The sequence below is a fragment of the Acinetobacter sp. 1566109 genome, assembly GCF_000582255.1.
GTDB lineage: Bacteria > Pseudomonadota > Gammaproteobacteria > Pseudomonadales > Moraxellaceae > Acinetobacter > Acinetobacter nosocomialis.
The window spans coordinates 1-57,671 of record NZ_JEYB01000013.1 but is presented as its reverse complement, the minus strand read 5'-3'; the positions used below and the strand labels follow the sequence as shown (position 1 = coordinate 57,671).

General features: G+C 38.6%; 53 protein-coding genes and 1 pseudogene (1 of these 54 running past the window's edge). 25 read left to right on the top strand and 29 right to left on the bottom strand.

Annotation, left to right across the window (positions count from 1 at the left end; translation table 11 throughout):
- From tolA to pal, 3 genes are all read left to right on the top strand, one after another.
- Nucleotides 1-922, top strand: the 3' portion of a protein-coding gene (tolA, locus tag J582_RS11975) for a cell envelope integrity protein TolA (RefSeq protein ID WP_031981968.1). The gene continues 515 nt to the left of window position 1, outside the view; the window shows 922 of its 1,437 coding nt (coding positions 516-1,437); the start codon falls outside the window, past its left edge; the stop codon is at nt 920-922.
- 90 nt (nt 923-1,012) lie between these two features.
- The gene (gene tolB / locus J582_RS11970; RefSeq protein ID WP_002052600.1) at nt 1,013-2,293 is read left to right on the top strand and encodes a Tol-Pal system beta propeller repeat protein TolB; all 1,281 of its coding nucleotides are present in this window, start codon (nt 1,013-1,015) and stop codon (nt 2,291-2,293) included.
- A gap of 27 nt (nt 2,294-2,320) precedes the next feature.
- On the top strand, nt 2,321-2,884 hold the full coding sequence (gene pal / locus J582_RS11965; RefSeq protein WP_002052670.1) for a peptidoglycan-associated lipoprotein Pal: 564 nt from the start codon (nt 2,321-2,323) through the stop codon (nt 2,882-2,884).
- Nucleotides 2,885-2,938: 54 nt separating this feature from the next.
- On the opposite strand, the gene J582_RS11960 is transcribed toward pal, so the two are convergent.
- A complete protein-coding gene (locus tag J582_RS11960; RefSeq protein WP_004707487.1) occupies nt 2,939-3,127 on the bottom strand; it encodes an NF038105 family protein in 189 nt (62 codons plus the stop codon).
- A gap of 182 nt (nt 3,128-3,309) precedes the next feature.
- Between J582_RS11960 and J582_RS11955 the strand changes: the two genes are divergently transcribed.
- The 5 genes from J582_RS11955 to J582_RS11935 all read left to right on the top strand — a co-directional run bounded on the left by J582_RS11955 (nt 3,310) and on the right by J582_RS11935 (nt 6,578).
- Nucleotides 3,310-4,281, top strand: coding sequence for a class 1 fructose-bisphosphatase (locus J582_RS11955; protein ID WP_031981967.1), 972 nt, complete (start codon nt 3,310-3,312; stop codon nt 4,279-4,281).
- Nucleotides 4,282-4,338: 57 nt separating this feature from the next.
- Nucleotides 4,339-5,115, top strand: a complete 777-nt coding sequence (locus tag J582_RS11950) for a TrmH family RNA methyltransferase (RefSeq protein ID WP_017394371.1) — start codon at nt 4,339-4,341, stop codon at nt 5,113-5,115.
- 159 nt (nt 5,116-5,274) lie between these two features.
- A complete protein-coding gene (locus J582_RS11945; protein ID WP_000362317.1) occupies nt 5,275-5,889 on the top strand; it encodes an RNA polymerase sigma factor in 615 nt (204 codons plus the stop codon).
- Nucleotides 5,879-6,199, top strand: a complete 321-nt coding sequence (locus J582_RS11940) for a hypothetical protein (protein ID WP_002052599.1) — start codon at nt 5,879-5,881, stop codon at nt 6,197-6,199. The genes J582_RS11945 and J582_RS11940 overlap by 11 nt, the downstream gene beginning before the upstream one ends.
- On the top strand, nt 6,189-6,578 hold the full coding sequence (locus J582_RS11935) for a DUF3106 domain-containing protein (protein ID WP_002052406.1): 390 nt from the start codon (nt 6,189-6,191) through the stop codon (nt 6,576-6,578). The genes J582_RS11940 and J582_RS11935 overlap by 11 nt, the downstream gene beginning before the upstream one ends.
- 84 nt (nt 6,579-6,662) lie before the next feature.
- Here the strand turns inward: J582_RS11935 and J582_RS11930 are convergent, their stop codons facing one another.
- The 4 genes from J582_RS11930 to cxpE all read right to left on the bottom strand — a co-directional run bounded on the left by J582_RS11930 (nt 6,663) and on the right by cxpE (nt 13,198).
- Nucleotides 6,663-9,092 carry a CSLREA domain-containing protein gene (locus J582_RS11930; RefSeq protein WP_031981965.1) on the bottom strand — a complete coding sequence of 810 codons (2,430 nt, stop codon included), beginning with the start codon at nt 9,090-9,092 and terminating at the stop codon, nt 6,663-6,665.
- A 15-nt stretch (nt 9,093-9,107) separates the two neighbouring features.
- A complete protein-coding gene (gene rbtA, locus J582_RS11925; protein ID WP_032047931.1) occupies nt 9,108-10,961 on the bottom strand; it encodes a rhombotarget A in 1,854 nt (617 codons plus the stop codon).
- A 324-nt stretch (nt 10,962-11,285) separates the two neighbouring features.
- Nucleotides 11,286-11,984 (bottom strand): DnaA regulatory inactivator Hda, encoded by a 699-nt coding sequence (hda, locus tag J582_RS11920; protein ID WP_001249536.1) that lies wholly within the window; start codon nt 11,982-11,984, stop codon nt 11,286-11,288.
- A gap of 20 nt (nt 11,985-12,004) precedes the next feature.
- Nucleotides 12,005-13,198, bottom strand: coding sequence for a chloramphenicol efflux transporter CxpE (gene cxpE, locus J582_RS11915; RefSeq protein WP_002052735.1), 1,194 nt, complete (start codon nt 13,196-13,198; stop codon nt 12,005-12,007).
- A gap of 135 nt (nt 13,199-13,333) precedes the next feature.
- Between cxpE and purM the strand changes: the two genes are divergently transcribed.
- Together purM and purN are read left to right on the top strand one after the other, a co-directional pair.
- Complete coding sequence (gene purM / locus J582_RS11910) at nt 13,334-14,404, top strand: phosphoribosylformylglycinamidine cyclo-ligase (RefSeq protein ID WP_000071984.1); 1,071 nt, start codon at nt 13,334-13,336, stop codon at nt 14,402-14,404.
- Nucleotides 14,401-15,030 (top strand): phosphoribosylglycinamide formyltransferase, encoded by a 630-nt coding sequence (gene purN, locus J582_RS11905; RefSeq protein ID WP_002052470.1) that lies wholly within the window; start codon nt 14,401-14,403, stop codon nt 15,028-15,030. Before purM ends, purN begins: the two co-directional genes overlap by 4 nt.
- 64 nt (nt 15,031-15,094) lie before the next feature.
- Here purN and J582_RS11900 read toward each other — a convergent pair whose 3' ends face one another.
- Nucleotides 15,095-15,904: an alpha/beta fold hydrolase gene (locus J582_RS11900; RefSeq protein ID WP_031981963.1), complete on the bottom strand. Its 810-nt coding sequence runs from the start codon at nt 15,902-15,904 to the stop codon at nt 15,095-15,097.
- 19 nt (nt 15,905-15,923) lie between these two features.
- A complete protein-coding gene (gene sppA / locus J582_RS11895) occupies nt 15,924-16,940 on the bottom strand; it encodes a signal peptide peptidase SppA (protein ID WP_031981962.1) in 1,017 nt (338 codons plus the stop codon).
- Between the two features lie 132 nt (nt 16,941-17,072).
- Between sppA and J582_RS11890 the strand changes: the two genes are divergently transcribed.
- Nucleotides 17,073-18,056, top strand: a complete 984-nt coding sequence (locus J582_RS11890; RefSeq protein ID WP_081404846.1) for a lysophospholipid acyltransferase family protein — start codon at nt 17,073-17,075, stop codon at nt 18,054-18,056.
- On the opposite strand, the gene J582_RS11885 is transcribed toward J582_RS11890, so the two are convergent.
- The 3 genes from J582_RS11885 to J582_RS11875 all read right to left on the bottom strand — a co-directional run bounded on the left by J582_RS11885 (nt 18,009) and on the right by J582_RS11875 (nt 22,439).
- Nucleotides 18,009-20,441 (bottom strand): DNA internalization-related competence protein ComEC/Rec2, encoded by a 2,433-nt coding sequence (locus J582_RS11885; RefSeq protein WP_031981960.1) that lies wholly within the window; start codon nt 20,439-20,441, stop codon nt 18,009-18,011. The two genes, J582_RS11890 and J582_RS11885, sit on opposite strands and share 48 nt — an antisense overlap.
- Before the next feature lie 83 nt (nt 20,442-20,524).
- A complete protein-coding gene (lolD, locus tag J582_RS11880) occupies nt 20,525-21,211 on the bottom strand; it encodes a lipoprotein-releasing ABC transporter ATP-binding protein LolD (RefSeq protein ID WP_004707461.1) in 687 nt (228 codons plus the stop codon).
- On the bottom strand, nt 21,204-22,439 hold the full coding sequence (locus J582_RS11875; protein ID WP_004707458.1) for a lipoprotein-releasing ABC transporter permease subunit: 1,236 nt from the start codon (nt 22,437-22,439) through the stop codon (nt 21,204-21,206). Before J582_RS11875 ends, lolD begins: the two co-directional genes overlap by 8 nt.
- Before the next feature lie 137 nt (nt 22,440-22,576).
- Here J582_RS11875 and J582_RS27515 point away from each other — a divergent pair.
- Nucleotides 22,577-22,657 (top strand): annotated as a pseudogene (locus tag J582_RS27515) (PilZ domain-containing protein); the annotation flags it as partial.
- A 29-nt stretch (nt 22,658-22,686) separates the two neighbouring features.
- Here J582_RS27515 and J582_RS11870 read toward each other — a convergent pair.
- Nucleotides 22,687-23,595 carry a DMT family transporter gene (locus tag J582_RS11870; protein ID WP_004707455.1) on the bottom strand — a complete coding sequence of 303 codons (909 nt, stop codon included), beginning with the start codon at nt 23,593-23,595 and terminating at the stop codon, nt 22,687-22,689.
- Between the two features lie 10 nt (nt 23,596-23,605).
- A complete protein-coding gene (locus J582_RS11865) occupies nt 23,606-24,091 on the bottom strand; it encodes a YaiI/YqxD family protein (protein WP_079377047.1) in 486 nt (161 codons plus the stop codon).
- Nucleotides 24,092-24,347: 256 nt separating this feature from the next.
- Between J582_RS11865 and J582_RS11860 the strand changes: the two genes are divergently transcribed.
- The gene (locus J582_RS11860) at nt 24,348-25,289 is read left to right on the top strand and encodes a hypothetical protein (protein ID WP_004707450.1); all 942 of its coding nucleotides are present in this window, start codon (nt 24,348-24,350) and stop codon (nt 25,287-25,289) included.
- A 33-nt stretch (nt 25,290-25,322) separates the two neighbouring features.
- Nucleotides 25,323-25,469: a hypothetical protein gene (locus tag J582_RS26965; RefSeq protein WP_165395675.1), complete on the top strand. Its 147-nt coding sequence runs from the start codon at nt 25,323-25,325 to the stop codon at nt 25,467-25,469.
- A gap of 58 nt (nt 25,470-25,527) precedes the next feature.
- On the opposite strand, the gene serC is transcribed toward J582_RS26965, so the two are convergent.
- Nucleotides 25,528-26,607 carry a 3-phosphoserine/phosphohydroxythreonine transaminase gene (gene serC / locus J582_RS11855; protein WP_022575256.1) on the bottom strand — a complete coding sequence of 360 codons (1,080 nt, stop codon included), beginning with the start codon at nt 26,605-26,607 and terminating at the stop codon, nt 25,528-25,530.
- 376 nt (nt 26,608-26,983) lie between these two features.
- Here serC and J582_RS11850 point away from each other — a divergent pair, with 376 nt between their 5' ends.
- The 8 genes from J582_RS11850 (at nt 26,984) to J582_RS11820 (ending at nt 35,890) form a co-directional block, all read left to right on the top strand.
- The gene (locus J582_RS11850) at nt 26,984-28,471 is read left to right on the top strand and encodes a TolC family protein (RefSeq protein ID WP_001142040.1); all 1,488 of its coding nucleotides are present in this window, start codon (nt 26,984-26,986) and stop codon (nt 28,469-28,471) included.
- Nucleotides 28,472-28,483: 12 nt separating this feature from the next.
- A complete protein-coding gene (locus J582_RS11845; RefSeq protein WP_031981955.1) occupies nt 28,484-29,602 on the top strand; it encodes an HlyD family secretion protein in 1,119 nt (372 codons plus the stop codon).
- A gap of 3 nt (nt 29,603-29,605) precedes the next feature.
- Nucleotides 29,606-30,736: an ABC transporter permease gene (locus J582_RS11840; RefSeq protein WP_139841879.1), complete on the top strand. Its 1,131-nt coding sequence runs from the start codon at nt 29,606-29,608 to the stop codon at nt 30,734-30,736.
- A complete protein-coding gene (locus J582_RS11835) occupies nt 30,733-31,824 on the top strand; it encodes an ABC transporter permease (protein WP_031981953.1) in 1,092 nt (363 codons plus the stop codon). The genes J582_RS11840 and J582_RS11835 overlap by 4 nt, the downstream gene beginning before the upstream one ends.
- Before the next feature lie 256 nt (nt 31,825-32,080).
- A complete protein-coding gene (locus tag J582_RS11830) occupies nt 32,081-32,875 on the top strand; it encodes a ChbG/HpnK family deacetylase (protein ID WP_031981951.1) in 795 nt (264 codons plus the stop codon).
- Nucleotides 32,872-33,852 (top strand): glycosyltransferase family 2 protein, encoded by a 981-nt coding sequence (locus tag J582_RS11825; RefSeq protein ID WP_002048490.1) that lies wholly within the window; start codon nt 32,872-32,874, stop codon nt 33,850-33,852. The genes J582_RS11830 and J582_RS11825 overlap by 4 nt, the downstream gene beginning before the upstream one ends.
- Before the next feature lies 1 nt (nt 33,853).
- The gene (locus tag J582_RS0104615) at nt 33,854-34,234 is read left to right on the top strand and encodes a GtrA family protein (RefSeq protein WP_004707438.1); all 381 of its coding nucleotides are present in this window, start codon (nt 33,854-33,856) and stop codon (nt 34,232-34,234) included.
- Nucleotides 34,235-34,243: 9 nt separating this feature from the next.
- Nucleotides 34,244-35,890, top strand: a complete 1,647-nt coding sequence (locus tag J582_RS11820; RefSeq protein ID WP_031981950.1) for an ArnT family glycosyltransferase — start codon at nt 34,244-34,246, stop codon at nt 35,888-35,890.
- Nucleotides 35,891-35,944: 54 nt separating this feature from the next.
- On the opposite strand, the gene gyrA is transcribed toward J582_RS11820, so the two are convergent.
- The 6 genes from gyrA to xerA form a co-directional block, all read right to left on the bottom strand.
- Nucleotides 35,945-38,659: a DNA gyrase subunit A gene (gene gyrA, locus J582_RS11815; RefSeq protein WP_031981949.1), complete on the bottom strand. Its 2,715-nt coding sequence runs from the start codon at nt 38,657-38,659 to the stop codon at nt 35,945-35,947.
- Between the two features lie 395 nt (nt 38,660-39,054).
- The gene (locus J582_RS11810; RefSeq protein ID WP_031981947.1) at nt 39,055-40,014 is read right to left on the bottom strand and encodes an MBL fold metallo-hydrolase; all 960 of its coding nucleotides are present in this window, start codon (nt 40,012-40,014) and stop codon (nt 39,055-39,057) included.
- Nucleotides 40,015-40,104: 90 nt separating this feature from the next.
- Nucleotides 40,105-40,947, bottom strand: a complete 843-nt coding sequence (locus J582_RS11805; protein WP_081405530.1) for a helix-turn-helix domain-containing protein — start codon at nt 40,945-40,947, stop codon at nt 40,105-40,107.
- Between the two features lie 77 nt (nt 40,948-41,024).
- A complete protein-coding gene (locus J582_RS11800) occupies nt 41,025-41,957 on the bottom strand; it encodes an electron transfer flavoprotein subunit alpha/FixB family protein (RefSeq protein WP_004699815.1) in 933 nt (310 codons plus the stop codon).
- Nucleotides 41,958-41,974: 17 nt separating this feature from the next.
- Nucleotides 41,975-42,724 carry an electron transfer flavoprotein subunit beta/FixA family protein gene (locus J582_RS11795; RefSeq protein WP_000646180.1) on the bottom strand — a complete coding sequence of 250 codons (750 nt, stop codon included), beginning with the start codon at nt 42,722-42,724 and terminating at the stop codon, nt 41,975-41,977.
- A gap of 465 nt (nt 42,725-43,189) precedes the next feature.
- On the bottom strand, nt 43,190-44,077 hold the full coding sequence (gene xerA, locus J582_RS11790) for a site-specific tyrosine recombinase/integron integrase (RefSeq protein ID WP_081404849.1): 888 nt from the start codon (nt 44,075-44,077) through the stop codon (nt 43,190-43,192).
- A gap of 162 nt (nt 44,078-44,239) precedes the next feature.
- On the opposite strand from xerA, the gene J582_RS11785 reads away from it, so the two are divergent.
- Nucleotides 44,240-44,863, top strand: coding sequence for a LysE family translocator (locus J582_RS11785; protein ID WP_031981944.1), 624 nt, complete (start codon nt 44,240-44,242; stop codon nt 44,861-44,863).
- An 87-nt stretch (nt 44,864-44,950) separates the two neighbouring features.
- Here the strand turns inward: J582_RS11785 and dapF are convergent, their stop codons facing one another.
- The 5 genes from dapF to J582_RS11760 all read right to left on the bottom strand — a co-directional run bounded on the left by dapF (nt 44,951) and on the right by J582_RS11760 (nt 50,565).
- Nucleotides 44,951-45,796 (bottom strand): diaminopimelate epimerase, encoded by an 846-nt coding sequence (gene dapF, locus J582_RS11780; RefSeq protein ID WP_002048521.1) that lies wholly within the window; start codon nt 45,794-45,796, stop codon nt 44,951-44,953.
- 5 nt (nt 45,797-45,801) lie between these two features.
- Nucleotides 45,802-47,052 carry a diaminopimelate decarboxylase gene (lysA, locus tag J582_RS11775; protein ID WP_004885675.1) on the bottom strand — a complete coding sequence of 417 codons (1,251 nt, stop codon included), beginning with the start codon at nt 47,050-47,052 and terminating at the stop codon, nt 45,802-45,804.
- Between the two features lie 22 nt (nt 47,053-47,074).
- Nucleotides 47,075-47,299, bottom strand: a complete 225-nt coding sequence (gene lptM / locus J582_RS11770; RefSeq protein WP_002048546.1) for an LPS translocon maturation chaperone LptM — start codon at nt 47,297-47,299, stop codon at nt 47,075-47,077.
- Between the two features lie 140 nt (nt 47,300-47,439).
- A complete protein-coding gene (locus J582_RS11765) occupies nt 47,440-48,846 on the bottom strand; it encodes an amino acid permease (RefSeq protein WP_004885673.1) in 1,407 nt (468 codons plus the stop codon).
- A 300-nt stretch (nt 48,847-49,146) separates the two neighbouring features.
- On the bottom strand, nt 49,147-50,565 hold the full coding sequence (locus J582_RS11760; protein ID WP_031981942.1) for an amino acid permease: 1,419 nt from the start codon (nt 50,563-50,565) through the stop codon (nt 49,147-49,149).
- Between the two features lie 175 nt (nt 50,566-50,740).
- On the opposite strand from J582_RS11760, the gene radA reads away from it, so the two are divergent.
- Nucleotides 50,741-52,129 (top strand): DNA repair protein RadA, encoded by a 1,389-nt coding sequence (gene radA / locus J582_RS11755; protein WP_004707421.1) that lies wholly within the window; start codon nt 50,741-50,743, stop codon nt 52,127-52,129.
- 82 nt (nt 52,130-52,211) lie between these two features.
- Nucleotides 52,212-53,198, top strand: a complete 987-nt coding sequence (locus J582_RS11750; RefSeq protein ID WP_002048497.1) for a Tim44 domain-containing protein — start codon at nt 52,212-52,214, stop codon at nt 53,196-53,198.
- 57 nt (nt 53,199-53,255) lie between these two features.
- Here J582_RS11750 and epmA read toward each other — a convergent pair whose 3' ends face one another.
- From epmA to J582_RS11725, 5 genes are all read right to left on the bottom strand, one after another.
- Nucleotides 53,256-54,230, bottom strand: coding sequence for an EF-P lysine aminoacylase EpmA (gene epmA / locus J582_RS11745; protein ID WP_031981941.1), 975 nt, complete (start codon nt 54,228-54,230; stop codon nt 53,256-53,258).
- Entirely contained in the window at nt 54,227-55,294 is a 1,068-nt protein-coding gene (locus J582_RS11740) for a 4-phosphoerythronate dehydrogenase (protein WP_031981940.1), read from the bottom strand. The genes epmA and J582_RS11740 overlap by 4 nt, the downstream gene beginning before the upstream one ends.
- Before the next feature lie 103 nt (nt 55,295-55,397).
- A complete protein-coding gene (locus J582_RS11735) occupies nt 55,398-55,790 on the bottom strand; it encodes a YkvA family protein (RefSeq protein ID WP_031981937.1) in 393 nt (130 codons plus the stop codon).
- A 119-nt stretch (nt 55,791-55,909) separates the two neighbouring features.
- Nucleotides 55,910-56,701, bottom strand: a complete 792-nt coding sequence (gene fdhD, locus J582_RS11730) for a formate dehydrogenase accessory sulfurtransferase FdhD (protein ID WP_031981934.1) — start codon at nt 56,699-56,701, stop codon at nt 55,910-55,912.
- Nucleotides 56,702-56,779: 78 nt separating this feature from the next.
- The coding region (locus J582_RS11725; protein ID WP_032047926.1) for a molybdopterin dinucleotide binding domain-containing protein at nt 56,780-57,671 on the bottom strand (892 nt) is incomplete at its 5' end.

Here is a 57,671-nt window from a genome sequence, read left to right as displayed (position 1 = left end):
AACTAAACATGAACAAAGTGAAGCTCGCAAAGTTGCTGAGGAAGCCAAACGTAAAGCTGAGGCTGACGCAAAACTAAAACGTGAAGCAGAAAATGCAAAACTTCAGGCACAGCAAGAAGCAAAACGTAAGGCTGAAGCTGAGGCAAAAGCTAAACATGAAGCCCGAAAAGCTGCGGAAGATGCTAAACGTAAAGCAGCTGAAGAGGCGAAAGTTAAACAGCAGAAAGTAGCTGAGGAAGCCAAGCGTAAAGCTGAAGCTGATGCGAAAGCCCAAAAGCAGAAAGCGGCTGAAGAGGCTAAGCATAAAGCTGAAGCTGATGCGAAGGCCCAAAAGCAGAAAGCGGCTGAAGAGGCTAAGCGTAAAGCTGAGGCTGATGCAAAAGCCAAACAGCAAAAAGCGGCTGAAGAGGCTAAGCATAAAGCTGAAGCTGACGCGAAGGCTAAAAAGCAGAAAGCGGCTGAAGAGGCTAAGCATAAAGCTGAAGCTGACGCGAAGGCTAAAAAGCAGAAAGCGGCTGAAGCTGATGCGAAAGCGAAACAGCAAAAAGCGGCTGAAGAGGCTAAGCGTAAAGCTGAGGCTGAGGCAGAAGAAAAAGCTGCATCTGCCAAAAAAGCACAGGAAGAAGCTGCACAGAAAAAGGGTGAAGCCAAAAAAATTGCATCTTCAGCGAAGCGTGATTTTGAACAGAAAATTCGAAATGCTTGGGATATCCCAGCAGGAACATCGGGTCAGAAAGCAACTGCGCGTGTCACTCTCAGCGATAGTGGAGCTGTATTATCAGTTATTGTTAGCTCTAGCAACCCAGATGTTAAAGCGAGTGTTGAAGCTGCGATTCGTTCTGCTGCACCTTACCCAATGCCATCCGATCCTGATGCTCGACGTGAAGCAAGGTCATTCAGTTCAACATTTACTGCAAAATAAGTATATTGTTACATGCTTTAAATAGTTTAAGGCATGTAACTATGTTACAAAATCCACAGTCACAAAAATGCCTTCAATGACTTTAAACCTATGAAAACGACCCGCAAACACCTTCTAGCCTTAACGTTGCTTACAGCATTAAGTCCTCTTGCACCGACAGCTGCCTTTGCTCAATTACATTTAGAAATTGCAAAAGCACCTGATCAGGCGCCAAAAATCGCTATTGTTCCATTTAATAATGACAATGGTCTCTACCCTATTGTTGAGACTGACTTAAACCGTTCAGGCCGCTTTACAAGTTCATCAAAAAATTTACCTGCAAATGCTGCAATTAATCAAATTCAAGCATCTGATTGGCAAGCTGCTGGTATTCCATATGTTGTTACTGGACAAATTAAGCAAACGGCTGATGGGTTTGAAGTTCATTACCAGCTTTATGATGTGCAAAAACAGCAATATCTTTTGAATGAATTGCTAAATGTTCCTGCTTCACGTGTGCGTCAAGCAGGACATATGGTAAGTGACGCTATTTATCAAGCATTGACTGGTATTGCAGGTGATTTTAGTGGTCGTATTGCCTATGTACTACGTAATCCCGCAACCCCAGCGGAACGTTACACCTTACAAATTGCAGATACAGATGGTGAACAACCAAAAACTGTTCTCTCTTCACGCGACCCGATTTTGTCTCCGGCATGGACTCCGGACGCTAAAAAAATTGCTTATGTTTCTTTTGAAACTAAACGCCCAGCAATTTACTTACAAGATCTCTCTACAGGAACACGTGAAGTACTGACTAGCTTTAAAGGCTTAAATGGTGCACCGAGCTTTTCACCAGATGGTAAATCAATGCTATTTACAGCATCAATGAACGGTAACCCTGAAATTTATCAAATGGATTTATCAACTCGCCAAGTCAAACGTATGACAAATGACTCAGGCATTGATACAGAAGCACGTTATACACCAGATGGAAAAGCTTTTATTTTCACATCTGACCGTGGAGGCTCTCCTCAAATTTATCGCTATGATTTTGGAGATGGCTCAGTAAAACGTTTAACATTTAAAGGGTCGTTTAATGCTCGTGGCACTTTAAGTGCAGATGGTAAAAAAATTGCACTGGTGCATCGACCAAGTGGCAGTAACTATAAAGTTGCTATCCAAGATATTAATACAGGCATTGTCAATATTCTTACCCCAACCAGTTTAGATGAATCACCAAGTTTCTCACCAAATGGGCAAATGGTGGTTTACGCAACTCGTGAAGGAAACCGTGGTTTACTGTCTATCATGTCCACTGATGGTCGTTTCCGTATGAATTTACCGAGTGAGCAAGGTGAAGTACGTGAACCAGCCTGGGCACCTAAATAACTTTTTCTTCCATTGATGGAGATGATGATGAAATCAATCAAATATTTGGCTTTTCCTCTACTTAGTGTAGCGCTTGTCATGACAGGTTGTGCGAGCCGTAAACCAGCAACGACTGCAAATGCTGGTACTACAAACCCAAGCACCGTAAACACAACAGGTTTAAGTGAAGATGCTGCATTAAATGCCCAAAATTTGGCAGGTGCTTCATCAAAAGGTGTAACTGAGGCAAATAAAGCTGCTTTAGCTAAACGTGTTGTTCACTTTGATTACGACAGCAGTGATTTATCTGCTGAAGACTATCAAACTCTTCAAGCCCATGCTCAATTCCTCATGGCCAATGCAAACTCAAAAGTTGCATTAACTGGTCATACAGATGAACGCGGTACGCGTGAATACAACATGGCTTTAGGTGAGCGTCGTGCAAAAGCCGTTCAAAGTTACCTTATTACAAGTGGTGTAAATCCACAGCAACTTGAAGCGGTAAGTTATGGTAAAGAAGCGCCAGTTAATCCAGGACATGACGAATCAGCATGGAAAGAAAACCGCCGTGTTGAAATTAACTATGAAGCGGTTCCTCCCCTATTAAAATAAAACATCTAAAAAAATAAACGCCCAAATATGGGCGTTTATTTTTGCATTCTTAATTTAAGAAGATTTATTGTCCTCTTCTTCTGAATGTTGCATTGACTCAATCAAATCGTGCTTATTAAAAGCTTTATATTCAGGTTTTGCTTCATAATCTTTCCAAGCCTCCTGAACACTTTCTTTCGAAATTTCTTCTAAATTGATTGGTTCACCTGCCGTTGGGGTCGCATCAAACTTCTTAGTTGTCATTTCGATTCTCCTAAATATACATTCCTTTGCTATGCAAACAACATACCACGTAAAATGGGGCTTGTAAGCATAAATGCAACACAAATAAAGTAAGATAATTTTTATTTTTCGGCATTCTCATCTAGAATATGCCACGTATTTATTTGACTCATTTTGATGCTTGCGCACAGGAGCGTTTTTTTATGTCCAACCTCACATTGTCCCAATTTTTACAACAAGAAAAAGGGAACCTTACACCTGAGTTGGCCCAAGTTATCGACACGATTGCGACGACTTGTAAAACCATTGACCAAGCCCTACAAAAAGGTGCATTGGCTGGAATTTTAGGTAGTGCAGGTAATGAAAATGTTCAAGGTGAAACACAGAAAAAACTTGATGTGATTTCTAATGACTATTTAATTGATGCTTTAAAAGTTCATCCTCATGTAGGTGGTCTTGCGTCTGAAGAACTTGATGATTTTACACCTGCGCAAGAAAACGGCAAATACTTGGTACTATTCGACCCATTAGATGGTTCAAGTAACATTGATATCAACATGTGCGTAGGAACAATCTTCTCGATTCTTCCTGCAAAAAATGCAGTTACACAAGCGCAAGATTTCATGCAAGCAGGTACTCAACAAGTCGCTGCTGGTTATGTGTTATATGGCCCATCAACAATGATGGCTTTAACAGTTGGAAATGGTGTAGTTTTCTTTACTTTAGATCCAGAAACTCAAACATTCTTACTTACTACAGAGAATGTTCAAGTATCAGCAGATACTCAAGAATTTGCAATTAACGCATCTAACCAGCGTCATTGGGAACAACCAGTGAAACAATATATTGAAGAGTTACTTGCAGGTAAAACATCTGTACGTGAAAAAGATTTCAATATGCGTTGGGTAGCATGTATGGTGGGTGATATTCACCGTATTTTATGCCGTGGTGGTATCTTCCTTTATCCATATGACTTAAAAGATCCGAAAAAAGCTGGTCGTTTACGTCTAATGTATGAAGCTAACCCAATGAGTATGCTCATTGAACAAGCAGGTGGTTCATCAACTACAGGCCGTGTTCGTATTTTAGACATTGAACCAACAGAGCTTCACCAACGTGTTCCGGTAATTATCGGTTCTAAAAACGAAGTTGAACGCGTAACAAGCTATCATTAATAATTAAATTATAGAGGGCGTCATATAGTATGATGACGCCCTTTTGGATATATCCTTATGGCGGTTATTTTTTTAGAATCAAAAGACAATGCAAAAATTAAACATTTGCGTGGTTTAATTGAACTCAATAGCGCCCGAAAAAAGCATCAACAAACGGTTCTTGAAGGTACTCACCTTTGCCTAGCTTGGTTACAACAACAGAAAAAACTCTTTTCTTTGTTTACAACTGAACAAGCATTGGAACACAGCGATTTAAAGAAAATAATTGAGCTCCATCAGGGTCATGTCTTTATTATCAGTGAAGTTTTATATAAAGACTTAAGTACCTTAGGTAATACGCTTCCTTGCTTAGCTATTATTGATTTGCCTAAAACTGCATCAACGATTGACTATAACGTAGACACTCTAATTCTCGAAAATGTACAAGACCCAGGTAACGTAGGCACATTATTACGGTCTGCAGCAGCAGCGAATATTAAACAAATTATTTGTACACAAGGCTCTGCCTCACTTTGGTCTCCACGTGTTTTAAGAGCAGGTATGGGCGCACATTTTAGCCTGTCTTGCTTTGAAAACTTTCAATTGACCGATATTCTTCCTAAATTCGATATTCCTGTTTTCGTTACAAGCTCTCATCGCTCGACCAGTCTTTATTCAAAAGATCTTTCAAAACCATGTGTTTGGATTTTAGGCAACGAAGGACAAGGCGCAAGTGATTACGCTTTAGAGCATGCACAATCAGTAACAATACCGCAACCAGGTGGTCAAGAGTCGTTAAATGTAGCAATTGCAGGATCAATTTGTTTTTTTGAAATGGTTCGCCAACGCCAATAAAACGTTAATTTATTTTACATCGCTCATATTTGTGAAAAAAATCATTTACACTACTAAAAAATAGCCGATTGTTGTCAACCTCCCACCTCTTTTCAACGTTATATAAGAGATATATTGAAGATAAGGTGGGTACGTCCAATGACAGGATTTTCCATCTCCATGGATTTAGCACCGAAAAAGTCTCGATCGGAAGCATCTAGTGTTCATGCCAGCACGGCTGAACAACGCCTAAAGGTTTTTATGCAAGATGTTACTGGACGTGCTTTAGTGATGATGGAAAGTGCTACCCAAGGTCAACAAGGCATTGCCATGGACTTGGTTCAGGAAGCATTTATTGCTTTACACAAGTCTTACGCCGATCGAAGTACTGAAGAATGGTATCCGCTGTTTTATACCATTCTAAACAATAAACTTCAGGATTGGCGCCGCAAAGAAGCCCGTCGAGCAAATCCATTTTCATTCTTCAAAAAAGTTAGTCTAGACAATGATGATGAAGAAATCATTGATATTGTCGATGAAAAAGCAATCAATCCAGCAGATTTTCTAGATCAAGCAGTGACCATAGAAGAAATTCAGGAAGCGATTGCAAAACTACCTGTTCGTCAACAACAAGCTTTCATGTTACGTGCTTGGGAAGGTTTCGATACCCACACCACAGCGCAAATTATGAACTGTACTGAAGGTAGTGTAAAAACCCATTATCATCGAGCAATTCAGGGACTTAGAGAGTACTTAGCGCATTTAAATCCCATGGGAGGTTCCAATGAATCATGATGATTTCACTAAAAAGGTGACGTCTAAACTCGATAGTTTGGCCCATCACCATAAAAATAAAACAGTGGTGATGAATCATGTGCTTGACCATATCCAACAAAAACCAGCCTCTTTTTATAGTGTCTGGAAAATGACTGGTTTTGCACTTGCAGCAGCAATTACTGGTTTTGTTATTTTGCCTAATTCGGTAGATATGATGGATAAGCCACAAAATCAAGTGGTTGTAAATCCTAAATTATCACCACAAATGGTGGAAGATTTAGAAATGCTGATGGTGTTGGGTGAGGATAAAGTTCAACATGGTAGCTAAAAAGTTAGCACTTATCCTTTGTTCATTAAGTTTCCTGCAAACCAGTTTTGCGGGTTTTGAACGTTTCTGGATTTTTTCTAAAGATGCCAATACTCAAGTAGATGATACTTGGAATGCTTTGTCTGAAGAAGAACAACGAGCAGTAATTAAACGCTATCAAAGCTTGAAAGAATTACCAGCAAACCAAAGCGCTAATCTGCAACAACGTATGGATTGGTTCAACCAACTTCCAGATGCAGAAAAACAGAAAATGCGTGAAGCTTGGCAAAAAATGAGTACACAAGAACGTAATGATTTACGTCAACGCATGCTCAAAGCAAGTGCTGATGAAAGAACCGCTATACGTGAAGAATATATCAACAAATATTTAGAGCACTAAAAACTGTTTTTTTTAATAATGTGCCATTCAAAAATCTAATAAGAAATAAAAAAAGCCTCCTATGGAGGCTTTTTTTATTTATGCTTATTTACGGTAACGTCTATAGACAATCAAACTTAGCAAGGATGCCAGAGAGAAAATTCCAATACTTCCTCCACCTCCACTTCGAGAATCATCTGTTGTAGTTGCTGTACTTACTAAATTAATCGTTCCTGCTTTAGCTGAAATAGTTCCATCTGCATCATAAACATAGTAAGTCAATGTATCATTGAAGGTGTTAAATACGTTACTCGCTTGAATATAGATGTTACCACCATAGCAAGTATTACCGCTATCATCTTTAGGACATGGCCCTTCTCGATCTGCTTTGACTACCTTGAAAATACCATCCTTTGAAGTTTTACTTGGTATATAAATCGGTAACTCTACACCCTGATCATTCACCCAAAATTTAGGTTTATTTGGCTTTGTCTTAAGTGTACTTGTAGGACCGTCCCCATCATCATTCGCATACTGTAATAAATTCAAAGGAATGACTTCATTTGCTAAATATTTAAAAGTTACAGTTCCATCACCAGCAACTGGTGGGATATTATCAAATCGGGCTTCTAATAATCCAGATGATTGAGTAGTGCCATCTTTACTGCTAATTGTATATTTACAATAGTTATAATCACCTGCTTGGGTAATAATATCATCTGAACGATAGAATATAATTTGCTGTAAAGCATCATTCCATTCACAAAAAAGTCCATCATCCTTTTTAATGTTTGTAACTTTATCGTCGATCAATCCTGTACCGACAGTTTCAAGATTAATATTATAATCAGATGTATTAAAGAACTTTAATAAGTGACTACTATCTTCATTTGGTAAAGGTAAACCATTTGCCTTTAAGTCGATATAAATTGCTCGATATTTTGCATTTGCTTTAGTTTGATCAAGAAGGTTCTTGTAATTTGCTGAATCGATTTTTAATACATTTAATAAATATGCATAATCTGGATTCAAGATATTCTTCTGAACCGTATCATATTGAGATTGATATTTTGCAAGCAGATCTGTAAGTGACGTATTACCTAAACCTTTTATATCTCCAGCGGTCAGTTTCATTAGTTCAATCGAACCAATATCACAGCTATTACGACCATTTGGTTGATAATATAATTTACTATCGGCAAGGCGTGAAAGTCCGCGCTGGTCGATAGAAGTACATGAGTCTTTACCCTCTGGGTCTACATCTACTAGATTCTTACCACTTATATTATTTTTAGGATAATAAATTGGTAAAAAACCAGTCTCTGGCCCAGCTGAATGTAAAGGTTCTAATAATGAGTCAAAAGACTGGCCTGCTATATCAACAGTTCGATGTGTAGACGTAAGAGCTTCCTTTGGTAGATCACATTTTCCAGCATCATTCGTCAAATTTAATGCGTTAAAAGATAGGATGAAACCAGCATTTTTTAAATCAGTGGCTGGCCCTATAAAATAATGACAGGCATAGGTTCCCGGGTTATAACCGATTAAATTAAATCTTAATTCTTTACTTCCTAATGTGTCATATAAGAACGTGGTATAAGCATTATTTTCAACAATAGTATTATTTTTTAAGGTTAAACTACTGTTAGCGCTAAGTATGGTTGAAGGATTAGGTGTACCGTTAGGAGTAGCATCACCAGTAAATTTCAAAATGCTACCATTTACTGTATTTGCAATATTTTTAGCTATTGTATTAATTGTAAAGGTTGCTTTCGGCTCTCCACAAAACTCAAAAGTATTATTAGAACTATTTGAACCATTACTCATAATACTAGAAGAGGTAAATGTTACTTCCCGTTTTGTATAGGCTGTGCCATTCCAACAACTCATTGAAAGTACACTTCCAGATGTTGCATTATTACCTTGAATCAAAGAGTGAGTTGCCGACAAATTAACATTATCGCCACCGAGAAAAATAGCACCACCTTTAGATGCTTGTGAGTTCAAGATTTGACTATTTAATAAGGTAACATTACCACCTGCATAAATAGCACCACCAAAGTCTTGTGCTGAACCATTTTCCAAAATAATATTTTGAAGAAATAAAGGTTGTTTATTTACCGCTGTATTAAAGATACGTGACTTACCAGCAGCATTAATTCTCGTCTGTAACGGTTGTAATGCTGGATAATCATTGGTTAAAACACTTTTTTCTGCCCAATTTTTATCTTGATCTTTTTCACCATATCCATAAATCGCAATATCTGCATTTGGAACCAATTCTTTGTTTAATGTATAAGTTCCTGCTTTTAATTGGATTACCTGACTTTTAGAAGTGTTATAGACTGTACATCCATAATCAGATCTTCGTGTTTCAGCAACTTTTATGGCTTCCCTTAACGAACATGCATTAGGGTTTTCACCATCTTCATCTGCAAAAGTTGTTACTTCGATTCTTTGATTTGCTGTATCAGCAAAAAGTGGCATAGCCGCTAGCACAGCTAATGCTAATACTGCTTTTTTATAGTTTTTCATAGTCCTCATCCCTGATTATGACTTGAAACGGCGCAATGCAATTAATCCGAATAATCCCAAAATTAATCCACCACCAACACTTCCCCCACCACCAGTACTAACAGACTTATCTTCAATACCAGATACAGGTTCTTGGACTACGGTTGCTGGAATCGAGACATATTGGAAATCGGTTCCATCATTAAATCTTGATACACTCGTAACGACTTGAATACTAAAAATGTCTGCACCATGCCAGTTTCCATTTGGCGTATAAACCACGTTTCCATTTTGGTCTATGGTTACACTACCTTTAGAGACTGGCGTATCAGTACTTTGTTTTATTTTTAGACAACCTGGTTGCCATTCTTTTCCATCGGGACGGTCACCAAATAGACGCTTACATGTAGCTGGTGTGACCAAATCTGCTTCACTTAAAGAATTTAAAATATTAAATTTTGCAACTTGTCCATATTTAATATCTTGCCCTACTGTTGCGATTTCATTATTTAAAATATATTCAATTGCCCCTAAATCACATAACTCATCATAACCACTACGGTTTTTTCCACGTTGATCGAGTTTCTCACAACTCGCTAAACCAATTGATGAGCCATCACTATATAAACGTCCTTTATTAATAATTAAGGAGTCAGCTAAAGTGTTATAGCTCTCAAGTAATCGTGGTTTAAAAAAGCCAAGGAAACTATCTTTTGGTGTATTAAATGGACATAACAAGCCGTCTTTAGCGGTTACATCACATATGCCTTCATCACTATCACCAGCAATTAACTTTTCACTTGTAGGCAAAAGTATATTAGGCAGCTTTGCAGAAGCATTGCGATTACAATCAGTGGTCACTAAGTTGCTTTGGACAACAGTTTGATCATTTGTATTTGGAGTACAGTTAACCCCATTACCGACTAAAATACTGTTAGAAACAGAAGCATTTCCTTGAGGAGCATCTAAAAATAAACCTGCTGCATTTTTAATCATTGTAATATTATTAACAAACATTCCATCTTTAATGTTTGCAATAAAACCAACTTTATTATGGAAAAAGGTACTATTACTAAAGCCTATGGCACGTACATTTAAGTATCCACCAGTACTTTCATCATCAAATTTTGTTGCGCCATAAAATAAGGCACCCTCTGCAGAAGAAACTTCATTATCTCGGACTACAGATTGGGTCACTAAATATAAAGGCTGCTCGCTGTAAATGACGCCGCCTTGGGTTGCTTTATTATTTTGAATCAAACTATTTATGATAGTTACAAAGCCAGCTGTTTGACCTGTTTTCGATAACAATCCTTGATTGTAAATCGCCCCACCCTGATTGGCATATCCACCAATCAATCGAGAGTTTTGAATAGTCAATTTTTCATGGTTTAAAATTAAACCACCTGTTAAAACATTAGAGTTTGCGCCTGCACCTTGTAAGTTAAGATCACTTAAGGTCACAGCAAAAGAAGCTTTTTCAACGCTACCATCATCAATTTTAAATAATTGATCTGTACCGACCATTTTGATAGTTGCATTATGAGAACCAGGCTGATCAGTATCAACTAATGTAGAATCATTTTTTGCTGTACTAATTGTAAGGGGAGCTGTAATCGTTATTCTGCTATTTAAGCTATATTCTTGATCGCGCTGTAAAATAATATTTGATGAAGCATCTTTATTCCCACAACCATGATACCCATTTGCATATTTTTCAACGTCAGCTGCATTAGATGAGCCACGATAATTTAGGAACTGTACAGCTTCCCTAAGCGTACATACCGTATCATCTTTATCTTCATCAGCTAAACTTGTCACTTGAATATCAGCAGAATAAGCGTGCCCAGCAGCAGCCAATAATGCAAAAGCAATGCTCCGTTTGAGCATACCCTTCTCCTTACCTATTTTTTTCATTTTTCTTTGTCAATATTGCAAAGTGTCCACTTTTGCAATCGCATCCTTTGTGCGTACTTTGTCACAGGAATCAGAATTTCTCAAGATATTTTGATCGGCCTATCCGGTCATTTTGTTCATATAACTTTATAAATATTTGGTTATTTAAGCATCTATTGATATATGAAAATTTTCTTAGGAAAAATTTTAACAATACACTTTAAAGTTAAAAGCATAAGTATTTAATAGTTCATTATTTTTTTAGCAAAAAACCCAAGTTCACCCCAACCAAAGAAATAACGAGATGTATGAAACAATTTATTGTTGGTACTCATCAATTAAAGCATAAATTTGTCTTAACGTTGCATTTGAAAGCTTAGTCTTCTCACCTTTAAGAAGTTTTTCTAACTGTGCTACGGTTTGTAATAAAACAGAAGCTTGATGCGGCCCATGTAAAAGTAAATAGTCGACAATCTGCTGATCGAAATGGATACCACGTCTAGCCATAACGGAAGTGACTAAAGCATAACGGTCTGCGTATAGACTTCCACTTGGCACTTTTACACTGACCGCTTGGGTAAGACGTGATTGTAAGTCTGGTAACTCGAGTTTTAATTCAATCGGCGCAACACGTGAAGAAAATACAAGTTGCCCTTCATGGTTATTCATTAAATGAAACACCGCTTTTTGCCAGTGCGGCACGCCACTAATAGATTCAATATCATCTAAAGCAACTAAATCATAATGCTCTAAACAAGTAATTGCCTCAATCGGAGCATCAAGAAGTTCCAACAGTGAAACTTTTATTGCTGACTTGCCTACTTCTAAATAAGAATCACAAATCGCTGAAAGCAAATGACTCTTACCTGTTCCAGCTCCACCATAGATATAAAATCTATTGACTAGACCTGCATGTAGTTGACGCACTGCATCGACTACATGCCCCCAACCTGGTCCCGAAAAATCACTGATTCGGGCATCAAGTTGAGGTTCTATATCCAGTTGGAGTTGACGCATATAATCAATTGGCCTTGAAATTATTTCTGATCTGAAAGATTTGGTGTATCTGTATCTTGCTGTGTTTTAACTTCAAGATCAAGTTTAGTATTTTCAGTTTCTACATGAATTTGCTGAATATTACCCTCTTGCACAAATAATTCCGAATACGCACCATAAAGGCTACTCTTTTCATAGTTATCCCTTAAGTGCTTTAAGAGTACAACAATGACCGCAGCCACTGGTAATGCGATGAGCATTCCTAAGAAACCAGCAAGTTGCGCGCCTGCCAAAACAGCAAATACAACAGCAACTGGTGAAAGACCAATTTTATCACCGAGTAGGAATGGTTGTAGAATATAGCCTTCTACAGCTTGACCAATCATAAAAACCACACCAACGAGTAACAAGTGAGTCCAGTCCATTCCAAACTGAAATAGACTTGCAATAATGGCTGCAATAATGCCGACTGCAAATCCCAAATAAGGAATAATACTGGCAAGGCCTGCCACCATACCAATAATAAGTCCAACCTCTAACCCAATTAATTGTAGACCTACCGCATAGACCACACCGAGCAAAAGCATAACGAGGAACTGACCTTTAACAAATGCTCCTAAAACACTATGGCATTCACGAACGATTTGTAAGGTAGTGGCTTCATATGGTCGTGGGATGAGACGACGTAAGTTCTGCAACATACGGTCCCAGTCTAATAAAAAATAAAAAGCGATAATTGGAATTAAAACGAGTGTTCCACCAATCTGAATAAAATTCAGACCTGATTGTGCAAGCTTTAATAAAACAGCCTGAATGCTATCGGCACTGTAATTGGTCTGGACATAATCCATAACCGCTTTGGACATTTGATCGGTATCGATTTCCATTTGTTGTACATGGAAGGTCGAAGAAATCCAAGGCAGTAGCTCTGCATTAATCCAATGAATTCCAGCAGGGATACTATCTCGAGCATAAACAAGTTGTTTCCAGATGAGTGGTACCAAATACCATAATGCAACAGTTAAAGTTACACCGATACCGATAAAAACGATGCTAATTGCCAACCAACGAGGGAGCTTAATTTTTACTAGAACATCGACAAGTGGACTGAATAAATAAGCCAGGAAAAAAGCACCAAGAAATGGAATGACCACAGGCTTGAGCAAGTATAATACCCATACCAGCAATACAATACCTGCGAGTAAGAAAATACGGCGCAGTATACGATCTTGCATAAAATCTAGCCTTTTTTGATTTAATCGTTATAAATGGAAAAATATTTTTATTAAAGATAGCATTTTCGAGCATAAATAACATAAGAGTTTCGTATATTCAGGTTATAATCTGCCGCCAATGCGGAGACTTCATTTATGAGCAACTCAACTTCTACCCCAAATACCGGTTTAAGCTACAAAGATGCGGGTGTTGACATTGAAGCGGGCGACGCACTGGTCGATCGTATCAAGTCAGTCGCTAAACGTACAACTCGTCCAGAAGTAATGGGCGGACTTGGTGGCTTTGGTGCACTATGCAAAATTCCTAAAGGTTACGAAGAACCTGTTTTGGTTTCTGGAACTGACGGTGTAGGTACTAAATTACGTTTAGCACTTAACCTTAATCGTCATGACACAATCGGCCAAGATCTTGTCGCTATGTGTGTTAACGATCTTTTGGTTTGTGGTGCAGAACCATTATTCTTCCTCGACTATTATGCAACTGGTCACTTAAATGTAGACGTAGCTGCAAACGTAGTTACTGGTATCGGTAAAGGTTGTGAACTTGCAGGTTGTGCACTTGTAGGTGGTGAAACAGCTGAAATGCCTGGTATGTATGAAGGTGAAGATTACGATCTTGCTGGTTTTGCAGTGGGTGTTGTTGAGCAAAGCAAAATTATTGATGGCTCTAAAGTAAAATCTGGTGATGTACTTATTGGTGTTGCATCAAGTGGTGCTCACTCAAATGGTTATTCATTACTACGTAAAATCCTAGATGTTAAGAATGTAGACTTAACTCAAGTGATTGATGGCCGTCCTCTTGCAGATGTCGCAATGGAACCAACACGTATTTATGTAAAACCAGTTCTTGAGCTTTGCAAACAAGTTGATGTGCATGCTATGGCACACATCACTGGTGGCGGTTTACCTGGTAACTTACCGCGTGTATTACCAAATGGTGCTCAAGCTGTCATTAATGAAGCTTCTTGGGAATGGCCAGAATTATTCAAACTTCTACAACGTGAAGGTAATGTAGAACGTTTTGAAATGTACCGTACCTTTAACTGTGGTGTAGGTATGGTGATTGCAGTTGACGCAAATGATGCAGAAAAAGCAATTGAAGTGCTTAATGCTCAAGGTGAAAAAGCTTGGAAAATCGGACATATCCAAGAAAATGCTGAATCAGTGGAAGGTGCAGACGAAAAAATTCGTGTGATCTTTGAATGATGAAAATTGCTGTTCTAGTCTCTGGGAACGGCAGTAACTTACAAGCCTTGATAGATGCACGTCTATCAGGGCAAATTGTAGGTGTATTGTCCAATAAAGCCGATGCTTATGCCCTAGAGCGTGCTCAAAATGCCAATATCGCAACAGCGGTAATTTCGCATAAAGACTTTCCTAGTCGTGCCGATTTTGATGAAGCGATGCATCAGCAACTTATGGCATGGCAAGCTGATATCGTTATTTTAGCTGGCTTCATGCGTATTTTAACTGCAAACTTTGTCGATAAATGGCAAGGTAAAATGCTCAATATCCATCCTTCACTATTACCCGCTTATAAAGGTGTTAATACACATCAGCGTGTATTAAATACGGGCGATCGATTGCATGGTTGTACAGTTCACTTTGTAACTTCTGAACTTGATGCTGGTCAAGCAATTGCTCAATCTGCAATTGAAGTCAAAGAACATGACAATGTTGCTTCTTTGGCAGAACGTGTACATAAACTTGAGCATTTTATTTATCCTCAAGTTGCAGAATGGTTATGTAATGGCCAGCTGACATGGAAAGATGGACAAGCCTATTTCCGTAATCAAATTCTTGAACACCCTATTCGTTTTGCATCTTGGTAAAAGATTTGCTCAACGTAAGTAAAAAAAGGACATGCATGCATGTCCTTTTTTTATAAAAGTCTTATTAGCGTGAATTACTATCGATAAGCTTTTTAATATAATTCACTGTATCAATTGGATGCTCTAGAGGGAACATATGCCCTCCTTCAACCACACTAAATGGAATTCCCATTTTACGCTTTGCCATTTGAGGAAAACCTCTTTTTAAGAAGGCACTCTCTTTACCCACGACTAGATGTACAGGCATTTTCGGTTTTGGCATAGGTAGCCACCACCAAGAAGGATTTTTACGGAATATCGCAACTTCATCTTCACGAGAAATAGTTAAAGTAACACCGCCACGAACTGGATCTTCTTTTAAAGCATAGTCAATATAGGCTTGAAAGCAGTCTTCATCAAAGTCTTTATAAAAACCTTTTGGACGTAACAATGCAGCGGCTTGCTCACGAGACTCCCAATGCTCACGACGACGTGCAGATAAGCCCGCAGGTGTCATGTCATCGACTATTTTAGGTTTAAATAATTTTGCCATATGGAAAGCAAAAGAGTATCTACCCAAAATAAGAGGCGGATCTAACATAATCACTTGTGAGAACAGCTCAGGACGTTTAAAAGAAGCCATTAAAGTTAAAACTGAACCGAGCGAATGGCCCAATCCAATCACTTTTCGCCCCTTCGCTTGGTGTACAATACTATCAATCACCTGATCAACCAAAAAAGGCCAGTGATTGGTAATCGGATAACGTTTGTCAGGTCCAATGAGTGGAACATAAATTACGTCATACTCATCTTTTAATTGATCAAACAACTTTTGATACACCTTAGACGGCACGCCATTGGCATGCGCAAAGTGTATAACCGGTTTTACTGACATACCGTTATCCTGATTTAAATTATTGTAGCTTTGCGTCTTGGCTCGTCTCTAAACGTTGAGCAACTGACTCACTTAAACCTTTACCCATTTCTGCTCCCATTCGACCTAAAATAGATTGCAGTGGATTACGTTCAATTGTGTAGTCAACTTTATTATCAAGCTTCAGTTCACGCATCAAGCTCGTAATGTTACCTGAGCGGTCAGCGACACCCAACTGGATTGCTTGCTCGCCAGTCCAGAAAAGACCTGAGAAAATAGCAGGATCATTTGATTTTAAGCGTTTCCCGCGTCCTTCTTTCACTGCATTAATAAAATGAGTATGGACATTATCGAGTACAGATTGAATATGCTCTCGTTGTACAGGATTAATCGGTTTTGTCATACTTAAAATGTCTTTATTGGTGCCCGCTGTCAAAGTACGGTCTTCAATTCCAAGTTTTTGAGCTAAACCAGTAATGCCATAGTTCGGCATAATGACACCAATTGAGCCTACCAAACTTGATGGATTCACAATAATTTCATCAGCAGCAGAAGCAATATAATAAGCACCAGAAGCACCCATATCGCCAATCACTGCATAGACTTTCTTGTCAGGATGTTCTTTTTTCAAATAGCGAATTTCTTGCCAAATTTCATCCGACTGAACAGGAGAACCGCCAGGAGAATTAATATTAAGTGCAATTGCTTTGCTATTTGAAGCTTCAAAAGCACGCTTAAGCGCTTTGTTCGTATCTTCACTATTTACTGCTTGATTGCTTGAAGCATCAATGGTTCCAACAATATCAACCACAGCCAGATGAGCACTGCTACTACTTGCTGCTGAGCCTTCTTTGCTAGTCGAACAACCTTTGCCCATTAACACAACAATGAACAATAGATAAATAAAAGTAAGTGTTTTAAAGAATATACCCCAGCGACGACTACGGCGTTGTTCTTCTACAGAAGCCAGCACAGCTTTCTCAAGGATTTGCCATTCTGGTCCATTCTGTTTAGAGGTTATAGGTTCATTTTGTGGTTTTGGTGGCCAATCGGACATAAAATTCCAATCCAAATCAATCGAAATGATGTCATTATATACGTTGATTTGATAAAAACTGTCTAAATAATATGATTTCATTTATAATATTTTTGTCTTTTTTTACTTGTTGTTTCCTCCTTACTGCTATAGATGACCAGACCAGATTCAAAAAGCATGAACTATCAATTACTCAAAATATTTAGCCGACTACCTATTCAATTTGGGCGTTCTATTGCTCGTCTATTGGCTGGCCTTGTAAATACTTTAAAAATTACTAAAACTTCAAAAAGTATAGAGCTTAACTTAAGAATTGCTCTGCCCCACTTAACACCACAGCAACGTATAGCAATTACAGAAAAAGCTGTACGTAATGAATTAACCTCATATTTCGAGTTTTTAAGTATCTGGGGTTCATCTAATGAAGAAAATATTGCTCGTATCCATCGGATAGAAGGCGAACAATACTTTCACGATGCTTTAGCAGCAAAAAAAGGTGTTGTACTCATTGTTCCTCATTTTGGGACATGGGAAGTCATGAATGCATGGTGTGCTCAGTTCACAGCAATGACTATTTTATATAAACCAGTCAAAAATGATGATGCTGACCGTTTTGTACGAGAAGCTCGCAGTCGTGAACAAGCAAATCTAGTCCCGACCGATGAAACTGGTGTAAGACAAATTTTTAAAGCACTCAAACAAGGTGAAACTACAGTAATTTTGCCAGATCATACTCCGAACATTGGGGGAGATATGGTGAACTATTTTGGTGTGCCACTTGCTTCAAGTAATTTAAGTGCAAAACTCATCCAGAAGACTAAGGCAAAAGCTTTATTCCTTTATGCGATCCGTAATGAAAATGATGGTTTTACCATGCATATCGAACCAATGGATGAGAAGATCTATGAAGGAACTGCAGACGATGGTACTTATGTCATCCATCAGGCAATTGAGCAACTCATCCATAAATATCCAGAACACTACCACTGGAGCTATAAACGCTTTAAAGCAAACCCAGCTTTAGACAATGTTTATAATATTGACCCTTCAGAAGCGATTAAAACCGTGAATAGGCTCAAGGCTGAAGCTTTAGGGAACTCTACGCAACCAGAGGCGCTCAAAACGTCGGTTGTGTAAAATCATTTTTTGATTTTCCAAAACAAAACTTAACGTTCCTTGCTCTACTGTACTTTTAAGTGGGATATGAAGGGCTTTTAAACGATTGATAACCTCTTGGCTAGGATGGCCATAACGGTTATCAAACCCTGCCGATGCAATTGCCAGTTTTGGTTTTAGGGTTGCTAAAAAATCATAAGCCGAACTGTGCTTGCTTCCATGATGGCCTAATACCAAAACATCTACTTTTAAACTTGGATAGTCTTTTAACAATTCGTATTCTGTCTCCCATCCCGCGTCTCCCATAATCAGAAAATTTTGGTAATCACTAATTCCTTTAAAATGCAGATATACCACACAGGAATATTGATTCTGTTGAGAATGGACAAAAGCTAAATCTTTTTCTTTAGGCCATAAAATTTGAATATCTAATTCAGGATATTGCCATTGTTGACCTTGATGACAATACTGAAATGGCTGCTTTAGAGTAGTGGAAGATTGCTCATTTGAGAGAACCTGCTTTACAGGAATCTCCTGCTGAATGAAAGAAAAAGCCCCACTATGATCTTGATCAAGATGAGATAGCACAACACGATCTAATCGCTTTACTCCTTGTTGGCGTAAGAATGGAACTACAACATTTTGACCAATACTAAAGATCTTTTCATCGTAAGAACCACCTGTATCAATTAGCCAGTTTTGTTCAGGCTGCTGCAAGAAAATAGCCTGCCCCTGCCCAACATCTAAAATATGAAGTTGAATTGGTTGGTTCGTTTTATTCACAACAATGAGAGGTAAACAACAGAGCATTCCCCATGTTTTTGGCAAAATACCTTTAGGCAAAAATAAAATAAGGATGCCTAAACTCACTGCGAATAAAGCCAGTGGCGTCAAGCTTATACCTTGTAGTGGTAAAGACAGTTTTTCTAATAAGTCTAAACAACTCAGCAATATACTGAGCAAGATATCATTGAAATAAAAAAGCATGTTTCCAAATGGTTTGGCAATAAACCATGTACAAGCAGCTATGATGTTTAAAGGAACAATAATCCCACCAACGATAGGCACCGCAACAATATTGGTTAATGGAGCAATCCAAGAAATTTGTTGAAAGAAAAGTAAGGTTAAAGGACTCAATGCAATAAAGATTTTGCCTTGAGACTCAATTAACACCTTAGTCATAAAAATCATTTTCGAGCGTAAGCTTAAAAAATGTTGATCAGGTATTTGAACTATAGTTTGATAAATTCTTAATAAAATAAAACATGCCCCATAAGACAACCAAAACCCTGCAGACAAGACACTAAACGGGTCCATGAGTAATAATAAACTTGCGCTGTATATGAGCAATGCAAATGGTTTAAGAGGTTGTTTTAATAATATAAAAGAAATAAATATAAAGACTGACAACAATGTCCGTAGTGCAGGAATTTCGAAACCCACAAAAGCTGTATAAATTAAAACACCGAAACAGCATGGTATAGCCATCAAAACTTGTTTGGGTTTCCATAAGTAAATTTGAGGATAATAACGGCAGATGACTTGATGACAGGACCAAGACAACATAATGGCAAAAATAAGTACATGTGGCCCTGAAATCGCTAACAAGTGAGCAATTCCCAATTGTTTAAATTGTATTTGGGTCTCATCTGATAAAAGGCTTTCATCACCAGTCAGCAAAGCTAAAATTAGTCCTTTTTGTTGTAGTGAAGAATTTTCCAATAGATGTCTAAAAGTTAAGCGCAGCTTTTCTATATTTATTTGAAATCTATTAAAAAAGGACTGCTGTTCTCTTGAATGCTGTTGATATCCCAATCGATAAATTTCATCATGGCTTAAAGGCTCAATATACTGAACAATAAAACCAGACATTATATTTCGCTGAATAAACCATTTTTCCTGATCAAAAGCTCCTGCTGTGGCGTAACTATGAGCAGGTTTTGTTTTTCCAGATAGTCGATAGTAATGGCCTAATTGAAGTTCTTGATTGCTCTTCAACATACTTTGATTATCATTTTTTAAATACAGTAGCCAATTTACCGGATCTTTAGATAGGTTTAATACTTGAGCACTTTGTTGAACTTTATTGTCTTTTTCTTCACTTAGTTGATTTATATAAACAATAATATCTAGATTTTTTGAATCCATTTCTCTTTGTTGTAAGCGTTCGACCAACGCATTCTCGGCATATTGATACCCCACAACAAAAAGGTTTGCTGCACATAACAAAGAATACATTGCCTTTAAAAATGGTCGGCTAACGAATACTGAGCGTTTAAAAAGATAGAAAATAAAAGCAAGTAACAGCAGAGCTCTGCCTACTTTTCCATATTGCATAATTAAAGGTAAATTAATGCCCATCAATGCAATACCACCAACCCATCCCAATAAAATAATTTTAAGCATTTAAAATCTTGTCGTTATCATTTTAGGGGCAAAATTAAAGCCCAACTCAGTGGGCTTTAACAATGTGATTTAATGACAATTTTTTAAGAACCGCTTACCCACAAACCATCTTCCATATGCAAGATAGAATCTGCTGCCTGAGCTAATTGCTCATCATGGGTCACAATGAGCATCGCCATATTTAGTTCTTTCTTCAAGTCGGTAAGTAATTGGAAAATACCTACAGCTGTTTTACGGTCCAAATTACCGGTTGGTTCATCAGCTAAAACGACCGCAGGCTTAGTCACCAATGCTCGAGCAAGAGCCACACGTTGACGTTCACCACCAGAAAGTTCACCTGGTTTATGGTCCATACGATGAGATAACCCAACTCGATCTAACAAATATTCAGCCTGAGCCTTAACCGACTTATATTGACTGTCCGCTCGAAGCATCAAAGGCATTGCCACATTTTCAAGCGCACTAAATTCAGGCAATAAATGGTGAAACTGATAAACGAAACCTAAATACTGATTACGTTGAAAACCACGTTCTGCTTCACCCAAGTTATCAAAGCGCTGACCATTTAAAAAGACTTGGCCTTGAGTCGGTTGATCTAAGCCACCGAGTACATGTAACAAAGTACTTTTACCTGAACCACTTGCACCAACAATAGAGACAAACTGTCCTGCTTCAACTTGTAAAGAAAGACCTTTAATGACTTCAACCTTAGATTTACCATCATCAAAATGCTTATAAATATCTTTTGCTTCTAGAACGACTTTACTCATAACGCAATGCCTCGGCAGGTTGAACTTTGGCTGCACGAAGCGCCGGATAAATTGTTGCCAAGAAACTTAAGAGTAAAGAAACAATCACGATAATTGTCACGTCTTGCCATCTTAAGTACGAAGGTAAGTAATGTACAAAATAGGCATCGAACAAATTAAGTCCAAGAACATTATTAAACCAAGAAATAATATCACTGATCGTAAGTGCCAAAATTACACCTAAAACCGTGCCCGCAACTGTACCAATAACACCAATCACGGTACCTTGCACCATAAAGATTTTAGTAATCATGGATGGTGACGCACCTAAAGTACGTAAAATTGCAATGTCCGATTTTTTGTCAGTTACCACCATGACCAAAGACGAAACAATGTTAAATGCAGCAACCACAATAATCAGTACAAGTAATAAACCAACTAATGTTTTTTCCATTTGAATGGCATTAAACAAATTACCGTGTGTATAAGTCCAGTTCGTTGCGTAGAAATTGCTTGGCAAGTTTTTCACAATATCATCGGCAACTTGAGGTGCTGCAAAAATATCATCCATTTTTAAACGGACGCCTTGAGCACCATCAGGTAAACGCAATAAAGTCGATGCATCATATAAAGCAATGTATCCGACCATTGAGTCCACTTCAGCACCTACGCTGAAAATACCCACCACTTTAAAGCGCTTAAAACGAGGCACAACACCTGCCGGAGATGGAGTTGCTTCAGGTAAAACCAGTGTCACGCTGTCATTTAGACGTAAACCAAGTGAATCGGCCATGTCTTTACCAAGCACAATACCAAACTCACCCTTTTTAAGTGAGTCGAGGCTACCCGCAACAATATGATTTTGAATGATAGACACATTCTTTTCATATTTCGGATCAATACCCGTCACCATGATACCAGCCACTTGCCCTTGAGCAGTTAACATACCTTGTAATTGAGTAAAAGGTGCAACTCCAGTCACATGGGGATGATTTTCAACTCGTTTAATCAGCTCAGGCCAATCCGTAAGAATTTGCGTTGAAGAAACTGTCGCTTGCGGTACCATTCCCAAAACACGATTTTTCAATTCGCGGTCAAAACCGTTCATTACAGAAAGTACCGTGATCAGTACAGCGACACCAAGTGTCAAACCGACCATCGAAACCAATGCAATAAAAGAAATAAAATGATTACTGCGTCGTGCGCGAGTATATCTCAACCCTATATACAGTGAGATTGGTTTAAACATACCTTCTAAATCCAAGGTCATTGATGGAAAATAGAGAAGTGCGATCCACACTTCTTATTTAGCCATATCGTTAGATGCTGTATTAAGGTTTAAAAATCAGTAAGTTCTGACCTACCCTTAACAATCCTAATATTATATTGCTGCGCTATTTTCTACTACTTAAGATATGAGATCAATTTGATCATGCATTTAGCTACGAATTAGAACAATTTAATGAATAAGCTCAACAAATTACCCTCATCTTCTCCTATTTAGATTTAATATGTTGGGCAAAATTACGGTTTGCTTGAATATCTTTATAGAAATACAGGAATAGACCAAACAAGATAATAAATGCCCCCACAAAAACCATCATTGAAAGATGTTCATGGTTTAAAACAGCACCAATCATCATAGCTAACATAGGCGTAATAACGGTTGTAAGCGATAAAGTAGTTGCTTTGATATTTTGTACAAGTTTGAAATAACAGAACATAGCAACGAGTGAAGCCATAAGAACTGTATAAATTAGAGCAAATAAGGATTTAGCTTGCGGCAAATGGGTCGGAGCATATTGCCAAATAAATGGAATAAGACAGCTCGCCAAAAGCGATGAGACCAAGATTGAACCTGTTGCCTGAGCCATAGGTTGAATTTGGGCATTCACTTTTTTTACCCAAAAAATAGAAAATGAATACACAAAAACACTGATCAACATTAAAACAATGCCAAATGGATGCACGTGCTGACCAGATCCATTCAAACAAATGATTGCTAGACCACAAACGGCAATCGCCATACCAAGCCACTGCAATTTATAAAGATGCTGACCAAAAGCAAAACGGCCAATTAATCCAGCCATGATAGGCGCCAGACCAAACATGAGTGCGATCATGCCTGAACTTAAATATTGAGTTGCAGCATAAGTAAAAATTTGAGAGCCAATTAAACTAAAAGACCCTGCAAAATAACTATGGAGAGCTTGCTTATGAGTGGGAAAAGAAGTTTTTAGAATAAGTAAAACAATAACCGAAAGAGGTAAAGCAATATAAAAACGTAGTAGTAAGGCCCACATGACATGTAAGTCAGACACGCTCCATACAATGGCTAAAGGTGTCGTTGCCCAAATAAATACAAGCAAGACATAAGTTGAAGCCAAGTTGGTCTGGGATGGCATAAGAAGCTCACTAAGCAGTTTTACGTTTTTGCTTTAAAATTGTTTGGTCGAGTGCACTGGAAAATTCACGCTTATCACGTTCTGAAATTGGAGGAGGACCACCTGTCTGGACTCCAGCACCACGCAGCGTGTCCATAAAGTCACGTAAGTGCAATCGTGCCTTAACATTTGCAGTGGTATAAATCTCACCACGTGGATGAATCGCGATACCACCTTTTTCAATGACTTGAGCAGCAAGCGGAATATCTTGTGTAATTACAATGTCATTTTCAGACATACGATCAACGATTTCCTGATCGGCCTGATCAGCCCCACTTAAAACCTGTATTGATTTAATGCGTACCGATGGGGTAATACCGACATTTTGATTGGCTACAAAAATCACTTCTAACTGATAACGATCTGAAGCTCGCAAAATGACTTCACGCAGAATTTTAGGTAATGCATCTGCGTCTACCCATAACTTAAATGGCAGCACGTTATTCTCTATTTCCACTAAAAATATAAGTCTAACAGATGCATTTCATTAGAGAATAGCGCTAAATATAAAACTTGTTTTCTAAAGTTAATTTTAACAATCTCTTAACAGTCGACTATATTCACTCTTAAAAGCACGTGTTTTGCCTATTGAAAGGCTTTTTAATAAGTAAATATGTGCTTTTGCAAGAGAATTTACATATGTTGACTTGAAAAATAGCAATTACCCTCGATTTAATATAACAAGTGAGATAAACCCAACATCAATCGTACTTATGAAAAATCAAAACAGTCCAGAAGTTATTACGGTAAACGACCAAAATTTTGGTAGTCATGGCGAGCATTGGAATCTACTGACCGCCCATCCAGAGACAGATGTACCAAAATGGCTTGGACTGGCGCTTGATGCTCCTGTAATGCCAATGGGTTTATGCCAAAGTGAAGATGAAATGGATCAATCTTTTTGGCTGATTCAAGGTCCTCAAGGGCAAAATGTCACCATTAACCAAATTATTGCAGTTGAAAATCAAAAGCCTCGTGCTCTAAAAACAGCATTTCCTAGTTTTGAAAGCCCGTATCAATATAATGCACAAATTGAGCGCATCATTACTTGTGATTCAGCAACTCAGGCAGTATTAAGTTTAAGATTAAATAAAAATACGACTGTTTATGCATTTGATAATTTATTTAGTGTTAATCGTTGTCAATATGACAAAACCCAAACTTACCAAGTTCAATTTAATGCATGGGCTTATGAATTAGAGTCCGTCCCTGCCGGCGAAACAATTGTTGTAGATGATCCGGCATCAATTAAGCATCACCGTGCGTTAAATGCAATTTTAACTGAAAATAATGGTATTGCACCTGAAAACCTACAAGAACTCATTAATGAATGGCAACCGAAAACTGAGGAAGATCAACAACCTGTGACGGTTGATTTTTCAAAAATGGTTGCATATTTATATGGGGAAAATCTTGGTCAAGAAGACGAAGCATGGTTCCAAGGTAATATTGTCGGTAAAACTTCAATGACATTTATGGGTGCAGAATATACCCTTTACGATGTCACTTTAGTTTTAGAAGACAATCTTCCTGCCATATTAGTGCGCATCGCGACTCAAAATGATTTGTACAAAAACTTTAATATTGGTGAATATATTCGCGGTAATATCTGGATTCAGGCGAATATTTATGCTAAAAATAGTGAAACTAATTGAATTTCACTAATATTTTAAAAATTAGGCTATTGAATGAAGATTATACCTGAACAAACCACCAGCCTCATTCAAACTAGTAACCCACGTTTAAGGGTCGATACTGGTGCGTTTTGCTTTTTCATTTTAGGTATGTTCTTAGCTGCGATGATGATACATCAATTTGGTTTTATGCCTTTTTAATTAATAAATTATATAAAAATAAAGCCCTCTTTTTGAGGGCTTTATTTATTTGATTTACTTAACCATTACGTTTAGCAAAATCATCCATAAAGCGAATAAGTGCTTGCACGCCTTCTAATGGCACAGCGTTATAAATACTTGCACGCATACCCCCAACTGAACGGTGGCCTGCCAAGTTTAATAAATGATTTTCTTCAGCTTCTTTCAAGAATTGCTTTTCTAAAGCTTCATCTGCCAAAGTGAATGGTACATTCATAATTGAACGGTTTGGAATAGCAATTGGGTTATTATAGAAATCGCTTGAATCGATATAACCATAGAGTAACTGAGCTTTTTCAAGGTTCACTTTATGGATAGCCTCTACCCCACCCTGCTCTAATAACCATTCAAATACTAAACCTGACAAGTACCAAGCATAAGTTGAAGGAGTATTTACCATAGAACCATTTTTCGCTTGGTCACCATATTTTAAAATGCTTGGAATTTCTGGCTTAGCTTGGTCAAGTAAATCATCACGAACAATAACGATTGTTAAACCAGCAGGACCAATATTTTTTTGTGCGCCGGCATAAATTAAACCAAATTTGGTCACATCTAATGGAGCTGATAAAATACTTGATGAATAGTCGCATACAAGTGGCGCTTTAACATCAGGAATACCTGCAAACTGTAATCCGCCAATTGTTTCATTATCTGCATAATGAACATATGCTGCATCGTCAGACAAGTTCCATTCGCTTTGATCAGAGATGGCGAACTTACCATCTACTTTAATACCTGCTTCTACAGTATTAATATCTCCATAGCGTTTTGCCTCCTTTAACGCTTTTTCAGACCAAATTCCTGTATGGATATAATCTGCTTTGTTATTTTTACCAAGCAGGTTTAAAGGAATTGCTGAAAATTGTAATGACGCGCCGCCTTGTAAAAACAGTACTTTATAGTTTTCAGGAATATTCATAAGCTTACGCAAATCTGCTTCAGCTTTTTCAGCTACGGCAACATAGTCAGCACTACGGTGACTCATTTCCATGATGGATAGACCTTTACCTTGCCAATCCAACAACTCTTTTTGAGCTTTTTCTAAAACGGCAGTAGGTAATGCAGCAGGACCAGCACAGAAATTGTACGCGCGCATGATTTTTCCCTTGTAAAGTGAAACACAATAAAAAAAGGCATTTAACCACAGATTGCTTAAGCTTGCAGCAGCTTCTCTAGTAAATATTTCAATGCTAGGGCGTATTTAGGTTTATTTTTTCAATAACTATTTTATTTATTTCTTTGCTTTCACTTATTTTTTTATAAGTTTTATTAGATAAAGTTCAACTTGACTTGTTAATCGAGTTCCCCATACTGTGAGGAATATATAAAGTTTGCTGTATGATTTTCCGTCAAGCAAAATAAACTCAAAATCATTTTGTGCTTTTATACAATTGTATAATAAACAATATGATAATTGAATTTAATAACAAGAAATTTAAACTATAAGGGATGATCAAAAATTGTTATATAAAATGCCAACACATCAGTATCGACAGTCAATCCGCCCTTTTTTCTTTAAACCCAATTACCTTGCGTTGGTATTGGGAGTATTTATTGCAACGCCTATTTATGCACAAAGCTTAAGTTATGCTGAAGCAGAACAACAAGCTTTAAAAAGCTCGTATAGCACTCAAGCCAACCAAGCTTTACAACAAGCCTCTCAATTAGAAGCCGAAGCAGTAAAAGGTTTAGGCTTACCCAGAGTTGATTTAAACGTTAGAGCATACGCGTTTCATAGTGAAACAGATGTGCCACTTAGTGGTTTTAAGCAAAAACTTGAGAATGATTTAAGCCAAGGATTAAACGACAAATTGTCTCAGTGGAACAATGTCATTCCATCAGATGTTTTAGGACAAGTTCAAGAAGGTTCAAACCAAATCATCCATGATGGAATCAATCGTTTTCCTAACTACGCTAATTTGACTGTAGAAGACCAAGTGGTTCGCCCCTCTATTTCAGTTGTGATGCCAATCTATACAGGAGGCTTGACGACTAGTGCAAAGAAAATAGCTAATATTCAAGCTCAACGTTCCGAGCTTTCAAGCCAACAACAGCAAGATATACAGCGCTTCGAAGTCGTACAAAGTTACTTTAATGTGCAATTACAACAACAACTGGTCGCGAGTAGCTTATTTAACTTTAATGCAATGCAAAAGCATTACAGCAACGCGCTAAAGCTCGAACAGCAAGGTTTTATTAGTAAAGGACAACGCATGCAATTTGAAGTTGCCCGTAACAATGCCGAACGAACTTTACAAAATGCTCAAGCAAATCTGAATGCCAGCCAATTCAGTTTAAACAATCTTCTTCATCAGCAAAGTAATCCTGATTTGAGTACTCCTCTTTTTGTAAATACAGTTCGTAGCCAATCTTTAGAAGCACTGCTAAGTAGTTACGCTCAAAAATCAAGCCTTGTGCAAAAAATGCAGTTAGACACCCAATTGGCTAATGCGAATATTCAGGCTCAACAAGCAGCTAAAAAGCCAAGCCTCTTTGCTTTTGGTGAATATTCACTCGATGAAAATGAAAACTGGATTGTAGGTGTCATGGCAAAATACAATCTGTTTTCTGGCGTAGATAAAAATAAGAATATTCATGCTGCCGAGTTAAAACGTTATGCCTCAGAACTCATGACCGAACGAACTAAACAAGAGATTGAAGCTTTATTGAATAAATCTTATAACGAGCTCAATTCAGCGCAACAAAGTCATACCTTACTTCAAAGAAATATCAATGCAGCTCAAGAAAACTTACGTATTCAGGAGCTTTCTTTCCGTGAAGGTATGGGAACAGCCACACAAGTCATTGACGCGCAAAATGCGTTAAGTGCTTTAAAAACAGAAATGGCTTTAAATGCTTATAAATATGTCATGTCGCTCGCAACGCTATTGCAAAGCCATGGTTCTATGGACCAGTTTAAAGCTTATGTGACTCAACCACACACCGACTATATCCGCTAATGGGGGCATAACATGAATCAAGACTCAGCTCATTCAGAACAAAATTCTCCTGTTGCGGATACGGCAGAAACTAACCAAAATCAGCAGAACACTCAAACCGACAATGCGCAAGAAGTAAAAACGAGTAAAAGTTCTCAACCGCCTAAAAGTTCAAAAATTAAACTAATTATTGCGGTGGTCATTATTGCTCTATTAGGGCTAATCATTTTCGGTTTATGGAAAAGTTATCAACCTAAGCCTATTGAGTTACAAGGCAGAGTTGAGGCTGAAACGATTCACGTCAGTACTAAAGTTCCAAGTCGTATTGAAGAAATTTATGTGCAAGAAGGCCAAAAAGTTTCTAAAGGACAACCTCTGGTTCGTTTAGTCAGCCCAGAAATTGAAGCTAAAAAGCAGCAAGCTTTAGCTACCCTACAATCAGCTTTAGCTTTTCAGTCTACTGTAGACCGTGGTTCGCAGCAGGAAAATATTGATACTCTTTATGCCAACTGGCAAAGTATGAAAGCTCAAGCGAACCTTGCAAAAACCACTTATCAACGTGGTGAAAATTTATATAGACAAGGTGTTATTTCTCGTCAAAGACGAGATGAGATGTTAGCTGCACAAACCTCTGCTCAAGAGTTAAGTGAAGCAGCTTATCAACAATATGCTCGAGCAAAGCGCGGAAGTACCAGTCAGCAGAAATCTACAGCAGATGCACAAGTTGATATTGCCAAAGCAGCAGTCAGTGAAGCTCAAGCACTTGAGGCAGAAACCCGCCTACTCGCTCCTATTTCAGGTACAGTTTCAAAAACTTATGGCAAACCTTCTGAACTCGTTGCGATGGGTGTACCGGTTGTCAGCATTTTAGAAGATGATGATTTGTGGGTGAGTTTAAATGTCGGTGAAAATCAGTACGCTTCTGTTTATAAAAACAAAACGCTAGAGGGATTCATTCCTGCGCTGAACCAAACCGTAATGTTTAAAGTGAAAAATATTGATGCCGAAGGTGAATTTGCCACCATTAAAACCACACGTCAAACCGGCGGTTATGATATCCGTAGCTTTAAATTGCATTTGGTACCTGAGCGTCCTGTCAAAGATTTAAAAGTTGGCATGAGTGTTCTATTTAAAATTAAAGAAGAAAAATAAAGCATGTTTGCCAGTATATTACGTGAACTAAACTATCTAAGAAGCAATAAATGGGATTTGTGTATGGTGACACTTATCCCTGCTTTTATCATTTTTTTGTTTAGCAGCATGTTTTATGCAGGTAAGGCTGAACATTTACCTATCGCGATTATTGATCAGGATCAAAGTGAGCTGAGCCGCAATATTGAAAAGTATCTTTCGTTAAATCATACGGTAGATGTTAAAACAATTACTACAAGCTCGACCGAAGCTGAAAAACTACTCAATGAAACCAAAATTTGGGGCTATGTTTTTATTCCTGACGGCGCTGAAAAACGTTTTGTAAAAGCTCAAGATGCACAAATCAGTATTGCTTTTAATCAGTCATTTTTTAGCGTAGGAAATACGATTTCCTCAGCAATGCTAGTCAGTACACTAAATGCTTTAGCAGACTATGCAGGCCAGAGTTATCTTGCAAATAATATTCCTTATTTAGATGTCCCTACAGCACATGTCAAAATTTCAACACTCTATAACCCAAGTATGAGCTATGAATTTTATTTAGAACCTTTCATGGTTCCTGCTGTTTTGCATCTATTACTCTGTTGTTGTGTGGCTTTTGCTATTGGACAAGAGCTTAAACGCGGCACATTAACCCAGTGGGTCAACCGTGAAAATTTTATTCGCGGCTTACTGGCTAAAAATTTACTTTATAGCTTTATTTTTTGTCTCTGGACTTGGTTATGGATGTTTTGGCTCGTTGAGATTCGAGGTTGGTTTGTAGCAGGTTCTCTTAGTCTTTTATTAGCTGCCCAGTTTTTGCTTTATTTTTCTTATGCACTCATTAGTAGTACTGTCATTTTAGCCACCAAAAATTTAAGTAAAACTTTTGGCTTTATTGCAGTATACGGCGGGTCTTCTTTAAGTTTTGCAGGGGTTACCCTACCTTTAAATAATGCACCGATTTTCACTAAATTTTGGTCTTTAATTATTCCATATACACCTTATGCAAAGCTCCAAACCGAACAATGGGTGATTGGAAGTCCACTCTTTATTTCAATGACGCCTTTTTTAATACTGATTGGCTACTGCCTTATTTATTTCATTTTGAGTTCCTTGCTGCTTAAAAAACTAGTTCGGGGGGCAGCGCAATGAAAGAGTTCTTAAAGGCTTATGCCCAAACGTTTAAAGATATTGTTGGTAACAGTTCGGTTTTCACGACACTGATTTTATCAGTCATTCTTTATAGCTTTTTTTATCCAACTGCTTATAAAGCTGAACGTGCCGAATCAATTCCAATTGTCGTGGTTGATGAAGAACAGAGTCTTTTAAGCTCTCAAATTATTGGACAAGCAAGCAATAGTCCGCACGTTAAAATTGTTAATGTGACTGCTAATTTTCTCCAAGCTGAGCAAATGGTTCGCGAGCAAAAAGCAGATGGTATTTTGCTTTTACCCAACAACTTAACACAGAGCCTACGCCGCGGAGAAACTGGTGGAATTGGCTTGTACTTAAGTACAACCAACTTCTTAAAAACTAAAGAAATTGGGTTAGGTCTTGCTACATCTATTGAAGCTACATTAAAAGAATATGTTGAAAAATTTGGAGAACGTACACATTTCCAACCAGCTCTTTCTATTCATCAAGTTCCTTTATTTAACCCCCTTTCAGGTTATGGAAGCTATATTTTTCCAGCAGTTGCAACACTCATTATTCACCAAACGATTGTATTAGGTTTAGCCATGCTGATTGCAAGCTACCGCGAACAGCATGAAAAAATTACGTCTATTCGCTTTGCTGGAATTTTTGCCAGCCTGTTTACTATTGGTTGTTTAAGCAGCTTTTATCTTTTTGGTTTTACCTTGTGGTTCAACGACTACCCACATGGTGGAAACTTTATTGGTTTATTCGTCGCGGTTCCTATTTTTATTAGTTGTGTGATTGGATTAGGCATGTTAGTTGGTTCACTTTTAGATATGCCTGAACGTGCCGGACATATTATCGTATTTAGTTCAGTTCCTCTTTTCTTATTAACTGGTACCGCATGGCCCCACCATGCCATGCCTGAATGGCTAGAATGGTTTGCTTGGTGCTTACCTTCTACAAACGGTGTACAAATGTTTGTACAGCTTAACCAAATGGGTGTTCCTTTAAATGTTGTGATTCCTAAATTGATTTTTCTTGCAACAATTGGAATCATTTTTTTAATTATTGCTCATTCACGTTTAAAAAATTCCAAATAAATTTAAGGATTCATAAATGTGCATAAATTATATTTTTATTTACTATAAAATCTTATAGTTAAAGCTTATTTCTTAAATAATTGACCAAAAAAATCTAAAAAAACAAATAAATTCAAAGTATTAATTTGTATCAATTGTCATGAAACCTTAAGAAAACTTTAAGTTGAAATTAAGAAATTTTCTCCATAGTAATTAGTATAGTTTTTCAGCAGCTACGCAGAGTATTCTGTAATCCTGCCTATGACGGAATCTGGATATGGCAAAAGTGTGTTATTGCGCAGATGACTTTGCAATGAATGCAGAAATATCAGACGCAATTATTCAACTCATTGAACAAGGTGCCCTACAGGCAACCTCATGTATGACCCAATCTGAATTGTGGGAAACTGCTGCTGCCAAATTAAAACCTTTTAGCGATCAAATTGATATCGGTTTGCATTTAAATCTTACCCATCAATTCGCTTCAGGTAATACTGTTTTTTCCTTACCTATGCTTATTTTACGTGCATGGTCTTCAAGCCTGAATCGTGAATTAATTACGAAATGTATTGAAGAGCAATGGGACTTATTTGTTTCAGCCATGGGAAAACAGCCAGACTTTATTGATGGACATCAACATATTCATCAATTTCCGTTTATACGCGATATTTTGCTGCAATTGTTAAAAGAGAAAAAATTTACGGGTTGGATTCGAAATTTACAACATCCGATAGATTTACCTCACTATCGTTTTAAGACTCGTGTGCTCTCTGCACTTGGTTCTAACTCTTTGGCAAAAGCATGTCAAACATATCAATTTAATCAGAACGACCAATTTGCTGGTATTTATGATTTTAAGCAAACTGATTATGGCGAACTCAATCAATACTGGCTTGCACATGCAAAAGACCATTTACTGATAATGTGCCATCCAGCACTTGCAGAATCAAATGATCAAGATCCGATTCAGCACGCCCGAATACAAGAATATGAATATTTTAGTTCGGATCAGTTTCAAATTGATTGTCAGCAATATGGTATCCAGCTCACTAGACTAGGGGCAATGCAATGAACACAAAACCATTTTTATCCTGCGTTGTTCCAGCTTATAACGAAGCAGAAAATTTAAAAACTTTTATTCCTGCTTTAGCAAATAGTCTAAAACAGCAAAATCTTAGCTATGAAATTATTGTGGTCGATGATGGAAGTAAGGACGATACTATTCCAATTTTGCAAACAATGATTGATGACTATCCCTTAGTTGTGCTTGAACTTTCACGCAACTTTGGTAAAGAAGCAGCTTTAAGTGCTGGTTTAGATCATGTGACAGGCGAAGTTACTTTACTAATTGATGCGGATTTTCAACACCCATTTGAAGCAATTCCAACCATGATCAACCTTTGGAAAAATGGTTATGACATGGTGTATGGCATTCGTAATCGCTCCACTGAATCTTGGCTTAAACGTGTTTTAACTCAAGGTTACTATCGTATATTAAACTTAAGCTCACCGATCGATATTCCAGAAAGTGCTGGAGACTTTCGTCTATTAGACGCAAAAGTTGTTGAAGCAATTAAACAATTGCCAGAAAAAAATCGCTATATGAAAGGCCTATATGCTTGGGTTGGTTTTAAAAGTATAGGCGTTAATTTTTCTGAACAGGAACGTCAGCACGGCCGTTCTAGTTTTAACGTAAAATCTCTATTTAACTTGGCTATGTCAGGTTTAACTGGTTTTTCAGATTTACCTTTACGCATCTGTATTTATTTAGGCGCAATTCTGGCTTTAGGTGCTATGGGTTACGGCGTATGGATCATCATTAAAACGTTGATCGAAGGAATTTCTGTCCCAGGTTGGGCAACACTTGCAGCAGGTATGACTTTACTTGGCGGTATACAGTTGTTATTTCTAGGTATTGTTGGTGAATATATTAGTCGTATTTACGCTGAAGTAAAAAATAGACCAAAATATATTGTTGCATCCGAACATTCTCGTATTAAACAAGAAAAATCTATCACAAAGCCGGAAAATACTTTCTCTAGTTTCTAACATGTTTGCTCATATTCTTCAGCTCACGCGGTTTGCTACTACCGGAGCCGCAGCAGCACTTACTCACTATAGTGTCGCCATGCTTCTGTTTAAGAAGCATGTTGCACTGCAATACGCCAATTTACTCGCATTTTTAGTTGCCTATTGGGTGAGCTATTTCGGGCATCGTATTTTTACTTTCAAAGCACAGCATCTTGATCATCGTCAGACTCTACCAAAATTCACATTGGTTGCAGGCTTAGGTTTTTTATTTAATGAAAGTTTTCTTCTACTCTCGAACCTCTATTTTAATGTCCCTGTTTCAACCTTAGTGTGTATTGCAATTGTTCTGACCTCTGTCGTGACTTTCTTGCTTAACCGTTTTTTTGCATTTCAACATTAAGGATTGTGTATGCAGCAATGGCTTCGTAATTCCAAATTTTTATTATTTTTTTTACCGTTTTGGTTACTTCTTCTTTCTTGGATAAGACCTCTATCTGTACCTGATGAAGGACGCTATGGAGATATTAGCCGAGCTATGGTCGAGTCTGGAGATTGGTTAACTCCACGAATCGATGGTTTGCCTTTCATGCATAAACCCCCTCTACTACACTGGTTAAGTTCTATTTTTATGGAGCTTTTTGGCGTACATGTATGGGTATTACGGTTAGTACCTGTTTTAGCTGGTACCCTCATGTTAGTGGGACTATTCTTATTTGTAAAAAAGCATATTTCGGAAGGCGTAGCACAGCTTACGGTTATCATTTTAGCGACCAACCTGCTTTTTTTTGGCAGTAGTCAATATATTAACCATGATTTACTAGTAGCCTCATGGATTACGATTAGTGTTTTATGCTTTGCTGATTTCACCATTTCTGCACGTAAACCTATTTTATTTTTAGGTTACATCGCTGGTGCAGCTGCTTTTCTAAGTAAAGGTCTCATTGGCGTTCTCATTCCAGGTATGATCCTGTTGCCGTGGCTACTCTACACAAAACAATGGAAGAAAATACCTTCGCTTCTTAATCCATTGGCGATCTTGCTATTTTTGCTCATCATTAGTCCATGGCTCTATGCAGTACAAAGTAAATATCCTCAATTTTTACATTACTTCTTTATTGACCAACAATTTAGTCGATTTAGTTCAAAAGAATTTAATAATAAACAACCATGGTGTTTCTATCTGCTTATTTTATTTGTCAGCTGCTTACCATGGTTTTTTGCGAGTAGATTTGAGGCTATTAAGGCCATTTTTAAAGACTATAAGCAATCAGGTGTATTTGCCCTGCTTGTATGGTGGTTTATTTCTGTTACGGTTTTCTTCTCTATTCCTCCATCTAAACTAGCGGGCTATATTTTACCTGCTGTGCCACCTCTTGCTATTTTCTTAGCACTTGTGATGAATAAGATTCTTGAAAGCAGTTATAAAACCAAATTACAGATTTGGGGTACTCCTGTATTTATTATACTTCTTGGAATTGGTATTGCTGCTACACCTCGTTTTATTCGTGCAAATCAACCCTTTTTCCAACACGAAGCTGTATTTATTTATACCATTGGTGCGCTGTTAATTGTGCTCCCACTGGTTTTAGTGTGGTTATACAAAAAGCAAAAAGTGAGCTATTTAAACTATATTTTTATAAGTTTAATTGTTTTATGTAGCTCTGTTCCTTTTGCCGTTCGTATTTTAGATACCAAAAATAATGTTGGCCAAACAGATTTTGCTGAGTACATTACTCCATCTACAAAAATAGTTTTCTACAATTACTATTTTTATGATGTGCCATTCCTTTTAAAGCTTAAACAGCCTGTCTATATTGTAAATGAATGGGATAGTGTCCATTCCGATAGTGCTTCTTTAGAAATTAAAGATGGCTTGTTATTTGAGCCCCAACTTAAAAAGTATTTGTGGAGCGAACAGCAGCTCAAAGATGCTTTATCTCAAAAGCAAGATCTAATCGTGGTAAGTCAACCAAATAATTTTTCGACTAAAGACCCATCGGTAAAAACTCTACATTACCGAAACTATGATGTATTTATTTTCCATCCAGCAAAATAAATAGACGAGAAATAAAAAAGGAAGCCTAGGCTTCCTTTTTTATTTTAAAACGTTTTACTCTTCAGAAGTATCTTCATTATTAGATACAACTTCTTCGCTATCAGTTTCAGTCGTATCTACTTCGCCTTCAAGAAGTTCTTCTTCGTCTTCTACAGCTTCAATTGAAACTACACCAACGAGGGTTTCTTCTTCACTTAAACGGATGAGACGAACACCTTGAGCATTACGGCCTGTCATTGCAACTTCTGCTGCACGTGTACGAACAAGCGTACCACCATCAGAAATCAACAATAATTCTTTAGTTTCATCAATAGAAACTGCACCAACTAGCTCACCGTTACGTTCACTTGTTTTAATTGCAATAACGCCCTTACCACCACGTTTCTTGGTTGGGAAGTCATTTACAGGAGTACGTTTACCGTAACCGTTGGCACTCGCACACAGTACTTCACCTGTTTCAGGTACAACGACAAGCGATACGATACGACTTACTAGATTCGAATCTGCTGAATCATCATTATCATCTGATTCATCATTTTCTACATCTGCATCTTCTTCACTTAGGATACTGCTAGCAAAGCTCACGCGCATACCACGTACACCTTTAGCTGTACGACCCATTGCACGTACGTCAGTTTCAGCAAAACGAATTGCCTTACCTTCGTTAGAGAACAACATGATTTGCTGATTACCATCAGTAATCGCAACACCAATTAAGGTATCTTCTTCATTAAGCTCAATAGCACGTAGACCATTTGAACGAATGTTTGCAAATTGTTCTAACTCAACACGCTTAACCGTACCAGAAGCTGTAGCCATAAACACATAGTGGTTTTCTGGGAACTCTGTTAACGGCAAGATTGCAGTTACTGTTTCTGTTGCATCTAGAGGTAACAAGTTCACGATTGGGCGACCTTTTGCCCCACGTGATGCTTGAGGAACCTCAAATACTTTTAGACGGTACACTTTACCTACATTGGTAAAGCAAAGTACAGTCGCGTGATTCGATGCCACAATCAGATGTTGAATAAAGTCATCATCTTTCATTGAGGTTGCAGACTTACCACGTCCACCGCGACGCTGTGCCTGATAGTCTGAAAGTGGTTGAGTTTTTGCATAACCCGTTTGTGAAACAGTTAATACAACTTGCTCTTCCGGAATCAAATCTTCACGGCAAAAATCAACACGAGATTCAACAATTTCAGTACGACGTGCATCGCCATATTGTTGTAATACTTGTGCTAACTCTTCACGAATAACGCCCATCAACAAGTTGAAGTCGTTTAAAATTGCTGTAAGTTCAGCAATTTGACCTAAAATTTCAGTATATTCTGCGTGTAACTTGTCTTGTTCCAGACCTGTTAAACGGTGTAAACGTAATTCTAAAATTGCGCCTACTTGTGTCGGAGATAAGCGGTAAATTGAATCGCTTAGACCAAATGGACGATTTGGATCTTCACCTTCAATTTCATCTGGACGAACAGAAATAGCACCTGCTTTTTCAAGTAATGAAACAACACCACCACCTGCCCACTCACCAGCAAGTAAACGCTCACGCGCTTCAGCAGGGTTAGCAGAAGTTTTGATGGTTTCAATAATTTCATCAATATTAGCTAAGGCAACTGTCAAACCTTCCAAGATATGACCACGTTCACGCGCTTTGCGTAATTCGAACATGGTACGGCGTGTCACAACTTCTTGGCGATGACGAATAAATGCCGCAATAATATCTTTCAGATTCATCAACTTTGGTTGTCCATTGTCTAGACAAACCATGTTGATGCTGAATGAGTTTTCAAGCTGGGTATTTAAGAATAAGTTATTTACAACGACTTCTGCGTTTTCACCGCGTTTCAAGTCAATTGCAATACGCATACCTTCTTTGTCAGACTCATCACGAAGTTCTGAAATACCTTCAAGTTTTTTCTCTTTTACTAACTCAGCAATACGTTCAATCACTCTTGCTTTGTTTACTTGATATGGAATTTCAGTAAAGACGATGGTTGTACGACCTGTCTTTTCATCTTCTTCGAAATGGTATTTACCACGAATGTGCAAACGACCTTTACCGGTACGGTAGGCATCAACAATACCTGATTTACCGTAAATAATACCGCCTGTAGGGAAGTCAGGACCGGTAATATATTCCATCAACCCTTCAATCGAGATATTCGGATTGTTAGCATAAGCCAAACATGCATTCACAACTTCAGTCATGTTATGTGGTGCCATGTTGGTAGCCATACCTACAGCAATACCCGCAGCACCGTTAATTAACAAGTTTGGAACACGTGTCGGAAGTACTTCAGGAATACGTTCCGAACCGTCGTAGTTATCTTCCCAGTCAACTGTGTCTTTTTCTAAATCTGCAAGAAGCTCATGTGCCAGCTTAGTCATACGGACTTCGGTATAACGCATCGCCGCGGCGCTATCGCCATCGATCGAACCGAAGTTACCCTGACCATCAACCAATAAATAACGTAAGCTAAAGTCTTGAGCCATACGAACAATGGTTTCATAAACAGCTGAGTCACCATGCGGGTGATATTTACCGATTACGTCCCCAACGACACGAGCAGATTTCTTGTAGGCTTTGTTATAGTCATTGCCCAATTCGTGCATGGCATAAAGCACACGACGGTGAACAGGTTTAAGACCGTCTCTCACATCCGGCAATGCACGAGATACAATTACACTCATTGCGTAATCTAAATATGAATGCTTGAGTTCGTCCTCAATGGCAATCGGTCGGATTTCCGATACGCTCATGCATACTCCTTCTTACAGATAGATATTTCTATCCGTTTATATGTCTTGATCTTGCAAAAAATTTAGTTCCGGAAAGTGAACTAAAATCGAAAAAAATATAGCTGTATACTATAGCATAAATTGCTCGATAACTGGGAGTTTAGCGATCTGAAAATAGCATTTTTTTACAATAAAAATTCTATTAGAATTAATAAGTTAAAATTATAGGTTTCTACTTTTAAATGTATTCATTAAAACTCAATTATTCGACCAAAATATAAACAGCATGAAAGTGCTCTTTTTAGAACACATTTCATCTATTTAAAGAATCTAACTTTTCGTCTTAGCTCAACTTAGCGCTATTTGAGTTAAAGATTCCGAGTTTATTTTTAAAGCTAATTACACTTTTTAAAGAATCAATTTACAGAGCGATATTGAGCCGGTATCCATTGGTATCCTGTTGAGCTTTTACCAATGTGTCCAATGCCAGGAAAAGCGATATGTGCTGCCCCCACCCACCATTGGTTTTTATAGGCTTGTTCAAAGATACTCTTACGAACAGCTATAGCCTGATTCGAATGAGTATCGGGTTTGTAGCTTGCTTCAGGATAAGGAAATTGGACTGCACCGTAATGCACCACATCGCCTAGACCTAAGAACTTTTGGCCGTTTTGTCCATCTACTAAATATGAAGAATGACCTTCCGTATGACCATGAGTCACGATGAGTTGAACATTCGGTACGTTAAAAGTGGCTTTGGTAAAAGCAACTAACTGTCCTGCCTTTTGGTATGGCTGTAATGCATCACGCGTCATTTTAAATATTGGTTTAAAAAAATCGGTGGCTTTTGCTTCATTTGCAGATGATGTCCAAAAGTCGACATCTTCTTTCGCCAGATAAACTTTCGCATTTGGATAAGCCATTTTGCCATCAAGTGTAATACCGCATAAGTGATCGGGATGGGCATGTGTAATTAAAATCGTATCTATTTGTTCAGGCTGTACGCCTGCTTTCTTCAAGTTTTCACGTACATGACCTAAAGTTGGGCCAAAACATTTTGCAGTCCCTGCATCAATCAAAATATTTTGTGTAGGTGTTTGTACAAGATAGGCGGAGAAATCCGTGACAATCTGATTATGTTCATCTATAGGAACGAAGTTTTCTGCAAACAGTCGATTGGCTTTTTCAGCTGAAATACCCAGTAAATCACTACGAGGTAGTCCCAGTTCTCCATCAAATAAAGCCGTTACTTTAAGGTTTCCTACTGGTTGTAAAAAGTAACCATCAACCTGATGCACGGTTGGCTTTTGTTCTGCATGTATAACTGTACTGGTACTCAGCAGTAATAATATCGCAAGTGATTTTAATGATTTCATCATAGAGTCCTTGGTATTGTCATACTTTAACTCTATTGGTTTTTATCTGTTTAAATCGCTCAATAAGCGATAAGAAACGCTCAAATTGACTTATTCGGCAGCTAGAACAGCTGGATCTATACCATAACGCTCTACAAAGCGATCACGAAAAATAGCAACAGACTGGTATCCAGATTTTGCTGCAATGGTTTTCATGGGTAGTTTTTTCGAATACAACAACTCAAGTGCATAAGTAAGACGGGCATGCGTAATCGTTTCTCTTAAGGTCGTATCTTCATGGCTAAGCTTGCGGCGAAGTGTTGCACTACTCAAACCTAGTCGCATTTCAAACTCACTAGACTGCCAATGGTGCTGTGGATTCTCTATTACCCAATCATGAATGATTTTTGTCAATTTAGGTGGCGGTACAATTAGCACATCTGAACAATGCTGTTGGCATAACTTTACAAGCATAGCGGTAATACATAAACGTGCTTTCACCACATCATGATTAAACAAAGCTGTTTGCCACTCGGTTAAAGAGGTAGCGAAATCATCAATTGAAAACTTTAATATTGCTTCTGTTCTGTCGACTACGGGCTTCGCCCAAATCATTTGTGCAGCTTGAATGACTTCGTCACACATAGGCACAAGAATAGTGAGATACTCACCCGTTATAGGGTCAGGCAGATTAACTGCATCGATAACCGTATCGGGTTTTATAATATAGAGATCACCAGCACTAAAATTGATTTGTTTTGTTTGAAGATTTAATTGTTGTTGCCCATATAGAATAAATCCCATATGCAACTGGCTAACTTTAATATTGGAAAGCCCATACTGATTTTTAGATCGAATACATAAATAATCTCGTGCCATATCTGCCCGCGCCAATCTCACCAATGACTGGTGCAATTGATGAGCTTCGATGGAAGCGGAATAATTAATATTCATAATAATGATCTAAATAAAAAACGCCCTTGGCTATTTATAGCACAAGGGCGTTTTTCGAATAAGTGACAAGCTGTAAATTACAACTTGCTTACTAACTCTGGTACTACAGCGTTCAAATCACCAACTAACCAGTAGTCAGCAACGCTGTTAATTGGCGCTTCTTCGTCTTTGTTGATTGCAACAATAACTTTAGAATCTTTCATACCAGCTAAGTGCTGGATCGCACCAGAAATACCTACAGCAATGTAAAGCTCAGGTGCAACGATTTTACCAGTTTGACCAACTTGGAAATCGTTAGGTACGAAGCCTGCATCAACTGCTGCACGTGAAGCACCTTGTGCTGCACCAAGCTTGTCAGCTAATGGGTCAAGTACTTTGTGGTAGTTCTCACCAGAACCTACACCACGACCACCAGATACAACAATACGAGCAGCTGTTAATTCTGGACGATCAAGTTTAACGATTTCTTCAGATACAAACTTAGAAATGCCTGCGTCTTTTACTTCGCCAACTGTTTCAATCGCAGCAGAACCACCTTCCGCAGCAACTGGATCAAATGCTGTACCACGAACAGTACCAACAATGATTGCTTCGTCAGATTGAACAGTTGCAATCGCGTTACCAGCGTAGATTGGACGCTTGAATGTGTTCGCAGATTCAACAGAAATAATGTCTGTGATCATGCTTACATCAAGAAGCGCAGCAACACGTGGAAGAATGTTCTTACCAGTCGTTGTAGAAGCAGCTAAAACGTATTTGTAACCTTTAGCCAAGTCAGCAACTAAACCAGCTACGTTTTCAGCTAATTGGTTTGCATAAGCCGCGTTGTCAGCAAGCAATACTTTGCTCACGCCAGCAACTTTAGCAGCAGCGTCAGCAACTGCTTGAGCGCCTGAACCAGCAACTAATACAGTAATATCACCACCGATTTTTTGAGCTGCAGCAACAACGTTTAAAGTAGCACCGTTAAGTGTCTGGTTGTTGTGATCAGCGATAACTAAAATACTCATGATTTTATCCTTCCGTATTAGATCACTTTCGCTTCATTTTTCAATTTTTCAACAAGCTCATCTACAGATTTCACTTGTACGCCAGCTTTACGTTCTGCTGGAGCTTCAACTTTAACAGTTTTAAGCTTAGTACCAGCTGTAACACCGTAATCAGCAGGAGATTTAGTATCAAGCGGTTTTTTACGAGCTTTCATAATGTTAGGCAATGCAGCATAACGTGGCTCGTTTAAACGCAAGTCAGTTGTAATAATTGCAGGAAGCGCAAGTTCAACAGTTTGTAAACCACCGTCGATTTCACGAGTCACTTGTACTTTACCGCCATCCACTTTCACTTCAGAAGCAAACGTACCTTGTCCAGCACCTAATAATGCGCCAAGCATTTGACCTACTTGGTTAGAGTCATCATCAATTGCTTGTTTACCAAGAAGGATAAGTTCTGGTTTCTCAGCGTCAACAACACCTTTTAAGATTTTAGCAACTTCTAGAGCGCCAATTTCATCAGTGGTTTCAACTAAAATACCGCGGTCTGCACCCAAAGCCATTGCAGAACGGATTTGTTCTTGAGCTTCTTTAGGACCAATAGAAACAACAACGATTTCTGATACTGTTCCTTTTTCTTTTAAGCGAACCGCTTCTTCCACTGCGATTTCACAAAATGGGTTAATTGACATTTTAACGTTGGTAAGGTCAACCCCACTATTGTCCGGCTTAACACGAACTTTAACGTTGGCATCAACCACACGTTTTACAGCAACAAGAGCCTTCATGTAATCCTCGGCTGTTCTAGCAAAAGTAAATGTTGAGAAAAGTATATTAACTCTTCAATTCAAATTTTTTAGGTACCCTATCTTGCAATGTGTTTGGCATTTCGGTCAAGTCACAATTTTCTGGAACAGTACAAAAAAAATGAAATCATCAGTTCATAAAAAAAATTTCACAGCTGACTCGCCCTTATTTTATTCTTTTTAAAGTCTATTTTATACATTGATTTTTATTATCTTTTTATCTTATTTACCTTATTAGTCAGAAACATAAGCGCCTTATAAATGAATCAAATTTTATCGTTTTTAGGCCATATATGCCGACAAAATGTGCAAAGTTCAAAATGGTCAATTGGGTAATTTCACATATTTCTTTTAAACAAATTTGTAAAAAAGTACAAATGATCTCTACATTCATCTTATTCAGTGCAATCAAAGTCGCGTATTGATAAATAATTTAACTTAAATGACTTAATGCTTGATCGCTCGCGGATGAGCCTGATCATACACTTGAGCCAAATGATCAAAATCGATATGCGTATAAATTTGGGTAGTCGATAAGTTGCTATGGCCTAACATTTCCTGGACTGAACGCAAATCACCACTACTTGATAACATATGGCTGGCAAAACAATGTCGAAGTAAATGCGGATGTAAGTCGACATTTACACCTGCTCGTTGTGCCTGAAGTTTTACACGTTTCTCGATTTGCCGTGGAGTGAGCACACCACCACGCTGTGAAATAAATACAAAAGCATTTTGATCAAAATGCCCTTTCCAGATTTTATAAACTTTGAGCCAGTTCAATAGACTTTCTTTTGCCTTTTTCCCAAACGGGACAATACGGGTTTTATTTCCTTTACCCGTAATACGAACAAGATGACGATTAAAATCGATATCATTAATGGTTAGGCCTTGTAGTTCAGCGAGTCGTAAACCACTTGAGTAAAGTAGTTCCAACATGGCTTTATCTCGCAACCATAATTGCTGATCAATTGGTTTTTCCGGCATAGGTTGATCTAAAATTTGATTAACCGTTTCTATATCAATCATGCCCGGCAAAGGCCGAGGCTGGCGTTTCAATTTAAAATCGTCAGTAGGATTAATTTCTAGGTATTTGCCCTGTTCAGCCCACTTCATAAACTGGCGTATAGAAGTGAGATGACGCTGCATGCTACTTGCGCTTAACTGGTCTTGCTCAACACGCTGAGCCAGATATTCACGTAAATCTGAAGCTTCAACATTTCTTAAATCAATTTTTTTTGAGTCACAGAATTCAAGAAAGCTTTTCACATCTCGCTCATAAGCCGTGATTGTATGCTCAGACTGGTTTTGAATTTTTCTTTCTTTTAACCACATTGAGAGCAGTTGTAATGCAAAATCCAAATTGCTCTCCATTATTTGCCCATTTTTTTGAGTGTACCAAAAACTATTTGATCATGAAAATTTCATATCGCACAGCATAATGAATCTAACTTATATATTACAATTTATACCAAGTATTCATTGGACCTTGCTGCCATGACCACCATACTCATTCCTTATTTAATTGCCATTACTTTACTTACGCTTACTCCCGGCTTAGATACAACCTTAATTATTCGCACTGCCACACTTGAAGGTAAATCTAAAGCATTTCAAGCAGCTCTTGGAATTAGTCTTGGCTGTATTGCTTGGGGAGTTATCGTGGCCTGCGGTTTAGGTGCCCTGCTCATGGCATCTGACTTAGCATTTAATCTATTGAAATGGATGGGTGCAGCTTATTTAGCATGGCTGGGTTTAAATATGATTTTAAAACCACGTAGCCAACTTGCAGTCATACAAGAAAATAATCCAAATCGCTCTACATCAGAGAATTGGTTTGTTAAAGGTTTCTTTGGCAATTTACTCAATCCCAAAGTTGGCATTTTTTATATTTCATTTCTTCCGCAATTCATTCCAGCCCAAGCATCTGCTGTCACTTGGGTGATGGGACTTGTAATGATTCATGTCGTGATTGGCGTATTATGGTCAAGTCTATTAATTATGGCTATGCAACCGATTTCACGTTATTTAAAACAACCTAAATTTGTGAAATATATGGACCGAATTACAGGCAGTATTTTTGTTCTGTTCGCATTGAAATTAGCTTTAAGTAAAAGATAATAAAATTAAAAAATTATTGTACATATAAAAGAAAGCCTCTTTTATCACTTTAACTGATGAAAAGAGGCTTCTATTTAGGCTATGCGATTAACCTTGGAAATAACGTAAATCCAAACGCCCATCATATACATGGGTTGTTGGACCAGTCATCCAGACCACATCACCTTCTTGCCATTCAATTTGCAACTTACCACCAGCAAGTTCAACTTCAACTGAGTTCGCAAGCAAACCACGGCGCATACCACTTACCGCAGCAGCACATGCCCCTGTACCACAAGCTAAAGTTTCACCAACACCACGTTCAAATACACGTAAGCGAACATGTTTTTCATCAATTACTTGCATAAAGCCAGCATTAACACGCTCAGGGAAACGTTTATGTGATTCAACTTGTGGACCAATACCTGCTACATCAGCAGTGAGTACGTCTGGAACAATAGTGACCGCATGAGGATTACCCATGTTGACTACGTCAATACTAATGTTTTGGTCATTTGCCAACTCAAGGGTATATAAAGCTTCTGGCTCTTCGGCAACAAATGGAATTTCATTTGGTAGAAACTTTGGGTAGCCCATATTTACGCGTACCCAACCATTTTGCCCAAGCTCAGGCTTAACAATACCTGCTTTGGTTTGTACGGTAATGTTGGTTTTATTGGTTAAATGACGTTCATGCACAAAACGAGCGAAACAACGTACGCCATTACCACATTGTTCAACCTCAGAACCATCTGCGTTGAAAATACGATATTTAAAGTCAGCTTCTGGTACATCTGGTGGTTCAACAATTAAAAGCTGGTCAAAACCAACACCAAAGTGCCGATCTGCCAAACGTTGAATGGTTGCTGTATCTAAATAAGCTCTTTGGCTAATTAGGTCAACCACCATGAAATCATTGCCCAAACCATGCATTTTGGTAAATTCTAATAACATCTCATTTACTCCTCAGGCAATAAACGTTCTTTTTCCCAAAGCGACTCAACCGTTTCACGTTCACGAATTAAATAGCTGTTTTCACCTGATACCATGACTTCTGCAGCACGGCCACGCGTGTTGTAATTTGAACTCATCACAAAACCATAAGCCCCTGCACCGAGTACAGCCAACAAATCATTTTCTTGTAATGCAAGTGAGCGGTCTTTACCAATAAAGTCACCTGTTTCACAAATTGCACCAACGAGGTCCCATACTTTTTCTTCAGTATCGGTACGTGGCACAACAGGCTGAATATCCATCCAAGCTTCATATAAAGCAGGACGGATTAAATCATTCATTGCTGCATCAATAATAGCGAAGTTACGATGTGTAGTTGGTTTAAGCAAATCAACTTTAGTTAAAAGTACGCCCGCATTTGCACTGATGCTACGGCCCGGCTCCATATAGACTTTTAAGCCTAATTTTTCTAAAGCAGGTTTCATAGAGTTTGCATATTCTTCAACACTTGGCGGTGTCTCATCTTTATAACAAACCCCTAAACCACCACCGATATCGATATGTTTAAGATTGATGCCTAGTTTTTTCAACTCATCAATCATCACAATGACACGGTCTAAAGCATCAACAAATGGTTTAGTTTCAGTGAGCTGTGAACCAATGTGACAGTCAATACCTACAATTTCAAGGTTAGGTAAAGAAGCTGCGTATTGATAAGTTTCATAAACAGCATCACTTGGAATACCAAATTTATTTTCTTTTAAACCAGTTGAAATATAAGGATGTGTTTTTGCATCGACATCAGGATTTACACGCAAAGAAATAGGCGCTTTTTTACCTAAGCGAGCAGCTACTTTTTGAATGCGGTCTAGCTCTGCATAAGACTCAACATTAAAACAAGCAATGCCTACATTGAGTGAGGTTTCAATATCGACTTCAGTTTTACCTAAACCTGAAAATACGATTTTAGAAGCATCCCCACCCGCTTTTAAAACACGAGCCAGCTCACCACCAGACACAATGTCAAAACCCGCACCAAGTTTTGCCAAGACACTAAGAACAGCCAAGTTTGAGTTAGACTTCACCGCAAAACAGATTTGATGATCAATAAAGTCAAAGGCACGGTCCATATCTAAATAATGTTTTTCAAAAGCTGTTTTTGAATAAACATATAACGGTGTGCCAAATTGCTGCGCAAGCTGCTCTAGAGAACATTGCTCTGCATGCAATACTCCATTAATGCGGGTGAAACTCATGAATGTGTCCTTATTTCAAAGCTTAAGGTGAAGTTGTTTGGGTTGGAGCTGATGATGACTCGACTGGCTGTTCAGCCTTTTCATCTTTTTGCACAACTTGTTTTGATTCTTTATTACGATAGAGCAAGTATTTTGCACGGTGGTCATAATTTGGATCAGAAGGTAGCTGTAATGCTCCTGACTGACCGCAAGCTGTAAGCAAAATACTGCTGCTCAATAAACTGATGAGGCAAATGACACGAAGCATCTGAGCACCTGATTTAAACAATTCGATGCAGTATACCGTGATCATGCAAGCGGCTAAAGAGTAAACTTGAATAGAAAAACAATATGCATAAAAAACGCCAGCTTTTCAGCTGGCGTTTAGTCATAAGTAAATCAATTTCATTACTTTTTATGACGTGGTTTATAGAAGAAGAAATAACCAATGATCAGGATAACAAACCAGATTGGGCTGACTTTCAATGCTTTAAAAGTATCTGGCTCTAAAGACAGCACATAAATCATGCCAACAAAGAAAATAATCGTGATCCAACAGGTAAATAGGCCGCCCGGCAATTTAAATGTTGATTTGGCATGCAGCTCAGGGCGTGTCGTGTAGTAACGGATATAACTCCAGATAATTAGTAACCACACGCAAATGAACAAAATAGTTGAAAGCGTTGTGGCAAGAGTGAATGCTTCAACTGTATTTGGTACAAAATACTGTAATGCCGCACCTAACAATAAACATGCAGCAGAAAAATACAATGCATTTGCAGGTACTGCACGTCTGTTCAATTTACCAAAAGCTTTTGGACCTTGATCTTCACGAGATAAACCAAACAACATACGGCTTGTTGAGAATACACCACTGTTCATCGAAGACATAACTGATGACAATACTACTAAGTTCATCAAGATCGCTGCTGCCGCAATACCAGCTTGGCTAAACAAGTTTACAAATGGGCTGATCGCGGGATCAATTCTATTCCACGGAGTTACCGACATCACGATAAGCAATGCCAAGACGTAGAAAATAATGATACGAACTGGAATTGAGTTAATCGCTTTAGGTAAGTTACGCTCAGGATCTTTGGTTTCAGCAGCTGTTGTTCCAACAAGTTCTACGCCCACGAAAGCAAAGATCGCGATCTGGAAGCCAGCCAAGAAGCCATGCACCCCTGTTGGGAAGAAACCGCCATTTGCCCATAAATGAGTAAATGAAGCCACCTCGCCCGTACTAGAAGTAAAGCCAGTAAAGATCATCCATAGACCCACTGCAATTAAAATAATAATCGCAAGAATCTTAATAAGCGCAAACCAGAACTCTAATTCACCAAATAGGCGTACAGTTAACAGGTTCAAACCCATAATAAATACAATAGCAGCCACACTAATCATTGCCCCTTCAACTGGTGAGAAAGGCTGGCCGTTATTGAAAAATTGTAAGTAATAGATAATTGCAGACAGATCGGCGATACCAATCGTGATCCAGCACAACCAATAGGTCCATCCCACAAAATAACCTGCCCATGGGCCAATTAAATCTGTGGTGAAATCAATAAATGATTTATAGGTTAAATTTGACAGGAGTAATTCGCCAAGCGCACGCATGACAAAAAACACCATCACACCAATAATCAAATAAATGAATAAGATAGATGGGCCGGCAAGACTAATTGTTTTACCTGACCCCATGAATAAACCAGTACCAATGGCACCACCAATTGCAATCAGCTGTAAATGCCGATTGGAAAGACTACGATGGAGCTCACCTTGTTCATGAGGATCACTCAGATTTTGATTCGACATTTTATGAATACACTCCAGTAATTTTTTTAGTCCGTTAGCTAAATTCAAATCAAAAAGACGATATCGCACCATTTGCAGGTATCTTTTAAATGTATATTTTTTGACAACTTTTCAGCTAACCAATTTTTGTCTGTATGGCTGATAATTTCAAGATACATACAATTAAATCCGATAATACGCACAAGAACATAGCAATACAACGCACCTTCCAGTCTAAAATTAAGACTTGAACCACTTTGATTTTTCAATTAAAAAAGGCAATCAGATCGATTGCCTTTTTATATTTTGCTTCTAAGTTATTTATTCTTGGGCAAAATTACGTTTTATTTTTGACTTATAAAAACCAAAGTAACCAATTGCAAGAACGAGGAACCAAATTGGACTGACCATAAGCGACTTAGCTGTGTCTGCTTCAAGGCTTAAAATTGCAATCGTAAATAAGAAGAAAACAATAACGACATAACTCATTACTACCCCACCCGGCATTTTAAAGTTCGATTTTTCATGCAGTTCAGGAGATAACTTACGGTAGCGGATATAACACACCAAAATCAAAATCCATACCGTTAAAAATAAAATAGTGCATAACGTTGTTGCCAAGGTAAATGCTTCAATCGTATTGGGCACAAAATATTGTAATAAAGCACCACCCATAATACAGGCACAGGAAAAAATTAAACCATTTGCTGGAACTGCGCTTTTAGTCAACTGACCTAATGTTTCAGGTGCCTGACCATCACGCGATAAGCCATACATCATTCGGCTAGTTGAAAAAATACCGCTGTTCATCGATGACATGACCGATGACAACACCACTAGGTTCATAATAATTGCAGCAGTTGGAATACCTGCCATTAAGAATAGTTCAACGAATGGACTACGATCTGCTTTTACCTGATCCCAAGGCGTTACAGACATCACCACCATTAATGCCAATACATAGAATAAAATGACGCGGATCGGAATTGCGTTAATTGCTTTAGGCAAATGTTTATGAGGGTCTTTAGTTTCAGCAGCTGTGGTTCCGACCAGTTCTACCCCAATAAAAGCAAAGATCGCAATCTGGAAGCCGGCAAGGAAACCATTTACCCCATGAGGAAACATACCGCCATGATTCCAAATATTAGAAATAGCCGCAACAGAGCCAGATGGTGATTGGAACTTGGTCACTACCATATAGATGCCGGCAAGAACTAAAGCAATAATGGCAACAATTTTAATAATCGCAAACCAAAATTCGACTTCGCCAAATAAACGAACCGTCAATAAGTTTAAAATCAATAGAAAGAGAACACAGCCTGCACTAATCATTGCCTGTTCTATTGGGCTAAAACTAACTCCATTGGGGAGCCAAAAGCTCAGATAGCTCGTCACCGCAGTTAAATCTGCCATACCTACGAGCACCCAACTTACCCAGTAGGTCCACCCGACATAAAAACCAGCCCAAGGCCCAATCAGGTCATAAGCCATATCGACAAACGACTTATAATTTAGGTTTGAAAGTAAAACCTCTCCCAAAGCACGCATAAGAAAGAAAATCATGGTGCCAATAATTAAATAGATAAATAAAATTGATGGTCCCGCCAATGAAATAGTTTTGCCCGACCCCATAAACAGGCCTGTTCCAATGGCCCCTCCAATAGCGATCAATTGTAAATGGCGATTGGTAAGCTTTCGCTGTAAGTCGCCAGCATGATCATGATGCTGAAGATTAGACATAGGTAAATATCCTAAAAATTTCCCACCTTAGCTAAAGCAAAATACATTCCAATATTTTTGGACAACGCGTGAAAAATAAGCCTTTGAAAAATGATCGGGTTCTGCCTACGTTCAGGGTGTCGTTTTGCTATACTCTGTTTTTACTGATTATGAAGTTAACAAACCGAAGTCGAATATGAGCAAAGTCAAAACTGTTTACCGTTGCGAACAATGTGGTGCGGATCATCCTAAATGGGCTGGTCAATGTTCAGAGTGTGGTGAATGGAATTCTCTGACTGAAGTTAAACTCGAACCTACTACAGCCCATCGCGCTCGTCCTAAAATTGGGGGCTACGCAGGCCAAGTTGCCAATATAACAACACTAAATAAAGTCTCGGTTTCTCATGAAACCCGCTTACCTACAGGTATTAGCGAGTTTGACCGCGTACTTGGCGGTGGCTTGGTCACAGGCTCAGTAGTCCTGATTGGTGGTGACCCAGGTATTGGTAAATCGACCATTCTTTTACAAACAGCAACCCACATGGCAAGTGCAAAAAGTTCTGCACTTTATATTACGGGTGAAGAATCATTGTCTCAGGTGGCCTTACGTGCACAGCGCCTTGACTTGCCTACAGACCAGTTAAAAGTCATGGCTGAAACCTGTGTCGAACGCATTTGTGAAGTTTTAGAGCAAGAACGCCCTGTGGTAGCAATTTTGGACTCGATTCAAACGCTTTACACAGAAACGCTTCAATCTGCACCCGGTGGGGTTTCACAAATTCGTGAATCTGCTGCGTTATTAACCCGCTATGCAAAAAATAGTGGCACGGCATTATTTATTGTTGGTCACGTGACCAAAGAAGGTGCACTGGCAGGCCCACGTGTTTTAGAACATATGGTGGACTGTGTGCTTTATTTTGAAGGCCAATCAGACTCACGCTATCGTATGATTCGTGCGGTGAAAAACCGTTTTGGTGCAGTCAATGAACTTGGTGTATTTGGCATGACCGATAAAGGCTTACGTGAAGTGGCTAACCCTTCTGCTATTTTCTTAAGTCGTTATGACGAAGCCATTCCCGGTTCAATTGTCATGATTAGCCGTGAAGGAACGCGCCCGCTTTTAGTTGAAGTTCAAGCTTTAGTTGATGATGCTCAAGGACAACCTAGACGTGTCGCTCTTGGTCTTGAACAAAACCGTTTAAACATGTTGCTTGCTGTAATGCACCGTCATGGTGGTGTACAAACTACAGGGCAAGACGTTTATGTCAATATTGTCGGTGGTTTAAAAATTACTGAAACAGGTTCTGACTTGGCTGTTTTACTAGCTTGTGCATCAAGTTTACGTACCAAGGCATTGCCTCAGCAACTTGCAGTTTTTGGTGAAGTTGGTCTTTCAGGTGAAATTCGACCTGTACCGAATGGACAAGAACGCTTAAAAGAAGCAGCAAAACATGGCTTTAAATATGTCATTTTACCTAGAGGCAACGCACCACAAAAAGCGATTCCGGGAGTACAAGTAATTGCTGTGGCACGCTTACATGAAGCCCTTACCGAAGCGATGCAGCTCAGCGATGAATTGACATAAAAAAACATATTTTTATAGTTGAAATTTAGTGTAAATGACTGCATAAATACAATTACAAATTAATTTTAAACAGGAATTTCCTATGGAAGTACACCAGCGCGGCTTGATAACCGGTATTTTAATGGCTGCTTTGGCAATTTCTCCTCTTGCTGAAGCAAAACGTGCAGGTGGTGGTAAAAGCCACGGCATGGCACGCTCTACCACTTCAAGCCAGTCATATCAACAACCTCGTCAAGTGACTCCAGTTCAACAACCTGCTACAGCACCTCAAAGATCTGGTCCGGGTGTTGGTTCAATGGTTGCAGCTGGTGTAGCTGGTGCTGCCGTAGGTGCTGTTGCAGCACATGCTTTAGCTGATGACAAACCAACATCAACTGAACAACGTGTAACCCAGCCAGACAACGAGCAACAAGCGGTTCAAGCTCAACAGCAACAAGAGAAGAAAGGTGGTATCCCAGGCTGGTTATGGGTATTACTTGCTGCTGCTGTTGCCTTTTTTGTATTCCGCAAATTGGGCGGGAAAAAAAAATTAGCAGCAAATAATCCTTACGCTCCAAACAGCAACGGTCAAAACACATTTGGCCGTTCAGCTGCACCAACTAACTCAAACGACAATACCAATATTTTTGGTCAGTCTGTTGGTGGTGGTACAGCAACTCAAGCACCGTTTGGTGGTGCAACAACAAGTAATGGCAACCAGTTACCAGATGGTAGTGAACCTGCTTCTTTCTTACGTGTTGCCCGTCAGCGTTTTAACCACATTCAGTCAATCAACAGTGCAAGTAACATCGAAGAAATTCGTCGCTACTTAACACCTGAACTTTATAACTCTATGTATAACGACATCATGGAGAATCAAGATCAAGACGTTGCCGAGTTTAGTAACTTAAATGCAATGGTTGTAGATAGTGCGACTGAAAATGGTCAATACATTGTGAGCGTACGCTTCACAGGTACAGTAAGTGAAGATTTAAATAGCTTGCCACAGCCATTTACAGAAATCTGGCACTTTGTAAAACCTGTTGGCTCTCAGCAAGACTGGGTGGTTGCAGGTATTCAACAAGCTTAATTTAAATAAGCTCCAAATAAAAAAGCCACTATATGTGGCTTTTTTATTTGCTCGCCCTCAGGCAATTTCGGCTGGAAATGCGATGACTTTTTCAATTTTAAGTTGTTCGGTTGCAACCATGAGTAATCGGTCTATGCCTAAAGCAATTCCTGAACATTCTGGCATATGAGGCAAAGCTGCTAACAAGTGTTCATCTAATGGCATAACATGAAGCCCTTGCTTAGCCCGTTCTGCATTGTCTGCTTCAAAGCGTGAACGTAAAACTTCTGCATCGAGCAATTCATCGTAAGCATTGGCAAGTTCCAGACCTTCGATATAAATCTCAAAACGCGCTGCGACCTCTTCCCCATCTTCATCTACTTTCACTTTTGCCAAAGACGCCATTTCTGGCGGAAAGTCAGTTAAAAAGACAGGTGCATCAAAACCTAAACTTGGCTCAACAAAATGAGAAAACAACAAGTCCATATAAGCTAAGCGGTCATCACCTAAATCGAGATTTAACCCCACACGATTTGCAGTATCTTTGAGTTGCTTTAAAGTTGCTTGTAACGGGTTAATATCTAAACGGTCCTGAAAGGCATGCTTATAACTTAAAATAAATGGACGAACTTCGCCAAAACGATGCTGTAAACAGGTTTGCAATAAATCGGCTGTTTCATGCATTAATGCTTTTAAGTCTAAACCCGGACGATACCATTCGAGCATGGTAAATTCACTGTTGTGTTTACGCCCGTGTTCATCATCACGAAAAACCTTGCATATTTGATAAATCGGCCCGCTACCACTTGCTAGCAAACGTTTCATGGCAAACTCAGGAGAAGTCTGTAAATACTGAGTCTGTAATTTGCCATTGATATGGCGTAACGCCTGAACCGAAGCCAAATGCACATCGGTAACGCCTGCTTGTGAAACTACGGGTGTTTCAACTTCCATGACCCCACGTTCTGCAAAGAACTGACGGATTTGGGTATAAAGTTTGGCACGAGCCTTTAAAGCATCAATTGAACACGTAGGTTGATAACTTAAACTCATGCTTGCGGTCCCCCGTGTGCTGCCCATTCACGGCGCAGTGGATAATTCTTACGTAATAAATCAAATGCTTTTTGCTCTACTTTGCCATCTTTAACACAGGCACGGATGTTGGCATCATCTTGAGCAATATCATAAATATGAGATATTTTTTGCTTTAATACTGCTTTTAAGTCATGTCCTGAAAAATAATCTTCACATGCAGGCAACTGCGTTTCGAAACGCTTATTAATGTCGTAGCCAAATTTTTGGCAAAACGCTTCATAAATCATTTGTGTACCACGAGCTTTTCCTTCCAAGCTATAACCTGCAATATGCGGTGTCGCCAAAGCCAACATATTTAAAAGCTCATCTGATATCACTGGCTCATGTTCAAATACATCAAGTACAACTTTACGTTTGGTACGTTGAATGTCTTCGATTAAAGCAGCTTCTTTCACAACCGGACCACGAGCGCTATTAATTAAAATTGTATCTGGTTGAAGCGCTGCAAAAGTTTCTTCGTTGAAAAGATGATATGTCGCATGTTCACCGTTTTTGGTGAGTGGCACATGAATTGAAATAGCATTGGCTTGTTGTAATAGGGTTTTAAAGTTCACATTTTCAATTGAATCTAATGTTACATATGGGTCAAAGCCAATTACGTTCCAGCCAAGCAACCGAGCCATATAAGCTAAACGTTTACCCACGTTGCCAAGCCCCACAATGCCTAGCGTAAATTTTTCTTGTTGTTCTAAAAGGCTACCATCTAAATGAAGTAAAGCGGTAATGACATATTCAGCAACTGCCTGTGCATTACAACCTGCGGCATTGGCCCATGTAATATTATGTTTTTCTAGGGCTTGAATATCTAAATGATCAGTACCAATTGTGGCACTACCTACATATTTTAAAGCGGTGTTTTGAATTAAACTTTCATTTACAGCAGTAACTGAGCGGACCAATAAAGCTTCAGCATCTTTCACATCTGCGTGCGTTAAGGTGCGTCCTGCATGGTGTTGAATATCGCCAAATTCTGAAAAAAAGTAATCGGTAAACGCCAAATTTTCATCTGCGACGATTTTCATGGTCTGCAACCCATAGTTTATAAAAACGTTATTATCCTTTGAGTTGTAGCAAAGCACAATGTTAAGGGTATTAAATTCGCACAGGTTTTAAGACTCAGTTCAACTACAAACCACCACCAAAATAAAAGTAAGCCATCACGGCAAGTGTGAGCCAAATTAAAATAATCAGTACAGCAACCAAATAATTTCGTGGCCCTTTCTCATGTTCATCTAACCATTCTTTGGCTTGTTGTTCTGCATCTAAAATGACTTGTTGAGGCGTAAAGCGAAGCGCTAGCCAAATGAGTATCGGTAAAATGATGGCATCATCTACAAAGCCTAAAATAGGAATAAAATCTGGAATTAAGTCGATAGGACTAAAAGCATAAGCCACAGCCACGACCGCAATCACTTTGGGTAACCACGGCATTTGAGGATGCCTTGAGGCAAACCAAAGCATAATAATTTGTTTTTTTAGACGTTTTGCCCATTCTTTTAGTGATTGTAACCAAGACATTTGGACAGACTCTGAACCTTTTGAGTTTTATAATAATCTATAAAATCTATCCATAGCTTAAAAGCAACAGAAATGTCAGATGAGCTTCGTTTTAAGCCCCTCATATTGAACGATATATTTTAAATTTCTGTATATAAAACAAACCGGTCTCCCCTACAAAAACTTGCCAATGTCAGGCCAGATTGTTTGGCTAACTGTATGGCCATGCTAGTAGGTGCTGAAATTGACGCCAGTAGACTTATATTCAGCTGAGCACATTTTCGTATCAGTTCATAACTTGCCCGACTGGTCATCACCACAAAACCTAAACTGGTGTCGTAGTTTTCTTGCGCTATATAACCAATTAATTTGTCTAAAGCATTATGGCGGCCAACATCTTCAAATAAAGCCACGATTTGACCATCAACCACCCAAGCAGCGGCATGCGCCCCACCCGTTAAAGCAGTAATTTCTTGTTGAGTTTTTAAATGAGAAATGGCACTCGGAATTTGCTCAAGCCATAGCTTTGATGCATGCGTTGTAATTTTGGGAACATCTAACTGAAACTGCTCCAAACTTTCAATGCCACATAAACCACAGCCTGTACGACCTACCATCATACGACGGTGTTCTTTTAATGCGGCAAATGCTCTCGATGAAATGGTCATTTCCACCGTAATGCCCAATTCATTTTGATGTACATCAAGGACATATAGCTCTTTTAAACTGGTCAAAATGCCTTCCGAGAGACTAAAACCTTTGGCAAATAATTCGACATCGGTCGGTGTTGCCATCATCACCGCATGTGAAATACCGTTATATACCAAAGCAATTGGGTACTCTTGCACAATATGATCTAAAACATTTTCAGATTCGGTTTTGTTAAACCGCTGTACTGGCAATGTTTCAACCCCATAAGCATGTGGTGTCAAAATTATTTCCTTTATTTCAAGAATGGCGCTTGTTTAGAGCGCCATTTGCTTAGATTTCATTTTAAAAAACAGGTTCACTTAGAGGCTGCTGACTTTCTTATTGGCATCTTCAGGGTCAACTGCTGTTGCCAAGTTAAAGTGCTCTGGTGCATTCCCGGGATGCAAAATCACAGGAACACTTTTTGATGCCGGAATCTTGGCATATTTATCGTGACTGCTTAAGGCCACTAAAGGATTGGTTTCCGGATAGTAAGCCGCCAAGCTGCCTCGCGGAATGTTATACGGCACAATACGGAAACTATGCACAATACGTTTCACGCCATCCGAGAAAACGCTTTCAATATCGACCCACTGATTTGCTTCAAAGCCTGCTTCATCAATATCAGCTTGGTTCATAAACAACACACGGCGCTGACCAAACACTCCGCGGTAACGGTCATCTAGACCATATAAAGTGGTGTTGTATTGGTCATGAGAGCGAGTGGTCATTAAGGTATAAACCTTACTTTCGGTATATGCCGCAGCGTACTGATTTTCCTTATCGGCATAAACCTCACTCAGCGGCGTAATCATAAACTGCGCTTTACCACTCTTGGTATTCCAGATGTGCTGATTGGCTGGATGCTCTAGGTGGAAACCGCCCGGTTTATAAACACGTAAATTAAAGTCATGGAACTCATCAAATACATCGGCAATTGAGTCACGAATACGATCATAACTTTCGATGTACCATCTCCATTTAATCTGACTGTCTGGAAGTACTGCTTCAGCCATTCTTGCTACGATATCCGGTTCCGACAATATGTTTTTAGAAATTGGCGTATTGCGTCCTGCCGACAAGTGAACATTACTCATTGAGTCTTCAACCGAAATCGCTTGTGGGCCATGAAGCTGTTCATCAATTTCGGTACGGCCTAAACATGGCAAAATAAGTGCGTCTTTACCACACACCAAATGGCTACGATTTAAT

Coding starts and splice junctions, on each gene's coding strand:
- pal (WP_002052670.1), top strand. CDS start 2,321: ATGAAATCAATCAAATATTTGGCTTTTCCTCTACTTAGTGTAGCGCTT.
- J582_RS11890 (WP_081404846.1), top strand. CDS start 17,073: ATGACCAGACCAGATTCAAAAAGCATGAACTATCAATTACTCAAAATA.
- J582_RS11885 (WP_031981960.1), bottom strand. CDS start 20,441: ATGCTTAAAATTATTTTATTGGGATGGGTTGGTGGTATTGCATTGATG.
- J582_RS11810 (WP_031981947.1), bottom strand. CDS start 40,014: ATGAAATCATTAAAATCACTTGCGATATTATTACTGCTGAGTACCAGT.
- J582_RS11800 (WP_004699815.1), bottom strand. CDS start 41,957: ATGAGTATTTTAGTTATCGCTGATCACAACAACCAGACACTTAACGGT.
- J582_RS11820 (WP_031981950.1), top strand. CDS start 34,244: ATGCAGCAATGGCTTCGTAATTCCAAATTTTTATTATTTTTTTTACCG.
- lolD (WP_004707461.1), bottom strand. CDS start 21,211: ATGAGTAAAGTCGTTCTAGAAGCAAAAGATATTTATAAGCATTTTGAT.
- J582_RS11900 (WP_031981963.1), bottom strand. CDS start 15,904: ATGTCAGTAAAACCGGTTATACACTTTGCGCATGCCAATGGCGTGCCG.
- tolB (WP_002052600.1), top strand. CDS start 1,013: ATGAAAACGACCCGCAAACACCTTCTAGCCTTAACGTTGCTTACAGCA.
- J582_RS11795 (WP_000646180.1), bottom strand. CDS start 42,724: ATGAAGGCTCTTGTTGCTGTAAAACGTGTGGTTGATGCCAACGTTAAA.
- J582_RS11935 (WP_002052406.1), top strand. CDS start 6,189: ATGGTAGCTAAAAAGTTAGCACTTATCCTTTGTTCATTAAGTTTCCTG.
- J582_RS11950 (WP_017394371.1), top strand. CDS start 4,339: ATGGCGGTTATTTTTTTAGAATCAAAAGACAATGCAAAAATTAAACAT.
- J582_RS11930 (WP_031981965.1), bottom strand. CDS start 9,092: ATGAAAAACTATAAAAAAGCAGTATTAGCATTAGCTGTGCTAGCGGCT.
- J582_RS11805 (WP_081405530.1), bottom strand. CDS start 40,947: ATGAATATTAATTATTCCGCTTCCATCGAAGCTCATCAATTGCACCAG.
- J582_RS11960 (WP_004707487.1), bottom strand. CDS start 3,127: ATGACAACTAAGAAGTTTGATGCGACCCCAACGGCAGGTGAACCAATC.
- J582_RS11825 (WP_002048490.1), top strand. CDS start 32,872: ATGAACACAAAACCATTTTTATCCTGCGTTGTTCCAGCTTATAACGAA.
- epmA (WP_031981941.1), bottom strand. CDS start 54,230: ATGAGTTTAAGTTATCAACCTACGTGTTCAATTGATGCTTTAAAGGCT.
- J582_RS11955 (WP_031981967.1), top strand. CDS start 3,310: ATGTCCAACCTCACATTGTCCCAATTTTTACAACAAGAAAAAGGGAAC.
- J582_RS11845 (WP_031981955.1), top strand. CDS start 28,484: ATGAATCAAGACTCAGCTCATTCAGAACAAAATTCTCCTGTTGCGGAT.
- hda (WP_001249536.1), bottom strand. CDS start 11,984: ATGCGTCAACTCCAACTGGATATAGAACCTCAACTTGATGCCCGAATC.
- J582_RS11740 (WP_031981940.1), bottom strand. CDS start 55,294: ATGAAAATCGTCGCAGATGAAAATTTGGCGTTTACCGATTACTTTTTT.
- J582_RS11840 (WP_139841879.1), top strand. CDS start 29,606: ATGTTTGCCAGTATATTACGTGAACTAAACTATCTAAGAAGCAATAAA.
- rbtA (WP_032047931.1), bottom strand. CDS start 10,961: ATGCTCAAACGGAGCATTGCTTTTGCATTATTGGCTGCTGCTGGGCAC.
- J582_RS11785 (WP_031981944.1), top strand. CDS start 44,240: ATGACCACCATACTCATTCCTTATTTAATTGCCATTACTTTACTTACG.
- purM (WP_000071984.1), top strand. CDS start 13,334: ATGAGCAACTCAACTTCTACCCCAAATACCGGTTTAAGCTACAAAGAT.
- gyrA (WP_031981949.1), bottom strand. CDS start 38,659: ATGAGCGTATCGGAAATCCGACCGATTGCCATTGAGGACGAACTCAAG.
- J582_RS11835 (WP_031981953.1), top strand. CDS start 30,733: ATGAAAGAGTTCTTAAAGGCTTATGCCCAAACGTTTAAAGATATTGTT.
- J582_RS11850 (WP_001142040.1), top strand. CDS start 26,984: ATGCCAACACATCAGTATCGACAGTCAATCCGCCCTTTTTTCTTTAAA.
- serC (WP_022575256.1), bottom strand. CDS start 26,607: ATGCGCGCGTACAATTTCTGTGCTGGTCCTGCTGCATTACCTACTGCC.
- sppA (WP_031981962.1), bottom strand. CDS start 16,940: ATGTCCGATTGGCCACCAAAACCACAAAATGAACCTATAACCTCTAAA.
- J582_RS11760 (WP_031981942.1), bottom strand. CDS start 50,565: ATGTCTAATCTTCAGCATCATGATCATGCTGGCGACTTACAGCGAAAG.
- J582_RS26965 (WP_165395675.1), top strand. CDS start 25,323: ATGAAGATTATACCTGAACAAACCACCAGCCTCATTCAAACTAGTAAC.
- J582_RS0104615 (WP_004707438.1), top strand. CDS start 33,854: ATGTTTGCTCATATTCTTCAGCTCACGCGGTTTGCTACTACCGGAGCC.
- J582_RS11870 (WP_004707455.1), bottom strand. CDS start 23,595: ATGCCATCCCAGACCAACTTGGCTTCAACTTATGTCTTGCTTGTATTT.
- J582_RS11765 (WP_004885673.1), bottom strand. CDS start 48,846: ATGTCGAATCAAAATCTGAGTGATCCTCATGAACAAGGTGAGCTCCAT.
- purN (WP_002052470.1), top strand. CDS start 14,401: ATGATGAAAATTGCTGTTCTAGTCTCTGGGAACGGCAGTAACTTACAA.
- radA (WP_004707421.1), top strand. CDS start 50,741: ATGAGCAAAGTCAAAACTGTTTACCGTTGCGAACAATGTGGTGCGGAT.
- J582_RS11875 (WP_004707458.1), bottom strand. CDS start 22,439: ATGTTTAAACCAATCTCACTGTATATAGGGTTGAGATATACTCGCGCA.
- lysA (WP_004885675.1), bottom strand. CDS start 47,052: ATGAGTTTCACCCGCATTAATGGAGTATTGCATGCAGAGCAATGTTCT.
- J582_RS11750 (WP_002048497.1), top strand. CDS start 52,212: ATGGAAGTACACCAGCGCGGCTTGATAACCGGTATTTTAATGGCTGCT.
- J582_RS11860 (WP_004707450.1), top strand. CDS start 24,348: ATGAAAAATCAAAACAGTCCAGAAGTTATTACGGTAAACGACCAAAAT.
- J582_RS11830 (WP_031981951.1), top strand. CDS start 32,081: ATGGCAAAAGTGTGTTATTGCGCAGATGACTTTGCAATGAATGCAGAA.
- xerA (WP_081404849.1), bottom strand. CDS start 44,077: ATGTGGTTAAAAGAAAGAAAAATTCAAAACCAGTCTGAGCATACAATC.
- lptM (WP_002048546.1), bottom strand. CDS start 47,299: ATGCTTCGTGTCATTTGCCTCATCAGTTTATTGAGCAGCAGTATTTTG.
- dapF (WP_002048521.1), bottom strand. CDS start 45,796: ATGTTATTAGAATTTACCAAAATGCATGGTTTGGGCAATGATTTCATG.
- J582_RS11735 (WP_031981937.1), bottom strand. CDS start 55,790: ATGTCTTGGTTACAATCACTAAAAGAATGGGCAAAACGTCTAAAAAAA.
- cxpE (WP_002052735.1), bottom strand. CDS start 13,198: ATGCAAGATCGTATACTGCGCCGTATTTTCTTACTCGCAGGTATTGTA.
- J582_RS11940 (WP_002052599.1), top strand. CDS start 5,879: ATGAATCATGATGATTTCACTAAAAAGGTGACGTCTAAACTCGATAGT.
- J582_RS11945 (WP_000362317.1), top strand. CDS start 5,275: ATGGATTTAGCACCGAAAAAGTCTCGATCGGAAGCATCTAGTGTTCAT.